Here is a 57,671-nt window from a genome sequence, read left to right on the forward strand (position 1 = left end):
AAAACGCCTGGCGCAACTTCGGCGCGAGAAGGAAATGCGCCAGACCGAAACCGCCGATCCGCAGCGAGCCCCACGCGAGCGTCGCAAATATCCGCGGGTATTTCCCAAATACCGAAATCCCGACGAGCCTTCCGAAACCTGGTCGGGTCGCGGGAAACAGCCGCGCTGGCTGACGGCCGCGCTGAAGACCGGTCACAAGATCGAGGAGTTCGTGATTGGCAAGCAAGAAGGCGGCGGAAGCGAAAGCCCTCGCCGTCGCCGGGCATAACGATTTGCCGTCGCGAAAATCGTCGGAGGCTCCCATGAAGCTCGCGCTATCTGCCGCATTGTTTCTGGCCCTGATTGGAAGCGCCGTCGCCGGTCAAAGTAACGTGTCAATCGGCAAATTGCGCCTGGCCGATGCCGCGTCTGACGCCTGCTTCGCCAATTGCGCCAGCCAGAACGATGCCTGCAAGCGGGTCTGCCCGACCACGCTCGGCGCTCCCTGCCAGAGCGCCTGCGACAGCCGGGCCCAGACGTGTCGGCAAGGTTGTCAGAGCCAGAGCAGATAGCGGATCGGCCGCGGCCGCTTAGGTCTGCTGTCCGCGATTTTCGCAGCTATCCGGCGGCCTGCTGATAGAATTCAGCCTCGCTATCCCACGCCGCTGCCTCGCTCCAGCCGAACTTCCCCCCGTCAATCCGATCGGTATTGATCCGGACCATCGGCTCGGTGAATTCCTCCTGCTGCAGCAGCGTCACGGGGCAGGCGACCTCTAGGCGGGATGACATCTCGGTGGCGAAGCGCTGCGCGAAGGCGCCCTGGCTCTCGACATAGTAGCTGGGATTGAGCCTCGTGGTGCCCTGACGCAAAGGCACGCTCTCGGCGAAAGCGGCGTAGGCCCGCGCCAGCAAATCGACATGAACGTTGTCCCGTACATAGAGAGGTGTCCGCACCGTCGGAACGTCGCCCTTGAACCAGGAGCGGATCAAATAGCTGCAGAAGCGCGGCTCCTCGAAGGGGCCGAAAGGGTTCGCGATCACGAACTTCCCGAGATTGAAATGCAGGGTTTCGCTGAGGAAGCGATAATATTGCCAGGTGAGACCCTTCGACAGCCCATAGGGTGAGAAAGCCCTGAGCGGGGCATCGCCGGCGCCTTCGTCCTGTTCGAATACCGAGCCCGTGAGCACGACGCCCTTGAGCCCACCGTCCGTCATCTTCTTCAGGACCGCGGCAAGGTTTTTTGTATTGTCGGTGACGGCGCCGATGACGTCGAAGTCCGGACTGCGATAATCGCCGGTCTGGGCCGCATGCTGGCACAGCACGTCCCATGAGCCGGTGCCGGCAAGATCGAGAAAGCGGGCCGAGCCGAACGGGCAGTCCTCGATGACTTCAGCCACACGGCGCAGCTCGGTGACGCGACGGCCGCGCAGGTCCGAATAATTGCTCCCCCTCAGCGGCGCGACGACGGTGTGGCCTTTTGCGGCAAGGCTGCGCGCAAACCACAGGCCGGTAAACGAGCTGCCTCCGGTCAGAAGGACTCTCACATCAGGCCCCGCAAGGCTTCGATACCGTGGAAGGCGGGATCGAAATCCGGCCAGCTCTGGTCCTTGGGCGAAATTTCCGCGGGCTCGCGCGGCCACTTGATGCCAAATCGCGGATCGTCGAAGCGCAAGCCGCGCTCCTGCTCGGGCGAATAGAACGCGTTCACCAGATAGAACGCTTCGGTGTCGTCGGTGAGCGTCATGAGGCCGTGCGCAAAGCCCTGCGGAACGACAATCATCGTGCGGTTTTCCGCGGTGAGTTCGACGCCGAACCATTTGCCGAAGGTCGGCGAGTCCGGCCGCAGGTCGACGATAGCATCATAGAGCGCGCCGCGGATGCAACGCACCACCTTGATCTCTGCAGCCGGCGCCAGCTGGTAATGCATGCCGCGCAGGGTGCCGGCCTTCGCACTCAGGGAGTTGTTGATCTGAACGATCGACATCGGCACGCCGGCCGCTTCGAATTCCTTCTGGCAGAAGAAGCGGGCGAAAAATCCCCGATCGTCACCGCGCTTTTCGAGTTCGATCGTGTAGGCGCCATGAAGCGGCGTAGGATGAAACTTCACGATGTCAGCCTTTCAGATTATTGCCAGCGCAGGTCGGCGGAGAGGCGACCTGCCGCAATGTGATCCTTGAGCGTCTTGAGCCGCATCAGCGAGGATGAACGAAACTCCTTGTCCGAGAATCTCATTCCGTTCAAGCCGGCATGGAGGTTCCGGACCGACTGAGCGAGCGGAACGGCCGGCAGATGCGCCGGGGCCAGTTTGGCAAACAGCGAGAAATCGACCTGATAGGAGCGCAAATCGGGCGGCGCCGCCGTGTTGATGCTCACCCTGGTTCCCGGCAATTCGGCAGCCACGACGTTTGCCAGATCGCGGACCTGATAATTTCCGTCGTTGCTGCCGGCATTGACCACGAGGACTCGTCCGCCCTGATCGGCGTCGCGTCCGATTGCCCATTCAATGGCCCGCGCCATGTCGGCAACGTCGATCAGCGGCCGCCAGGGCGTACCGTCGCTGAGCACGGTAATCTCGCCGGTCGCCAGCGCACTGGCGACGAAGTCATTGAGGACCAGATCGAGCCGCAGCCGGTCCGACATGCCGCAAGCGGTCGCAAATCGCAGGCAGGTGACGGTCATTTCGCCGGCGTTGTTCGCGCGCAGCGCGTTCTCCATTGCGACCTTGGACCGCGCATAGGCGGTGAGGGGATTGAGCGAGTCGCTTTCGCGCTTGGGATGGCCTTCCGCGGCGCCGTAAATGCTGCAGCTCGAGGCGAACACGAAGCGGCTGACGCCGCGCTGTTCCGCCATCTGCGCCAGCGCAACGCTAGCCTTTTCGTTGATCGCTTCGGTGACGCCTTCGAATTCCTTGCCCATCGGGTCGTTGGAAATCGCTGCGAGATGGACGACGACATCGACACCGTCGAGCAGTTCCGGCGGGAAGCTTCTGATGTCGCCGAAATGCGCGCGGTCCAGCAGCGACTCGGGCAGCCGGCTCGTTCCGGTCAGATTGTGGGCAAAGAACGCGGTGTCGAAGCCGATCAGTTCGGCATCCGGAAATTTCCGGCGGAGGTGACGCGTCAAAATGGGGCCGACATAGCCCATCGAACCGGTAATAAGAATGCGCATGGAATCTGTCTTCTTTACCATTTCTTCCAGGGAGCTTTATTGCTTGACCAAAGATCTTCCAAATATCGCTTATCCCGCAGCGTATCCATCGGGTGCCAGAAGCCGTCGTGGAGGAAGACGCTGAGCTGGCCTTCTTTTGCCAGATCCTCCATCGGCTCCTTTTCCCAGACCGTCGCGTCGCCCTTGATGTAATCGCCGACCTTTGGCGAGAGCACGAAGAAGCCGCCATTGATCCAGTTGCCGTCGCCGCGCGGCTTTTCCTGGAAGCCGGTGACTCGGGGGCCCTGATGGTTGATGGCGCCGAAGCGACCGGGCGGCTGCGTGCCGGTCACGGTCGCCAGGCGCCCCTCACGGCGGTGGAAGGCGATGCTTTCGGTGATGTTGATATCGGCGACGCCGTCGCCATAGGTCAGACAGAAGGCATCGTCATCGCCGATATAGGGCAGGATGCGCTTGATGCGGCCGCCGATCATCGTCTCTTCGCCGGTGTCAATCAGCGTCACCCGCCACGGCTCGGCGTGCTTCTCCAGAACCTCCATCCGGTTTTCGCGCAAGTCGAAGGTGACGTTCGACTGATGCAGGAAGTAGTTGGAGAAATATTCCTTGATGACGTAGCCCTTGTAGCCGAGGCAGATGATGAAGTCGTTGATGCCGTGGCTGGAGTAGATCTTCATGATGTGCCACAGGATCGGCTTGCCGCCGATCTCGATCATCGGCTTGGGACGAACGTCGGTTTCCTCGGCAAAGCGGGTTCCCAGGCCTCCGGCCAGCAATACTGCGCGCATTAATGTGCCATTCAAAACGTTGAGATTAATAGGTTTACCGCTATTCACTACATGAAATGGCGCGAACGCGCGAGGCCGTGCCGGCATTTCGTCGCAGAATGGTTTATTCGATTTGACCCGTCAATTTGCGGGTTCCACGCGCAGCGGTGCATGAATGAGACCGCGTGGGAACCGTATGCGCGCTGAGGTTGAATGCGACCGGGTAAGGTTGACGGGTTAGCTTAATTCGCGGCTTTGATTGAGCGATTTAAATGCGAAGCTATGATGCGGCATGAAGCAAAATCGCCCGCGTCGGAAAATCCTCATCAAGCGCAAACCGCCGGCTCGGCCCGACGATCTCGCGCAAAAATATCGGGAAGTATGCGAACTCCGGCGCAAGCTCGCCTGCGTGACAGCGGAGGTATCGTCGCTTCGTCCCCGAGAAGTTGAGGCGTGAACGCCGCACGTCGGCGTGATTGCCTTCCGGAGTTCAGTCCGATGAGCCGTGATAATCCCTTTCAGGTCGCCTCATTCAACCCCGAACGGGCCTGGGCAGATACCTGGCATCTCTGGACCGTGATCATGCCGAGGCGGTCGATCACGGGTCGGCTCTTGTGGGGCAAGGTATGGCGCCGGCACGACGGCAGGCGCTGGATCTACAAGAAGTTCGTCGAATACGACACCGACGATCTCGTTTGATGAATCGCGCTCGGCTTTAGGCCTTGCCGGCGCGATAACGCGCGGAGCGCAAGGCCAGCACGACACCGATCGCGATGACAGTCATTGTCGCCAGCAGGCTGGCCGGCGCCGTGCAGTTGATGCAGGTGCCGACGATTGAAAAGGTCTCGCTTGCGGGAGCTGCGACAAGGTTCGTCATACCGTCTTCCTGGCCTGTTTCCTGACGTACTTCCTGACTCGGGGGCCTGCAGGGCAAGGCCACGAATTAAATCTAGCAGCTTTGTCCTGACCGAGCCAGCCGCAGCGCTCGCTCCGATAGGCCCCGCAGAAATACGCGACGGCAGCTTTTATTTTGATGGGGCCGAAACGGTCCGATTATCCCCGAATCATCCGTCGCGGCAGGTATTTCCCGGAGTTTTTCAGGCCGAAAACATCAATGTTCCGGCGGATTTACTGTCGATTAACCATGATGTTTTACCGAATATTTACGCGCCAAAATCGTATCGGCGCAAAGTTTGTATTTGGGGATTTTTCCTTTGTTGCATTCTCGTAGCCTTGCGACGAGGTTAGCCGCCTGTTGGGCGGCCACACTTGTTGTATCGGGCTGCAGCACCCCCACCGCGACGCCGTTGACCACCGTGGCCCAGCCGAGATTGGCCGGACAGCCGGTCTCCCTCGAACAAACCTACGCGGCCTATGACGGCGGTCCCACCGGCGCCGTGCCGCTTCCGTCTCCTTCATCGCAAGCCGTCGGCGTCATGGACGGCGGCAGCGGCAGCATGATCGGCGGGCTATATTCGAAGCGGAGGGCCGCGGGCGCCGATGGCAATGTGGTGCTCAACCTGGCGAGCGTGCCGCTTCAGCAAGCCGCGAAGACCGTGCTCGGCGACATGATCGGCGTGAACTACGTCGTCGACCCGCGCGTCGATGGCGTCATTTCAGTGCAGACGACGCGTCCGGTCAGCAAGGCCGAGGCGCTGGAGATGTTTCAGACCGCGCTGACGCCGATTGGCGCGGTGCTGGTGCAAAGCCGTGGCACCTACCGGATCGCGCCGGCCGACCAGGCTGCCACGGGCGTGATTGCGACCGGCGATGGCCCGGCTGACAGCGCCGTTGCCGGCAACGGCATTCGCGTCGTCTCTCTCAAATACGTCGCCGCGACGGAAGTCGCCCGCGTGCTGGAGCCGATGGTGCCGAAGGGCGCGATCGTGCAGGCCGATGATGCGCGCAACATTCTCGCGCTCAGGGGCTCTCCGGCGGAAATCGAGGGCATGCTGGACTCGATTTCGGTGTTCGACGTCGACGTCATGAAGGGCATGTCGTTTGCCGTCGTTCCGGTGAAGACCGCGCAGCCTGAAAAAATGGTCGACGAACTGAAGGCGATATTCGCGGCTGAGAAAGAGGGGCCGCTCAAGGGCCGCGTCAGGTTCATCGCCAATACCCGGCTTGGCGCCATCCTGGTCGTGACCTCGCAGCCGAGCTATCTGCCCAAGGCGCAAACCTGGATCAGGCGGCTCGATGCCAAAGCGGCCGGCTCCGAGCGGCAGCTTCACTTCTATCAGGTGCAGAACCGCCCCGTGACCGAGCTCGCCGGCGTGCTGCAGTCGATGTTCTCGAACGAGCTGAAGGTGGTGAAGCAGCCGACGCGCAGCGTTTCGCCGCGGGCGAAGCAGACGGGCTTCTCAACAAGCTCGGCCAGACAGCCGGGGCCTGGCGGCACGATGTCGGAGATCGATCAGGCCGGTGCAACCGGTCTGCGTGGCGGACTTACCCCTGGAAACGATCTGCAAAGCCTGCAGCGCGCCTTGAACAACGAACCGGATGCACTGGCGGCGGAATCCACAGAGCTGTCTTCGTCGCCTGCGTCGTCAAATCGGCAGATCGAGGAACCGCCGCTGAAGATCGTGGCGGACGAGACCAAGAACTCGCTCCTCATCATGGCCAATGAGCGCGACTACCAGCGCGTGCTCCGCGTCATTCAGGGGCTTGATGTCGTCCCGAGCCAGGTCTTGATCGAAGCCGTCATCGCCGAGGTGACACTGAACGACAAGCTGCAATATGGCGTGCAATGGCAGCTGCAGAAGAACCGCACCCCGACCGCCACATTCACGAACGCAGTGACCGGCGGCGTGGCATCGGTTTTCCCAGGCTTCAATTATGCCGTCAACGCTGCCAGCATAGCGTCGACGCTCAGCGCACTGAACGCGATTACCCGCGTCAACGTCATTTCGACGCCGTCGCTGATGGTGCTGGATAACAAGACGGCGCGGCTGCAGATCGGCGACCAGGTGCCGATCACCACCCAGACCGCAACCAGCACCGTGACGGCGCAAACCGCGATCGTCAACTCGATCACCATGCAGGACACCGGCGTGATCCTGTCGGTGACGCCGCGCATCAACGAGAGCGGAAGGGTGCAGCTCGAGATCGAGCAGGAAGTCAGCGCCGTGGTGAAGACCACTTCATCCGGTATCGACTCGCCGACCATCCAGCAGCGGCGCGTGAAGACCACCGTCGTGGTGAACGACGGCGAGGTGCTCGCGCTCGGCGGCATGATCCAGGAGCAGGCCAACAAGACCAGCAACCAGATTCCGCTGCTCGGCGACATACCCGGCCTCGGCGCCGCGTTCTCCAACCGGGGCGACCAGGTTCAGAAGACCGAGCTCGTCATCCTGATCACGCCCAAGGTCGTCCGCGACGGCACGGAAAGCCGCCTCGCGACGGAAGAATACCGCCGCAAGATGCACGTCTATATGCCGCACACGACCACGCGCGAGCGTACGCCGGCCAACACGTTTCAGCGGATAACGTCGCAGTGACGAAGCGAGCGACAGCCCTCTTGCGGAATTTTTTGCTGTTGTCCGGCATGGGCTGTGCGCTGGCCGGCTGCGTGACCTATGCCTATCCGATCGTCGAACCGCCGCCGCCCTATGCGCTGCTGCCGGTCGATGAATCCATGAGCTGCAACGGCATCGCGGCTTCCTTCCGCTACTCGGCGCGGCGTGCCGCCCTGCTGGAGTATTGGCTGGCGGCGGGGCCGCTCGCCGGCTACGGCTACGAGCGTTACCCGCTGGATGCACCCAAGCAGCTGATCGATGAACGCAGGCGGCTCGACGCGCTGTCGGATCTGCAGCGTTACAAAGGCTGCATGGTGATGGAGCCGGGCCCTGCCGTCGTCGAGGAGCGCCTGAAGCTCGAAGGCTCGGTCCGGCCGCCGCCGCCTCCACCGCCGGTGGTGCTGAATTCAAAGGGCTAGGCCTGGACTCACACGCGCGGCCGGCCATGGCCGAATAGATGCGAGTTGGACAAAGGCAAGGTAGTTTCCCGCAAGTCTGTCGTAGTGCGTTGGCAAACGACATTGTTTGATCCTGCCAATCGGCGAGTTCGTGGCGCATGATTCGAACCCCCAGTTTGAAAGCTTGAATCACTGGGGTCTGGCCAGACGCAACGCTTCCGGGCAGGCCCCGGTTGGACGCTTACGGGTAGAAACGGACATCAGCCAGCCGACCATCTCTGGTGAAACTGTCGAAAAATGACCCCAGAGCCGACATCGGCCTGGCCGTTTGGCAAGGGGTAGTTCTGGCTATACCTGCCCTTCCAGAATTGTGGCCTGACCCGATAAGATGCGCCTCCTGACCCCCAGGGGAAATATGACGCGGCCATCAAAAACGAGAGGCAAGAGGAGCGCGGCGAAAACCCGCAAGGCGAGCTCTATGGGCGGCCGCAAAAAGCCCATTAAAAATAGGCGCCGCATTTCTCCGATCTCCGATGTGACCAAAGAGTTGCAGGAGGCCCGCGAGCAGCAAGCGGCTACGGCCGAGATATTGAAGGTCATCGCGAGTTCGCCTGGCGAGCTTGGGCCGGTGTTCGAGGCCATGCTGGAAAATGCGGTGCGCATTTGCCGCGCCAGTTTTGGGACGCTGCTCCTGTACGAAGGCGACAGGTTGCGGCGGGTGGCGCGAATGGCCGCGCAAAACGTGCCGCAATTGTATGCGCCCGACCAGGAAACGCCGCCACACTTCATCGCGCCGTTTGATGGGGCGCCTTCGCTGCGGCGCCTCGTCGAGACCAAGGCGCTGGTTCACATTGCCGATATTGCGACAGAGCATCCTGACGATCTGATCTACAAGGTCGCCGCAGCCCGCACCGTTCTGATTGTGCCGATGCTCAAGGAGAGCGAGCTTGTCGGCGCCTTTGCCGTCTACCGCAAGGAGGTGCAAGAGTTCAGCGACAAGCAGGTCGAGTTGCTGGAACATTTCGCGGCACAAGCGGTGATCGCCATCGAGAACACGCGGCTGCTCAACGAGCTGCGCCAGCGCACGCGAGAGCTGTCGCAATCCCTCGACGACCTCCGGACCGCGCAGGATCGCCTGGTGCAGACAGAAAAACTCGCTTCGCTCGGCCAGCTCACCGCCGGCATCGCGCATGAGATCAAGAACCCGCTCAACTTCGTCAACAATTTCTCGGCGCTGTCGGCGGAACTGACCGACGAGCTGAACGATCTGCTCAAACGCGCCGCGCTGACTGACAAGATGCGGGAGGAGGTCGATGAGTTGACCAGATTGCTGCAGGAAAACCTGCAGAAGGTGGTGCAGCATGGCCAGCGCGCAGACTCCATTGTCAAGAACATGCTGCTGCATTCGCGCGAGGGAAGCGGCGAGCAGCGGGCTGCCGATATCAATGCAATCGTCGAGGACAGCCTCAATCTCGCCTATCACGGCGCGCGAGCAGAGAAGTCAGGCTTCACCATCACGCTGCGGCAGAACCTGGACCCGCGCGCTGGAGCAGTCGAGCTGTATCCGCAGGAGATCACACGGGCGCTGCTCAACCTAATTTCCAACGGCTTCTATGCCGCGACTAGGCGCAAGGTCGAAACGGGCGACGAGAGCTTTGAACCAGTCCTCAGCGCTTCCACGAGGAACCTTGGCACGACAGTCGAAATCCGTATTCGCGACAACGGCACCGGCATCCTGCCTGAAGTACGCGAAAAGATCTTCAATCCTTTCTTCACCACAAAGCCGACAGGGGAAGGAACGGGGCTCGGACTCTCGATGACCCATGACATCATCGTCAAGCAACACGGGGGCCGGATCGACGTCGAGACTGAGCCTGGCGTCTTTACCGAGTTCATCATTACGCTGCCGCGCGACAACGGCATTGCCACCCGCCTGAGGTCCGAATGACCGCTTATGGCCATCGCGACATGCCGCGCTGCCGCATGAACCTGGTCGCTATAAGAGCAAAGCGGACGTAGTCACCAGTCACATGACGCCGCCGGGTTTGTAGATGCAGAACCTAGTGGCTGCAGTTCGATCAATGCTCGTCGTCAGCTTGCCGGCGCGTCGCCAAGGCGCAGGCACGCGCGCGCAGCGCCTTGGGGACGCTCCTGTCGCGGATCGATATCGCCGCGCCGCCACTCGCGGATGACGAAGGGGCGGCCGTTGCCGCCGTCCAGCGAGATCAGCGCCTCGCGGATGAAGCGGGTGCCGTCGGCGGCGCTGATGTCAGCGCGGATGGTCATGCTGCCGCTCACGGGCAGCCCGCGCCTGCCGGCTGTCTGTTTCGGCTGGACGTTGAGCAGCCTGAGCAGGGCGGGAGAGGCGGCTTCGATATCGGGCTCAGGCCGTCCCGAGCGAACCGTAACATGGCGAAGCGCGGCGCGGAACAATCGCGGCGAGACACCATCGATCTGATCCAGTTGCATCACGGTCTTGAAGCGGGCCTCGGCGGGTCCCGCGGCCGGTGTGGCCTGTGCGGCCTGTGTCTTGGGCTTCCGGAATTCGATGATCTCTGCGGCGATCCGGGTGCCCTTGGACTGATCCCCGGTGAGGGCGGTGAACAGGCGCGTCAACGCGGCTACGCTCGCGGTGTTGAGGTCGATTTTTCCGGTTTCTTCCTCGACCGTGATCGTGGCGCGCTCGCCGCCGGGCAACCGGCAACGCAGCGGAAAATTAACGGCTTGTTCCGGCGTTGCGGCCAGCGCCGTGGCAATCGCCAGGTTGACGGCGCTCTCCGCGGCCATCTCGGCTGCGGCCACCGAGGCATAGTTCGACGAGGTCTTGGTGCGGTAACGGGCGCCGACGATGACGGCCATGCCGAGCAGCGTAATCAGGCCCAACGTCCAGATCACGGCGACCAGCGCAAAACCCCGTTCCCGGCGGCAGGCGAGGGGAAATCGGTCGGTTTGCGCCTTTGGCCGGTTTGCCACGTCGGAAAAGCCTTGCTGGGCGGCCAAGTGGCCTGACCGCGCAAATACTTGCGCGGGCAAAATACTTAACCCGGGAATGACAAACAAAGCGTCAAAGCTTTGGTTAATAAAATCCTCCTAGAATCGCGCCGACATTAGACCCGTGAGATTGCCGAGCGCGCATGTCATTCGATATCCAGCAATTATTGCGCCCTGCCGCGCCGCTTGGCCGGGCAACGGAATTGCCGGGCCCGAAAGACGCCGGCTTCGCGCAGGCGTTCTCCGATCTCCTGATTGAAAAAGACCTGGTCGATCCGGCTGCCATCGCCCGTGCGCGACGCGCTGCCGACGCGGCCGGCGAGCGTTTTGACCACGTGCTGGTCAAGCTCGGCCTGATCTCCGAGGCCGACCTGTGTCTTGCCTACGCCACCTATTGCGGCCTGGCGCTGATCGAGCCGGCGGATGTTCCACCGCGGCCCGTTCTGGCCGACCGCCTGCAGCTTTGCTTCCTCAGGACCAACCGGGTTCTGCCGGTCTCCTTCGACGGCCAGCGTTTGTTGATCGCAACCGCCGATCCCTTTGTCGATGAGGCCGCCAAGGCGATCGGCTACATGCTGGACGTGCGCGTCGATCTCGCCGTGATCGCGCCGGCGGAGATCGAGCGTGCCCTGCGCAGGCTCTACCAGGATGCGGCGGGCGAGACGCAGCCCGAGGAAACTGACGGCCTTACGCTTCCCGGCGGCGACGGCAGCGAGTTCGACGTCGAGCGCCTGCGCGATATCGCCAATGAGGCGCCGGTCATCCGCCTGGTGAACCAGATCATCGCACGTGCCGTCGAGCGCGGCGCGTCCGACGTGCATGTCGAGCCGGGGCGCGATGCGGTTGCTGTCCGGTACCGCATCGACGGTTTCCTGCAGCAGGAGCGGCTGGTGCCGGCGACGCTGCGCGCGGCGCTAACGACGCGCATGAAGATCATGGCCAAGCTCGACATCGCCGAGCGGCGCCTGCCACAGGACGGTCGTATCAAGACGGTGGTCCGCGGCGTCGAGATCGATATCCGTGTCTCGACCCTGCCGACGGTGTTCGGCGAAAGCGTCGTGATGCGTATCCTCGACCGAACCCGGGTGGAGCTGGATTTCACCAAGCTCGGCCTCGATGGGCGGACGCAAGGATCGCTTCGGCGTTTGATGGCGCTTCCGAACGGTATCATCCTCGTCACCGGACCGACCGGCAGCGGCAAGACGACGACGCTGTACACGGCCCTGAAGGATCTCAATCGGCCCGAGCTGAAGCTGTTCACGGTGGAAGACCCGATCGAATACCAGCTCTCCGGGATCAATCAGATCCAGGTCCAGCCGCAGATCGGTCTCGATTTCCCGACCGCGCTTCGCTCGATCCTGCGCCAGGACCCTGACATCGTCATGATCGGCGAAATCCGCGACCTCGAAACCGCGCGCATCGCGATCCAGGCGGCATTAACCGGCCATTTGGTGTTCTCGACGCTGCATACCAACAGCGCGATTGCCGCGATCACGCGCCTGATCGACATCGGGCTGGAACGTTACCTTCTTGCCTCGACGATTGCCGGCGTGATGGCGCAGCGCCTCGTCAGACGGCTTTGCCCGGTCTGCTCTCGGCTGCACAGCGCGAGCGAGCGCGCTCACGGCAAATTCAAGCTGGCGATATCGGCCTATCCTGCCGTGGACTGGTCGCACAGCCGGGAACCGGTCGGCTGCGAGGCCTGCAACAATACCGGCTACAGCGGCCGTACGACGATATCGGAGCTGCTTATTGTCGACGACGCGATCCGCGAGTCGATCGGCAGACGAAGCCAGGATCAGCGCGCGATCGAACAGATTGCGCGCGAGGCGGGCTTTCACACGCTCTACGAGGACGGCCTGGTGAAGGTCGGCGCCGGCGAGACTTCGCTTGAAGAAGTCCTTCGCGTCACCCGCGCGTCCTGACGGGGGCGGCCGTGGCAACCTTTCACTACAGGGCTTACACCGAGCGCGGCGCGGTCACGGCGGGGACGATCGTCGCCGACGGCCTCGATGCGGCGATCGATACGCTCTACGGCTCGGGGCTGACCCCGTTTGAAACCTCGATGGCTGACCAGGCGACGGAGCGCGCGGGCGCGCCGTCTGATCCGGCGCGCGAGGCCGAAACCTCGATCTGGAAGCGGGAGCTCATCCAGTCGAATCGTTTTGGCCTGAAGGAGCTGACGGCGTTCACGGTCGAACTGGCTTCGCTGATCAATTCCGGACTGACGCTCGATGCCGCGTTCCGCATCATCGCCGGCCCGGGTGCCTCGCCGAAGACTGCACGCCTGGCCAATGGCTTGCTCAGGGATGTTCTGGCCGGACTGCAGCTTTCGGAGGCGATGGCGCAGCGTCCGGACGTGTTTCCATCAGACTATCGCGCCATTCTGGCCGCCGGCGAAGCCGGCGGGGTGACCGGGCAGGTGCTGACGCAGATTGCCGAGCTGCTGGCGCGCCGGCTCGAGATCCGCAACAAGATCACATCGGCGCTCGTCTATCCCATGATCCTGATCCTGATGTCGCTGGTCTCGGTCCTCGTCATCGTGTTCGTGCTGATACCGAGCATCTCGCCGATCTTCGTCGATGCCGGGCTTCCGCTTCCGGGCATCCTGCATTTCTTCGAGGAGCTGCAGGACAACTGGCTGATTGTCCTGCTCGCGGCCGCTCTCTTCGGCGCAGCTGGCTTCGTGCTGTGGGGCAAGGCGAAGCAGAATCCTGAAATCATGCTCGCGGCCGACCGGCTGAAATGCTCGCTGCCGGTGATCGGCGGACTGGTTCGACATCGCGAGGCCGGCGGCTTTGCGCGGGCGCTCGGCACGCTGCTGGTCGCGCGGGTGCCGCTGATGTCGGCGATGCAGACGGCGCGCGGGCTCGTCACCAACCGGCACCTCAATGCGCTTTATGAGGGCGCGATCAAGCGTGTTCCCGAAGGCACGCCGCTGTCCCGCGCCTTCGACGGCGACGGCGTGTTGCCGCCGGCATCGCTTCGTCTCGTCGCCGTGGGCGAAGAGTCCGGCCAGCTCGGGCCGATGCTCATTCAGGTGGCGAGCGTGATCGAGGCCGATTTGCAGCGCCGCATCGAGCGCATGGTCGGCCTGCTGACGCCGGCTTTGACGCTGCTCATCGGCGGCAGCATCGGCGGGCTCATCATGCATGTGATGAGCGCGGTGCTGTCGATCAACAATCTCGCCTTCCAATGAAGCGCCATCCACCATCGTCAGCCGGGTTCACGCTGGCCGAGCTGCTCGTGGTTATCGGGATCATCGCCCTTGTCCTGGCCGGCACCCTGTCCGCCAAGCCGAAGGCCACGGCGACCCGCGTTGCCGTCACCGCGCGCTCGGTGACGGCAACGCTCCAGCTCGCGCGCGCACAGGCGATGTCGAGCAATGCCGAAACGCTGTTCCGTATCGACGTCGAAAAAGGCCACTTCGGCCTGCCGAATTCGATGCACAGTCTGCCGCGCGGCATGACGGCCGCGGTCGTGGTGGCCGAGACGGAACGAGTCGGCGATCTCGGCGGCATCAGATTCTATCCGGACGGCCAGTCGTCCGGTGGCGAAATCGCGCTGACGCTGGATGGCCGGTCGGCGCGTATTGCCGTCAACTGGCTGACCGGCGAACCCCGGTTGATGCAATGATGCGCGCGGTGACCGGGCGGATATTGGTCAGGCGCAAGGGGGAGCGCGGCTTTGCGCTCATCGAAATCCTCGTTGCCTTCGTCATCCTGGCGCTGGGGCTGGGCGCGATTTCGACGGGCGTGGTGGTGGCGATGCGCTCCGATGCGCGCACGCAAGCGAGCCGCACGGCGCTCCGGGTGGCGCAATCACGCCTCGAAACTGCTGGTATTTCCGAGGCGCTGGCGCCGGGCACTCGTGAAGGCCTGGTGGCCAACAAATTCCGCTGGCGGCAGACCGTGACGGAGGTTCGCACCAGTGACCCGCGTCCGCAACAAGGGGTGCGGCCGCCGCAGGCAAATGGCGCCCTGAAATCCTACTGGGTTGAAATTGCGGTTGAGGCGCCGGATGGCACCGCCGCCAAGCTCGCGGCACTGAAGCTGGCGCCGGAGGCACGCCAATGAGAACAGCGTTGCGCAACCGGCGGATCTCTCGTGTCGCTGCCCGCAGAAGGGGCGAGCAGGGGTTGACGCTGATTGAGCTGTTACTGTCGCTTGCCATCCTGGCGGTGCTGACGGGCTTCCTCGCCGGCGGATTAACGATGGGGCGGCGCGCCTTCGCCGCGAGCCATGCCAGCGAGATCGGAAGCGAGACCAGTGCCGCGATCCAGACCGTCGCCGCGTTGGTGGGGTCGGCACTCCCGGTCCGGTTTGACGGGGCTGGCCCGAAGGACGGCGTCGGGTTCGATGGACGCCAGGAGGGACTGTCGTTCGTGGCACTGAGCGAGGGGCGTTCCCTGCGCGGGGGACCGCACAAGATCGTCCTGCAGCGAAGCGGCGGCGATGTCGTCGTCGACATCGTGGCGCTTACGGGCGGCCGACCGAAGGAGGGTGCCGAAGCAGCCCCCGCCCGCGTCGTGGTGCTCAGCGGCGTGCGCGACATCCGCCTCGGCTATTTCGGCACCAGGGATCCGAAGGTAAAGCCGGCCTGGCGTGCCGACTGGCTGCGCGCCAATCGGCCGCCGGATCTGGTTTCGATCCAAGTTGAATTTGAGGACGAGCGGCGCAACGAGCCTGCGACGATCGTTGCGCTGCGCCAGGGCTGATGCCTGACCGGTTTTTCAAAAATATCGTGCCCGAACAACAAGATGAGCCGATAATTGAATGCAGTTAAAGCCGGCTGTGAGGCGGCTGAAGCCTCACGCGACCGGAGCCATGGTTCATGAGATCAGGTCAGCCGATCGGCCTGCCAAGCCCCTTGACGGCTACTTTGCATGGGGTTGTTTTCGACATTTTGGTTGAGCGGCCAACGCAGGATCGGGCCAGACCTTGACCTCATCACCCCCCGGGGCAGGTCGTTACCCTTCGTAAAGAAGTAGTAAATAGGCTTCGTCCATTCGAATCGAATGTGACGAGCATGCCTGTCGCCAATCTGCCAGCCCGCGCCGGTGGCCTCCACGTCCTCAACGCGTGGGGCCAAGGCTTTGCACAGTGGTGGCTGTCGGGTTTGCGCGACGCGGTTCCCGCAGGCTGGCGCGTATGGGCCGAAGGCGAGACAAGGCCGCAGGTGACGCTTTGGCGGGATGGCGATGGCGTCACGTGCCGCCTGAAGTCTGGCTCCGGCCCGGCGGAAATCCGAATTCCAGTTTCTCACTTCAATGCCGGCGCGCTCGAACAGTGGTTCACCGGGCAGGGCGTGACGCGGGAAGGGACCAACGTCGCGCCGGTGATCTCGCATGAGCTGTTCTTTCTGCGCGAGCTGAGCGTGCCCAAGGCGGCTATTGCCGCCCTGCCGAAGATTCTGGAGCAGGACATCGTGCGGCGAACGCCGTTCCAGCTTTCGGACATCTGGCATGCCGCGACCGCGGTCGGCGAGGAAGCCGGCGGCGTCGTGCCGATGTGCCACTGGATCATCCGGCGCGATCGTGTCGAGGCGGCGTTGTCCGAACTCGGTCTGACGTCAGGGGACGTCGACTGCCTGGCGGTGGCAGGGGCGGACGGCGAGGCATTGCCCGTGATCACATTCCGCACCGTCAGGGACGAAGATCCCGCATGGGCGCTGCGGGCGGTTCGGCTCCTCGCAGCCGGCGCGCTCGCTGCCGTCCTGCTCGGTCTGACCGCTTTTGAATGGCGGCAGGCCAGCGTCGCCGATGCGCTGGAGACGGCATTGGCGGAGGTGCGGCAATCCGCTCAGAATGGCCGCGACGGGATGGACCCCGCGGCGCGCTTGTTCGCGATGAAGGCGGAGACTGGCGTGCTCGCCGTCTGGGACGAGCTGTCGCGCATTCTGCCCGATCATACGTTCCTGACCGAGACCCGCATCGCCGACGGCACCGTGACGTTATCGGGCTTTTCGGCCGATGCCGCGGGGCTCGTCCGCATCATCGACCAGTCTCCGTTGTTTTCCGGCGCGACCCTGACGTCGGCGATTACGCCTGATGCGAACGAGCGCAAGGACCGCTTCAGTCTCGCATTCAAGCTGCGCGGCGCCCGCTCGGCGCGGCCGGCGGCGCGATCTCGGACCGCGCCATGATCCAGAACCTGAAATTGGCGCGCGGGACGCCCTTCCTGGCATTCAACGCTGCCGCGCTCCTCTTCGTTCTCATTTTTCTGGTCGCGCCGATCCTCGGACATTTTGCCGGCAGGGGCGAAGAGATCTCCGACAATGCGGCGCAGCTCGCGCACTTCCAGACCGTCGCGCGCGCGGCAAAGAAGTCGGCCGGCAGTGTTGGGCGCACCAGTGATCCCTTCCTCGCCGGCAACGAAGAGCGGGTCGCCAGCGCCGATCTGCAGGCCAGCCTGAAATCAGTGGCGGCGACTGCCGGGGTCAATCTGCTCGCCATCCGCGGCTTGCCGGGGAGCCGGTCGCAGGCGCTACACATGGTTGCCGTCAGCGTCGAGCTCGAGGGGCCGCTGAAGGCGATCAGGGATATGATCTCCACGATCGAGAACCAGACGCCGCTGTTGTTTGTCACCACGGCCTCGTTCCGAAGCCTGGCGGACGGCGAGGATGGCCCGATCAGAGCCGAACTTCGGGTTCAGGGCGCTATCCGGGAGGGCGCACAGCCTCCGGCAAGCGAGCAAGCCGGTCACCGGCCGGTGACCGCGGAGCGCGCGCCATGACGTCGCTGACGCAAATGGTTCAGCTTCGGTTGGCGGGCATGACCGGTTCGCCACGGCAGTTTGCGACGGCCAGGCTCGCTGCGATGCTCGGGCGGTCAGATTTGCCAAGCCGCAGTGAATTGGCGGCGCTCCGGCCCGCCACGCGCGTCCTCATCCTGGGTTTGGCGGCCTGTATCGGGTTGGTCGGCGTCGTCACGATCAGCGCGCTGATCTCGCTGGAGCTGTCGACGTTCACGGCTCCGGCATGGCTTGGCAGAGCCGGGGCGGCCGCCAAACCCTCCAATGCCCGCGCCGGGGGGTTCGAGAATATCCTCCAGCGCCCGCTGTTCTCGCGAAACCGGCAGGGTTTTGTTGCCGCCGAGCCGGTTGCCGCGCCGCCGCCCATGGCGCCCCTGGATTCGGGACTCTCCTTGAAAGGGGTGTTCATAAGCGATGGGATCGCAAAGGCATTCCTGATCTCGGCGCAAAGCCCCCTGGGCGTCTGGGTTGAGGTCAATGGGCAGATCGACGGCTGGCGCGTTGCCGCGGTGACGCCGGAGCACGTCGTTCTGGAGGGACAGGGCGAAAAGCTGACCGTTCCGCTCCATGCGAGCGGCAGATGATGCGCGCGCTGCGCAAGACCGGTGACCGGACCAGCCGTTTTTTCGGCGAGGCGCTGGGCTGGCGCACGCCCGGGCGGCCATATGCTGCGGTGGCATGGGGTCTGATCGCCGGCGCAGTCTGGTTTGCCGGCGGCCTTGCAGGCGATCCGGGTTGGCCGCCGCTGGCCTTCGCCGGCTGCTATCTCATCATTCTCCTGGCCTTCGTGTGCGCCATAGACGGCCGCTACGGCATCATTCCGGACAGCATCGTCCTGGCGCTCGCCGCCGGCGGCGCGTTGCAGGCCTGGCTGTGGCTCCCGACGGATTTCTGGTGGTGCGGGCTGGAGGCTGTCGTGGTCTTCGCGGCCGCGGCACTGTTCCGCGCCGCCTATCGTTGGCTGCGGGGCTTTGACGGCCTGGGCTTCGGCGACGTCAAGTTTGTCGCAGCCGGCACCCTTTGGGTCGGCATGGAGGGCATTCCCGGTCTGCTGCTGATCGCGGTGGCTTCCGCACTGATCAGCCTCCTGATCCTGAAATCCGAAGGGCACGAGCTTGAAGGCAAGCAGGCGATTTCGTTCGGGCCTCACCTTGCCGTGGGCCTCTGGTGGATCTGGGTCTTGGGCCAGCAGGCGACCTGAGCCGGCCGAGGTCAAAACAAAAGCCGCCCGAAGGCGGCTTTCGAGGGATGCTCGGGGTTCAGGCAGCCAAGTTGGCTGGCCGCACCTTCCGCCTATAGGCCATGAAGCCAATGCCGGCGAATCCGAGGATCAGCATCGCCCAGGTCGATGGTTCGGGAACGGCGTTGACCTGAATCGACACGTCGCCCAATTGCTGATTCTGCGCGCTGAAGAGCTTGAGATCGAAGGTATAGATGCCGGACGCGTTCGGATTGAAATTCAGCGGACCTCCCAGAAAAGCAAAACCCAGGTTTTCGCTGTTCTGATAGAGCGGACCGCCGAGCGGCGTATTGTCTGGAATTATCTGCGGATTGAACGATAATACTCCCCCTGGACCGGTAATCGTCAGCACCGAATAGGTGCCCAGCAGCGAACCGGGATTGACCGAAAACTCGAAATTCCACAATGCGCTGCCGGGCGGGGTGCTGCCCACCGGCGCGATGTAGAGATTGCCGCTCGGCGTGATCGGCCCGACGAATCGGAGCGAGGCACGCAATCCGAGTTCAACACCATTTGCCTCGGTATCCACCGTGAAATGGCCGTTGCTGGTGCCCGTTCCCTGCGTCCAGCCAGATGCCAAGTCCTGATTGAACGTCACGACCGCCGCGGCGGGACGCGCAAATGACGTCAGCGCAAAGGTAGCTCCCAGAGCAATTAAGCGTAGTGATGCAAACCGCATTATTCCCCCCAATTTATTGTCGGTTGTGTTTACTATAATCACATCCTTTTAATTTGTGTCAATCTAGGGTGGGGATAACAATTGGATACACGTTGCATCGAACTGCGTTGTCAGCGCCGCATTGCGGAAGCGTTTGCGCTCTAACGCCAGCTTTAAATCCGGAGATCGGGTTAATTCAGGATGGGCTGTCCTTGGCAGACCAAAATCGTCTGGCCGCCCTCGCGATGACGATGCCGGTCACACCGCCGGCCATTTTCTCCAGCGCGTCGATCAGTGTGCCATGCCGGTCCGGTGTCACGGTCTGGAGGATCTCGAGCAGTGCCGCAGCGCCGATGACGATGACAAGAGCCAGGATTGGTCGCCTGGGATAGGCGAAGCCGAACAGGGCGCCCACGAAAGCGAATGCGATGACGTGCTCGAAATGGGCATAGGTCTGCATCGCCGGCCGCATCAGGTACGGCGCAAGCTTGAAATAGATGGCATAGACGAAGCCGACATGCGTCAGCGTGGCATAGGCAATCGCGGTGATGGCGACCCATGCGGCGGCAACGGCAAGAAGGGTAGTTCGTCTCTTCATCGTGGCGTTCTGCACCAGGCCAAAGCTTCTTTCGAGATAATAGGATCCTTAACCCTACCTCGGCTCGGCAAACCAGGGGGATTTGCCGAGCCGTGCCGGTGGCAGTAAACATTCCGATAAGGCAAATCATCGATTGCAGGTTGCCCGCTTAGGCGAAGTCGAACGGATTTTCGATAAGATTGCCGAAAGACAAAATCAAGAAATGCGGGTGGGTCGGGTGCTTGTGGATCGACGAAAAAGCGAGCGTCGTTCCTGTCATGGGGCGGCGAAGATTCAGCTAGGCGTCGGCTCTTTGCCGCGCGATTGCACGATTACGGACATATCTGATGGCGGCGTGCGGGTGATCGCCGAAAATCTTGATGTGCCCGCGGAGTTCACACTGATTCTTTCAACCGGCCGCCCGCGGCTGTGCCGGCTGGCGTGGCGCATCGGCTGCGAATTCGGGGCCCAGTTCATCGACCATCTGGCCACAGCTCCGTTGCAACGTTCCGCTCCACACAATGGCACAAGGACGCCGGAATATGCGTAAGGCATCGCCTGTTTTGTTCGCTGTTGGCTTGGCGCTTCTCACCGTTCCGAACGCCACGACGGCAGGCACGCTTGTTGTCGTTCCCGGTATCGGCTATCCAAGCGGCTTTGGCTATGCGCGGCTCTACGGCCATCCGTTTGACGACGGCTATGACTATCCGTTCGGCTATGGCGAGTATGCTGAGTACGGTCCATGGGCCTATCGCAACGCTTGCTATGTGGTACGCCGGGCCTGGACTGGCAGAGCCTGGCGGCAACGCGCGGTTCGAGTCTGCGATTAGAACCGCACCTAGAAGTCGAACGCCCAAGCGAGGCTGTGCAGAAGCAGCCACGACCAGCCGATCATGGCTACGGCGATGGCAAACACATACGTCAGCCTGGCAACGCGCGAACGCATGAGGGGCTACTTCGAGATAAGCCGGCTGACGTCGGCCGGCGAGCGCAACGCGGCCTGGGTGCGGACGACGGCCTGGCGTAGCTTCAGCACTTCAGCGTAACGGTCGCTCAGCGATTTCTCGGGCAGTTCGCGGACGATCTTGGGTTTGCTCAAACGCTGGCGCTTCACACAATGCTCCGCACTTCATGCAATCAATTTGGCCGAATTCGGTAACTCGCAAACAACCATAGTTTTCCGCAGGACCTCCGCAACACAACTCGCGCGTTAAGCTTGATAGCCGCGCAAAAGGTTAAGTCGGAAACCTGGCTCGAAATCCCAACAAGCCCAGCTTGGTATGGCCGCAATTTTTTGAGAAATGGCTATTAGGCGATCAGTCTCATCGCCGGTGGCCATAACGCAATCCCCGAGTAGGTTTTGAAAATCATGAGGTCAGAGCCGGATTTTTGACGTCGGTCACCTTGAAGCCTTTGAAAAAAACACTGTGGCGGATGGAATCGGAAAGGTGCTGCGGAGGGGTGGTATCTTCCTTGCCGGTGAGAATGACCCGCAGCCGCCAGAGCGACAGGCCTGCAATTCTGCAAATATCGACCATGGCCGCGTAGAGCGCGCCGTAATTCTTTAGAAAATGACGCCTGCGTGCTTCCAGGAGATAGGGTGGCAAACGCTTGGGCTTGTTGTTCACGCCGGTCGACTGACCGACGAGATGGACGACCCGGCTGGCGGGAACGTACCAGCTCGGCCAGCCGTGCTTCTTGGCATTGAAGCAATAGTCGATGTCATCGAAATAGGTGAAGAAGCCTTCGTCGAGCAGTCCCGTCGCTTCCATCGTCTCGCGGCGGATGATCATGCTGGCGCCGGACACCCAATCGGTCTCGAAAGCGTGGTCGACCACGGGCGGCGCCACCACCCAGCGGCTCAGCAGCTTGCTAACAAGCCCGAGCTTGAGACTGCCCTCGAATTCGCCCAGCGGCGATTGAAAGCGGAACGCGGACCGCTGCGGCGTGCCGTCCGGCTCTTCGAGGCGGCTGCCAGCGATGCCGACTTTTGGATTGTTGTCCATGAAGTCGACGAGCGCCTTGAAGGCATTCGGCCGAACGATCGTATCGGAATTGAGCAGCAGGAAATATTGCGGCTTGTCGACCGCCTCCAGCGCCGGGCGCAGGATCGCATTGTTGCCGCCGGTAAATCCGAGATTGACCTCGAGCGCCTTCAGCGTGCACCAGGACGACCAGCCATTATCGTCGATCGCCCGCCGGATGCGTTCGGCGGAACCATCGCCCGATCCGTTCTCGCAGACCGCCACATGGATGCCGGGAACACTGCCGATCTCCTTGGCGACCGAGTGCAGGCAATCAATCGCAAGCTGGGTGACGCGATAGTTAACAATGACAACGAGCAATTTCACGGCGTGTGACCAGTCGGTGCAAGCAATTGGCGATCATTAATCTTGCCGTTCGGAAAAGGAAAGGCATCTTTGGGCACCTTGTTTAATGCATGGGATAAACCTTAAAGCCGGCGTTCGTGCCGCCTGCGTTAAATCTTGAGGCCTGGCTAACCGTCGACACTGTTCGTTATCTCAATGCCGGTGGCGGCGACATCGATATTCTCCGCCGCGCGCCGCCGGGCGCCGCTCTTCGGCGCAGCCGGTCGATCAGGAGATAAATCACCGGCGTCGTGTAAAGGGTGAGGATCTGCGAGACGAGCAGGCCGCCGATAATGGTGATGCCGAGCGGCCGGCGCAGCTCGGTGCCGGGGCCGGTGGCGATAACCAGCGGGATGCCGGCAAATAGCGCTGCCATTGTCGTCATCAGGATGGGGCGGAAGCGGGCACGGCAGGCCTCGAAGATCGCATCCGCAGACGACAGGCCGCGGTTGCGCTCGGCGTCGAGCGCGAAATCGACCATCATGATGCCGTTCTTCTTGACGATGCCGATCAGAAGAATGATGCCGACAAAGGCGATCACGGTGAGCGGCGTATTCGTCACCTGCAGCGCGAGCAACGCGCCGAGGCCGGCCGAGGGCAAGGTCGAGACGATGGTGATCGGATGGGCCAGGCTCTCATAGAGCACGCCGAGCACGATATACATCGCGACCAGCGCGCCGAGGATCAGAAGCGGCTGGCGGCCGCTGGTCCTGCTGAAATCACCGGCGTTGCCTTCAAAATTGCCACGGACTCCCTCCGGCATATGCAACTCCTCGACGGCGCGCTGGATCTTCGAGACTGCAGCTTCGAGCTGCAGGTCGGGCAGAAGATTGAAAGACACTGTGGCAGATGGAATCGACTGGGTGTGATTGATCGCCAGCGAGGCCAGACCGCGGTCATAGCGAACGACCGCGGACAGCGGCACCTGAGCATCGTTGGCGCCGGCGACGAAGATGCGGTCTAGATTGGCAGGATCGCTCTGGAATTTCGGATCGATCTCCAGCACGATCATGTACTGGTTGCGCTGGGTATAGATGACCGAGATCTGCCGCTGCGCGAACGCGTTGTTGAGGGCATCATCGATGTCCTTTACGCGGACGCCGAGCGTGGCGGCGGCATTCCGATCGATCATCACCGTGAGCTGCAGTCCGGCGGCGTCGCGGTCGGTGGAAATGTCGGTGATGCCTTCCACCGTCTCCATGCGCTTGGCGACGATCGGGGCCCATCGCTTGAGGAGATCGACGTCGACACTCGAGACCGTGTACCGGTAATCGGAGGAGCTGCTTTGACGCCCGCCGGCGCGAATATCTTGCGCGGCAAACATGTAGAGCCGTACGCCCGGCATCGTTTCCAGCTTCTTGCGCAGCCGGTCGATCACGGCCTGGGTGCTCAGTCCGCCCCGCTCGTGCGGCGGTTTGAGGCTGATGAAGAACAGCCCGCGGTTTGCCGTCATGCTGCCGAGGATTGATCCGACCCCTGCCACTGCATCATCCGCTTCAAGAGCATCCTCGAGCTGTCGCTGATATCTGGTCATGGACTGAAACGAGGTATCCGATGAGCTTTGTGAAGCGGCGACAATGAAGCCGCTGTCGTCGATCGGAAAATAGCCCTTAGGAACCTTGATATAAAGCACGACCGTCAGCGCGATGGTGGCGAAGAACACGATCAGCGTCAGGAACGGGAAATCCAGTACTGTGCGCAAGGTCCATGCGTAGAAGGCGACGATGCGCGACAGCGCGCCGTCGACCAGGCGATCGAACCGGGTCGCTCGACCCGACGTCGCCTGCTTGATGTAGTGCGCGCAAATCATCGGCGTGACCGTAAGTGAGACCACCGTCGACACCACAATGGCGAAGGTCAATGTCAGCGAGAATTCGCGGAGCAGCCGGCCGACGATGCCGTCCATGAAGATCAGCGGCGTGAAGGCGGCGACAAGCGAGAGGCTGATCGACAAGACCGTAAAGCCGATCTGTTTGGCGCCCTCGAGCGCGGCCGGATAGGGCGCCATGCCGTGCTCGAGATTGCGGTACATGTTCTCGATCATGACGATGGCATCGTCGACGACGAAGCCGACCGAGATCGCAAGCGCCATCAGCGACAGATTGTCGATCGAGAAGCCGGCGAGCCACATGCCGGCGCACGTGCCGGCCAGTGCCAGTGGTACCGACACGCCGGCCGCAATCGTCGGTGTCAGCCGGCGCAGGAAGGCGAATACGACCATCATCACGAGGAATGCTGTTGCTAAAAGCGTGAGCTGCATGTCGAGCACGCTGGCTCGGATCGTGTTGGTCCGATCAACCAGGGTCGAAATCTCGAGGCCGGCGGGTAGCCATCGTTTCAATTCGGGCAGCAGCGCTTTCACGCGGTCGACGGTCTCGATCACGTTGGCGTCGCCCTGCTTGGTGATCTGGATCAGGACCGCCGGCTGCTTGTTGAACCAGGCGATCGAACGATGGTTGCGGACGGAATCCTCGACCTCGGCGACATCGGCAAGACGGACGAAATTGCCGGACGAGCTCTTGATGATGATGTCGCGGAATTCTGCCGCCGTGCGCATCTGCCGGTTGGTCGAAATCGTTTCGGCCTGGCGGCCGCCGTCGAAAATGCCGACCGGCCCCAGCGGATTGGCGTTGATGACCGCAAGGCGCACGTCGTCGGTCGATATCCCGGCCTTCGACAGCGCCACCGGATTGAGCGCGATCCGCACCGCGGGCTGGTCGGCGCCTGATACGGTGACCTCGCCGACGCCAGGCACCTGCGCGATGCGTTGCGCGATCACGGTGTCGGCGACGTCGTACATCGCGCTCGCGGTCAGCGTTTTTGAGGTCAGCGCCAGCACGAACATCGGGGTCGCCGAGGGATTGGCTTTGCGGAACCGCGGCAGCGCGGGCAGGTCGCTCGGCAGATCGGCCAGCGAAGCGTTGATCGCGGCCTGCACGTCGCGCGCCGCGCGGTCGACGTTACGGCCGATCGAGAATTGCAACTGGATGCTGGTGGTGCCGAGCGAACTGGTCGAGGTGATCTGCTCAATCCCGGCGATCTGGCCGAGCCGCCGCTCCAGGGGGGCTGCGACCGTCGCCGCCATCACCGCCGGATCCGCGCCCGGACGATTGGCGAACACCCGGATCATCGGGAAATCGACGTTGGGTACGGCGGAGACCGGGAGGAAGTGGTAGCTGACGGCGCCGAGCAGGAAGAGCCCGATCGCAAGTAGCGTCGTGCCTACCGGCCGCCGGATGAAGGGCTCGGAGATGGAAGAAGCCACGGCTGCTTTCCTGCTCCATCACGAGAAGAATGCATCATCGGACAGCACGTTAGCTGTCCACCGTTGGCCGCTAGCAAGTCCCGCAAGCGGGTTAATGCCCGGAGGCCGTCGCCCGCCGAGGCAATTGAGCGCTGCGCGATGCAAGATTAAAGCGTGTCGGGCTCATTTCAAGGGGGTGTGTGAGCCGCTCGTACAGGGGAAGGCCAAAGGGGTGGGACGTTCCTGAAGAGAACCCTGGGGAATTTTCTGGACACGATACGTGTAGAAGCGTGTTCGTGGTGGTCGAAGCCTTTAGGAGGGAACCATCACGAGCAAGAAGAGAAGGTTGGTCTTGGCTGCCAGCGTATATGGGCAGCTCAAACAGAGCGCCCGACACTGAAGTTTTCGCGACGACGATATGCCAGGCCAACCATTCCCAGGAAACCGAACAACATCATGATCCAAGTGCTCGGCTCTGGAACGGTCGGCACTCGATCTGGAGATATGGTGAGGGCGTAAGCGATACCGTCGGCGGGCCCACGATACTCCGTGAAGGTGCCATCAGCATTGGCACCACCTTGACTCGCCAAAGGGCTGAAGAAGAATCCCTCGAAAAGGTTCGTGCCTGCCAATATTGACGTGAATCCCAAAACCGATGCAGGTACGAACGAATTGGTCGAGATGTCGTAGCCAAAGTAAACGTAATCGAATCCAGGAGTTAGGGTGTTTACAAACGTGAGATTGTAGGATTCACCAGCCAGGCTAATTGTGAATGCAGTCAAGTCGGAATAGCCTAGCGTCCCGGTTGCGGTGGAAAGATAGCTGAATGAGCCAGACGCGACGACACTGTTGCCTTGATCGGTGAAAACGAAATTGTTGGTCACTGTTGATGCGTGCGCGCCCGATATACTTAACCCGACGCTCAGTAGCGCTGTGGCGGCCAGTTTTGAAATCGACATAAAATGCCCCTTGCCCATATTCAAACTAAAAGTTGACGTGATTCGCCAAGAAGCGTCAACGCAAACAGGCGGGGCGAATCCGATATACTTGGTGGTGGAGAATCGCCTCGCGAGATTTCCTCGGCCGCTCGAGCTCGAGAAAACTCGGTCTCGCCATAGATTTAATTGCGGTGACTAATAATTGTGGAGCAACAGACTTTTGTCTCAAGCGGCTAAGACATCGCCCGGACAATTAGCCGGTTTGTTCGGCTTGGCTGAAGGCGTAGTTGGCGGCTTTGCTCAAGCATTGTTCTTGCGAGGATCGAGAAGCCGCTATCCATATACATTAGGGCTTGGCAGCGCTGCATAAGATCGAGCTCCACAAACATGTCGAGCGTAACCTGCTCTGGCACGGTCCCTATGCGAGTGCCGTTCTGCCCGACCGGCTTGGCTTCGAATTGGTGAAGCGGACCGTCGCCCTTCTCGGGGAGAACCTTCGGTCGGACAACAAGATTCGGTAAGAATTCGCGAAGAGTGTCAATGATCTGCATCGAATCGCAAAACAAGAACGGTACGGCATTTACGGCGTTGAGCCTTTCCGCGAAAGCGTGGAAGTCCGCAGCAACCTTGCGGCAAAATCTCCGTTCCGCCCCGGCTTGGCTCGACATACCCACAAATGAGGCAGGCATGTTGTCCGAAAACCGGCCGAAAAGACCAGGTCGGTGCACATCGTTGCGAGCGTTCAGGGATAACTGGCGACTTAGGGCGAAGGGGCTAAGCCAATACGCGGCGCGTGCCCCGACATTCTCTCCATTGCCGTGACGGAGGTGAATGCCGACGGCGAATGCGGAACCGATTTGTTCGTTCCAAAATCCCTGTGCTTCGGCACGAATTGGCTCTGCCAGATGGAGCTCTGCCAGAAGCAATCTCACCATTTCGCGGGGCGGCGGCGGCTCAACCCATTGATTTAGCACAACAGTAGGTTCGATCGGCTTCCTTTCGGAAGTTACAAGTTCGTTTACCGCGGCTACCTCTTCCGCGCTGTGCTTCAAATGGTCGGAACTTGTGAGGTCTGCTTGCGTCCACTTTGCCGGCCAGATCGGCGTCCGGTATTGCAGGCCTCCAACGGAATCATCTGCGATAATCCGAACGCCTCCCATTGCTTGTCGAGGCTCAAAATAATGGAAAAAGCAGTTGCGCCTCATGGTGGGGTCCGCATTGAACCGGGATCCCCGCCAGTCCACCACCAGAGTTCTTGCGGTGCGCCGAGCAAGCCACCATGCACCAATCAGGCACGAGAGATGATCGCCAATTCCGCCGAAGCAATGCCTTGCGATTATCACGTCCCGATCGATCTGCGCGATATTACCAGTCAATTACGACTGCTCCTTGCGCGGACGTCTGATTCGGCCGCCATCAGGTGCGAACCCTAGATGCTCCGAAGCAGGGCAAGTGCTCGAAGCACCCCCGCCAGTTCAGGTTCTGGCGTCAGCACGATCCAGCCCGATTTCATCCCGGTTTCCTGCTTCGCGGGTGTCGCCGGGTAAAAAGCGCAATAGGGCGGCAGGTTTGAGTTCTCAATGTATTCCAGCGTCAGGGCCTTGTCCGGCCCGTAGTCGTCGTAGTTGTAATCGGTATCATCGCGGACATTGAAGTCGTCTATCACAATTATCGAGTTGGTATGGTTAGCAAAGATTACCTGTAATTCTTCGCGCAATGGAAGACTGTTTTCCCAGTGTGCATCAAGGTAAAACAGAATTCGATCACGGCGATCTGCATGGCTAAGCCTCTTGGACAGAAAGGAAACTGATGAATCCAAGTGCGCTTCAACGTTACTGAACCTCGAAAGTCTTGCCTTTGCGAAGTAGAAGAAACGTTGATCCGTCTCTACCGTCTCCAGGGGAAGTCCGAACTGGGCAAACCATTCTGTCGTCGTTCCACGGAAGGTACCCGTTTCAATGATTCGATTAATCCCGGCCGCGTAAATGATCTGTCGCACGGCTTCGAGGCGGGAAGTCTGTCCGTTCATCGCAAAGCCCCACGGATAGAATTTGCGATGGTCCCGCAAGGCGTAATCAGTCAGCCCTTTCAAAGCGCGAATCGTTTGGCGAATATAATTCATAGGACCAACGCTCATACCTTATTTGTCTTGCGCCCAATAAGTGGGTTATGGTCGCTCCGACGGGCCAGTATTTGCCCGCCGGTCAAAGGGCAAGCGTTTTTCGTCGACGGCCTGCCTGATGGGTCGTTCGAATGCTGTTTTTAACCGTGATTTCAGCAAGCTTCAGCCGACAAATTTCATATCGATTTTCAACATCGCAATGGATTTGCGCCCGCTCAGTATCTTTATTTTTGCCTTTAGTTAATCGATTTGAATTTATTTAATTATTGGTCTTGGGAGGAGCGTCTGCCGTCCGAATCCGAGCGATTCTTGGGCTGCGGGCGTTCATTTAATATCGTCTTTGCGGCTGAAAATGCCTGATTCTTTGCCCCCGGCGACAAATGGCTGCGCCGGCCGTGTCACGCATATCTCTTGCTGGGTCTCTTGCCGGGTTTTTAAGCCCAAAATTTAAGTGCGGATTCATGTTAATCTTCTGTTGACACTCGGCCGGAGGAACGGTATTTATTAAATAAGTTTTAATTTGCAATGAGAGGGGTTGTTATGAAGCCATCCAGCATTTTCGGGATCGTCGTATCCGCGGCTATTTTGTGTTCGAGCGCCGCAAGCGCTGCCATCATTCAAAATGGTGGGTTTGAGACGGGTACGTTTGCCAACTGGACGGTAAACACGGGTGGTGATCCGTCATTCCCTCAGGTGGTGATTCAGTACGGCCAGTCGAGCGGATACCCGACGGGCGCCTTTGGCGAGCCGATTCCGGCTCCGGTTGGCGGTGGTCTGTACGGTGCTTACTTTGTTTCGGACGTGTATAACCAATCGATTTCGCAGTCTTTCTCTTTGACTGCCGGCGAGAAGTATACGATCAGCTATGATATCTATTCGCCGCAGAACGGTCAGTTGAATCCGTTTGATGCTCTTCTTCAGTCCGCCACGGACGGCAATCTCTCCCCAATTTTCACGGCCAAAACCTTGGGCAATGGCTGGGTGAGCTATTCGGCGGACTTCTTTGCAAACGCCGGGCCTTATTCGTTTACTCTCGGCTTCCATCCGCTCGGTGTTCCGGCAGCGGACTTCGTGATCGACAACGTCAATCTCACAGTTGCCGTTCCGGAGCCCGCGACGTGGGCGATGATGATCTTGGGCTTCATGGGGATCGGTTTCTTGGCCTATCGTCGCCGCTCCTCGACCGCTTCGAGCTTCCGTTTGGCTTGATCTAAGTCCGACTTGGATTTTGTGGATAGGCCGCCGAAAGGCGGCCTATTTTTTTGCCCGGACCAGGTTTCAATCGATACGGAACGCGCCATCAAAGCCATCAAACGCGAGGCAAATCGTTGCTCCTGCAGTGACGTTCAATCGGCGCCAGCGGCGACCTCAAGGCGCCACACACGCCGCGGAAGCCTTGGCGAGGCCGCTGGGAGCGCGCAAATTTTCCCGAAAGAATTTGCCGGCGGCTGTTCAAACGCGTTCCACCACCCCCTGCAGAGCAGCAGTGGGCGGCCGCTCTGAGGATTGCTAGTCAGGGGTATCGAGTCTGGCGCTCCGCCCAGACCAGCGATCGAGCTCGTCGCGAGCTGCTCCAGCGCTTGCCTCGCGGACTAAACGGCGATGAGCGGGCGTTCCAACGGTCGAACTGGGTATATGTCGCCAGCGATCCTGAGGTGGAGGCACTGTAGCCAAAGCAATGACCGCTTACGGGAACGGCCATCATTCTCCGCAGTCAATCTTGTGCGAGGTGCGTTCTTAGCCTGGCGGCGTCATAGCGGGCGAGCCGTCGACCATCGATGATAGTCCATTCCGCTGGTGGGGGAAGACTTTCTACAAAATGCGCGATAACGCTTTCATTGGGCTTGGGCCCATCTACCGGCTTTGCGCCTGCGGAGCCTGTCACCAGATCCGTCAAGAATACGGACCTTGTGCCGGGGAGAGCAACAAGCTTGTCGAGAAGGAGCCGCTTGAGCGTGGCTTGATTTTGGGCATAGAAGTCGATCCGAAACACCTTCGCTGGACCAATGAATTCCATGTAACTGGCAGCCATGAATCCGTTCTCTACGATCAGATCGTCGCGTTGTGCGGCTCGGGCGATGGGCTCCTGACGCGCCAGCCAGTAGTCGGAATGCTTGTCCAACCGTGGAATGACGCCGAGCAGTCCATTGAAGCTGATAAGAGCGATGGCGCAAACGGCTACGCCCTTGGCGGCGAAGCGCCAGTCTTTGCCGGATATGACGATGCCAAACAGCAGGACGGCGGCATACCAGGGGGCAATCCAGAACTCGTTATTGATCGGCTCCCACCAGTCGAAGAATACAGCGGCGGGCACAAGATAGCATAATACGCTGGCAACGGCGTGCCTGTCCCTGCGCCTGTCCTCGCGCAGCAAGCTGCGCGACGCATAGGCGGCAGCCAGCACGACTGCGAAAATGGCAAGGAGTGCCAGGCAGAACAGCATGGGTCCGACTTCAGAAAGCCAGCTCGGCAGATGCGCGGCAAACCACTCCTCTTCGACGAGAATCTTGTTCGGAAACTGGGCGTGCATCTGGCCGACGACAGCCGGAAATGCGAATGCGAACTCGACCGCAAAGACCGATCGGCTAATCCCTACGAAGGCCAGCAGAGGTGACTTGATCGTCCAATGTCCCCATTGTGTCTGCCCGGGCGTGCTGAGATAGGACATCAGCCATTCCCGAACTCCCTGTTCGTCTGCAGGCCTCACCAGGACCAGAAGGAACAAGACGTAGTAGATGGCGAGGAGTGCAAACATCACGCTTGCGGTCAGGAGACCTTGCTTGAAGGCGGACCAGATACCCCGCCCCCGCAACGTTCGGAATAATAGCGGCAGGATCGAAAAGCATATCAATCCGGAGGCGCTGTGAAAGGTGACCGCTGCAAAATATACAAACCCCAGACCGATCAGAAACCGTGCGGTTGGCGCCTTCTCTCGCGTCATCACGAGCGCCAGCGCTACTGCAATGATAAAAAGCTGCGGAACATACTTGTCGGGCTGCAGGCTGTACCACCAAGGTCCAAAAGCGCCTGAAAAGAAAAGCGTCATGGCGGCGGACAGTGCAACTCGCCTGGTGACGATCGCCAGTGTGACGTAGAGCAGGGGTAGGAGGAGCGTTCCGAACACCCGAGCGACCAGCTTGCCGGCCAATGTAGGTTCAGACGCGGCCGGGAGGAGCCGGTCAATTGCCGTGCACAGGATTTGCCATCCGCTTCCCGCGCCGTCGAATTCTCTGAAGTTCAGCGCGCGGATATTTAGCGAGTAGAACAGGGCATCCTCGGCGTCGAAATAACTGTGCGCGTTCAATGCCAACCGACTGAGGATGGCCCAAGCCACAATTGCTCCAAAGACAATCCAGAAATTCTTCAGGCGGGCGACCGTTGCCAATGCGGCAAGCCCCGGTCGAGCCTGGCCTTCCGAATGGTTCGCTGATGCTTTACGTACGATTGTCATGCCAATTGTCATCTGATTTGGGGGGAATGCGAAAGCCGTCAGGGGACCGCTAGTCCAGGCCGATTCTTTGTGCCTGGCGCGACGAAAATGTCGCAAGCGCGCCGTATCGCGATCTCACTTCCTGGAACTGCATCCAGCGCGGGTAGCTGCGCTTGAACGTCGCTTCCTTCATGCGGGCATCCTTTGCCAGATAGATCCGCCCGCCATAGTCCAGAACGACGGCGTCCAGTTCGTTGAGCAGTTCGAACAGTCCGTCTTCCAGCTTGAAGTCAACCGAGAGCGTATAGCCCTCGATCGGGAATGACAGAAGGTTCTGGTTCGCTCTTCCGAGGAGCTTGAGTACGGCAAGAAACGACCCCCGGCGCGACTCCACGATTTGCTTTAGCAGCGCAGTCAGGCCTTCCAGCCCGGCATGCTTGGGTACGACGAACTGGTACTGCAGGAATCCGCGTTTGCCATAGAGTCGGTTCCAGCCGTGAATGCCGTCGAGCGGATAAAAGAACGACTCGCAGTCCACGCGTTGGGAAGACCGCGCTTGGCGGATGCGATGGTAGTACAGCCAGTTGAAGGCCTTGATTGAAAACCTGTTCAAGGTCTGCGTCGGAACATCGAACGGCACCGATATCCGGCGCTTGTCGGGCAGGGATAGTCCGCCGAACTCGGAGTGCTCGCCCAACATCAGCAACGCACGGCCCATCGCAGGACCAGTGACCATACAGTCGATCCAGGCGACCGAGTAGGCGCTGGCTTCGTGCGCGTCGAACAGATGCAACGCTTCCTGCAGATTACGGGCCTTGAACGTTATCTGCTCGACAACCGTGCTCGATATCGGCTTGAGGCGAAGCGTCGCCTCGAGAATGATGCCGGTGAGGCCCATGCCGCCGACGGTCGCGTGAAACAGATCGACATGCTGATGTCGGGAGCATGTGAGGATTTCGTTTCCAGCCAGCATCAGATCGAAGGACTCGACGAACTCGCTGAAGCACCCTTCGAGATGATGGTTCTTGCCGTGCACGTCGCTCGCGATGGCCCCGGCGATGGTCACGAACTTGGTGCCGGGCGTGACCGGCAGGAACCAGCCCTTTGGCACGCTGTGTGTGAGAAGATCAGATAGCGTCACGCCTGCGCCGCAGCGGATGAGGCCGGCTTCGAAATCGAACGCTGAAACGCCGTTCAGGCCGCAGCAGTCGATGATTTGGTCCGACAGTGCACTGTCACCGTAGCTGCGCCCCATGCCGCGCGGGATGACCGGACGCGCGCGCGATTTCACGGCAGCAGCGATACCGGGGGGGTCGACCGGCGAGCGGATCTCGGCTTCGACGACCGGATATCTTCCCCAACCGTGAACAATGGGCATGCAGGCTCGCAGTTAGTGTGCTGTCATGTGGATGCCGCTATAAAATTGCGGCGAAGAAGATCGCGGCGACGAGTCCGCCCGTGAGCAGGCTGATTCGATCGGTAGCGGCGAAGATCACGGGATCCTGCCGCATTTCACCGCGCTGGGTGATGACGTACAGCCTGCCCAGCCAGTAGGTCAGAAGACCGCAGATTGCCCAAAGCAGGACCGGGTGGCGATAGGTCGCTCTGACTTCCGGCGAGTTGATGTAGAGCGCCAGCACCAGGATGGCGATGAAGCCGGAGGCGACCATCATTGGCGTCACCGTCGGCAGATCCTCGCGCCGGTAACCTCGGCCGTCGATCTTCTCGGGCATCGTCTTCGAGGATGCAATCATCTCGGTACTTCGCTTCACGAGCGCAAGGCTGAGGAAGATGAAAAGACAAAAGCCGACGAGCCAGTCCGATGGCAACACGTCCGACGCAATTCCGCCGGCGATCACGCGCGCTCCATAGAGCGATGCGAGCGCGACGACGTCGATCATGAGCTTGCGTTTGAGATAGAAGGAATAGCTGATGGACAGGCAGGAATAGCCGAGCAGCACGGCTGCAAAGGCCGGATTGAGCATCAGCGCCGATGTCAGGGATGCGCTGGCGAGACAGGCGAACAGGACCGCGCCGTGGCTGACGGGCAGGACGCCTGACGCCATCGGCCGGTGACGCTTTTCGGCATGCGCGCGGTCGTTATTGAGATCGAGCATGTCGTTGACGAGATATGCGCTCGACGCGCAGAGACAGAAGCTCAGAAAGGCGACCAGCAAGGGCGCAAGCGTCGCAAGGTCGAAGCGATGTGCCGCGAGGGCCGGCAGGAAAACCAGGATGTTCTTCAGCCACTGGTGAGGCCGCATCAGGGTGAGATATGGCACGATGGAAAATTCGCGAGTGCCTAGGACGACCAGGTTCGGCAATTCGCGATTGATGCGGTTGGTAAGCTTGCGCGGGGCGCCCAGGATAAGGGCCTGCCGGGCTTCGCGCCAGATCGGAACATCCTTGTACGCGCTGCCGAGATAGTCGAAGCCGTGGACGCCAAAGGCGGCGACGAGGGTCGCCGCCCTAGCTTGCGCCGTCAGCTCCAGTCCGTTTTCGGATGCAAACACGCCCTCGACGAGGTTCACCGAACGCACGATCGCTTTCGAGAACCGTTCATCGGCACCGGTCGAGAGATACACCTTGCGGCCGTCCTGGCGTACTTGGCGAATAACAGCGAGTGCCTGTTCGTTGACCGGGAGTGCGCAAGCACCGCACGACGCCTGCTCGGCGATCGCATTTGCGAAAGCGGCATAGCCGTTTCCGAGTTCGAGGAGCGTGCGCACTGAAGCGCGGGGTCGCTTGATCAGCGACAGCATCGTTTCATGAACGCTGTTCGCGCCCGTCAACGTGCCGTCGATGTCAACCACGAGCGGAACGCAATAGTTTGGTGGGGTTCCTTGATCCATGGCCGGATTCGGAAAATCGCAAGATGAAATCTAAAAAATTAACTAGGCAGAAGCCAAAGCTACAACAACTGCGCGGTTTTGTGAGCGGTCCGTTGCACGGTTTTTTACGGCAGTGCCTACCAATTAGGGTTAATTTGGCTAGAATGGCCCGGGCCGGATTAAATGCCGCCTCGCGTCCGTTTGCGTGATCGCTCCGGATGATGACGGCCGTAGATGTACGGGGATCAGCGCGCAGCCGGGATAGCCGGGCGGACCGGCAGGGCTTAAATCGGTAATAGTTCGGGGTAGTTGCGCCAAGTGCCGCGGCCTGAAGCTCTCCGGTGGCATTACAAGGTTAAGCATTGCACGGCTGCGGATGTAAACTTCAGGTTCTAAGATTGAAGGCAATTGTCGTAGATGGGTTACCTCGCATTGACCGTCCGTTGAGTTGTTCCAGATCGTGAACCTTTTGGTGACGCGAGGGCCAGAGGATCGCCCGCGAGATCCAGGGAAGCGGACTCAGGGGCATGCAGGTATGCGTATTACGATGGGAAATGGACAGGCGAAGCTTCGCCTCTGTCGTCGCGAGGGACGATATCGAGGACGGAATGACGAGGGCTATACGCTTCTCGAATTGCTCGTCGTGATGGGAATTCTGGCCGTCCTGACGGCGATCGCGACGCCGCAGCTCATGGGTTATTTCGGCAAGGCGAAGACGCAGTCGGTTGAATTGCAAATCGAGAACATCGGCACCGCGCTGGAGCTCTACTACATGGAGAATGGTAGCTATCCAAGCGCGAGCGCCGGCCTGAAGGCTTTGGTTGAGCCGACACCGGAAGCGCCGCGCTGGAACGGGCCATATCTCAAGAAGGCGAAGAATCTGCTGGACCCTTGGGGACGTCCCTACCAGTACAATTATCCCTCGGCGAACGGCGAATACGAAGTCTACTCGCTCGGCGCCACGGGAAAGGCGGCGTCGGTGAGTTCGAAGGCGACGTTTCGGGGTGGCTAGCGCGTAGCTAGCTGAGAACCGAGGATCGCTGGCTACAAATTGGAAGTAACTGGATCACGCAAACGAATTATTGGGCTTAATCAATGACTCTCAAGATGGACCGTAGAACTTTTCTCCAGGGCACCAGCGTTGCGGCGCTCACGTCGATGATCCCGGCCAGCGTGGAAGCCGTGACGCCTACAGCGGCCAGGCCTGCAGCCACGGCTTCAGGTTCGACCGCAACCGGCAAATTCAATGGCGGCCGAACGCAGGTGAATCTCAACTTCCTGCAAGGAGGCGGTGACTATCCCTTCCTGAACTGCATGAAGACGGCGCAGGCTTGGGGGCATATCGATAACAGCGGGCCGCCGGAGCCCAACATTCTGGATAGCGACGGCTATCCGACCTCCATGGTGCACGGTGGTGTCTATACCGTTTTCTTCGTGCCTTCACAGGCGCAGCGGCCGGGAAATTACGTGATCACCTGGAGCGGCAACGGCACCATTCATTGCGGCATGACCAACACGCCCGTTAGCGGCAGCAAGACCAGCACGAATGGCAGCGGACGATATGTGTTCTCGACCACCGACACGCGCTTCGTGATCGGTATCAAGGCGATCGGAACGCCGTACATCACCAACTTGCAGGTCTTCCACGCCAATGACGAAGCGGCGCTCAATGCGGGGCAGGTCTTCAGCGACAAGTTCAAGCAGCGGCTCACAGAAGCGAATTTCGGTGTGGTGCGCTTTCTCAACTGGCAGAGCGGCAACAATACCAACGTCACGACCTGGGCGACGCGCAAGCCGATTTCCTACGTCTTCTATGCGGGACAGGAATTCCGCGGCAGTCTCTATGCCGGGCCCACCACTAACGTCGGCGCTGACTACTCTGCATCGCTGCCGGGTTTTCAACTGGCCGACAAGGCTACCGTCATTGTGAAGTTCAATGCGAGCAACAACGGCCCCAGCACGCTGAACGTGAACGGTACAGGTGCGTTCAACATCCTCAATGAGTACTCCGGCCCTCTGTCGTCTGGAACCAATTCCTATGTGGTGGGCGGTACTTGGCAAAGTCTCGCGACCCTCGTGTTCGACGCTACCCTCAAGTCGTGGATAAAGTTCGGAGGCGATATCGCGATGGGTAGTGCCGGCCTTGTCAACGGCTGCCCGCCGGAGCTGATGCTTCGGCTATGTGCCGAAATCGGTGCGCACCCACACTTCGTTACGCCGGCGTTTGCGATCGACCCCGCGACCGACTACATGCCGAGCCTTGCAAGATATTGCCGCTCCAATGCACCGTCCTGGATGATCCCGCGGTTCGAGGGTCCCAATGAACTCTGGAATGCCGGACCGGGATTTTACCAAACCGGCTATGCCAATGCCAAGGCGGTGGCCTATGGCTGGGGTGCTGATTACCAGAACTGGTACGGCAAGGTGATGTCCGTACTGGGGCAGGCGATAAGCCTTTCCTACTCGGGCGATCGTACTAAGTACCAAGTGTTGTGTGGGGTACAAACAGCGCTAGGCAGCAGCGCCGCGGGTACCGCTGGAGCAAACGCAAGACTGGCATCAACCAAGTATGTTTCTCAGTCCGCTCCGGCTCAGACACCCTACAGTAAGACTCCAGCATCCCAGTGGGTCTCGCACGTGTGTTGCGCCCAATACTATGCTCCGTCCGAATTCGGGACTGCTGAGGAGGTGACAGATGCGACCAACTACGCGGCTGCAGTAGCTGCCGGCGACACGACACTGCAACAGTCAATCGTCACGGCGTATGCAAGCACCGCAAACAGCGGAACTGGAAATTTCACGATCCAAAAGTGTGCTGTCCTATATGGGAATTGGAAGAAGTGGGCGTTGAGCTTCGGCGTAACGAAAATGTGCGGTTATGAAGGAGGCTATTCGCCCGATCTCAATGGAACCGTACAAGTTAGGGCCTTACGCGCCGCGTCCAAGCAGGCGCCAGTGCTCTATAATTTGACGACGATGAACTACAACAATTTCGTTGGCTTGTCGGACAGTGGCTTTACGGCTGAGTTCCCATCGTGCTTCCAGCTCTCCGGTCCTGTGCCGATAAATAATGCTTGGTCCGTCCTAGATGACATATATCAGACGCCCAACCCACCCCAGTGGAGTGCGATCGTGGCGTTCAATCGCTATTGAATGCTGTCGCACTCACTGCGCAAGTACTGATCACATAGATCGAGGGTTGTGGGGGACCCTCGAGTTAGCTATCGCTGGTCCGTACTGGCTGACCGTGTGAGTGCGGTTTGCCTGATCGAGGCCAGTGTCGCAGCTTCCCTTCTGAAAGTTCTTAGCGAGAGGATCGGCTTCTCAATAAGCCTGAAGCTTATTTCCGCTACGATACAAACTACTCCGGCATAGGCGACAAAAAAAACGAAGCCGTAATGTTCGACGAAACTCCCGAAAAATTGCTTCAGTCCGATCAGCACGAGTACATGATAAACGTATATTCCGTAGGAAATGACGCCAATATGGCAAAGTACTTTGTTTCGGAGAATTCTGAGTAAGGGAATTTTCTGGATTGCCCCAATGATTGCGGCAGCCGAAAGCAGATCAAGCAACGAGTAACCCCAGACGAATCCACCGCTGGGGAGAAGGTACATTTGGTAGCCGAGGCTGCCCTTGAAGGCGGCCCTGTACGCAAAATGCTGGTGCAGGAGCACGGCGACACCAAGCGCTGCCGTTACCAGGCCTACGGCTACGATCAGTCTTCCGGAATTCCTGAGATCCTGCAGCTTCCAAACCGCGATCGCTGCGCCAAACGCGAAAGCATCGAATTGTGCGAACGGAACGACGTAGATTGTGCGTCCCAGAAGTTCATCGTATCCCGAACCTCGAAGGGTGAGGTAAAGGATTGCCCGGATTGCGGGACTGAGCAGAATAACGCCGAGGATAATTCGCTTCAGTTGCGTAAGCGAGCAGAAGTAGATCACGAGCGGCCAGAGCAGATAGAACTGCTCTTCCACCGCGAGTGACCACAGGTGCGTAAACGGCTCTCCAATGTCGGAAGGCCGCAGGCGCCCGAAATTCGTGGTATAGGTCAGCAGATAGGGCCAATCGGCTTTGAGCGCCTCCGGCCAGCCGGTACACGCAAAGAGACCGGTCATCGCAAGCAGATAAAAGAAATAGAGCGGAAAAATTCGCAGTGTTCGGCGCCAGTAGAAGCGGCCCAAGTAAGACGGAAATGGCTTCTCTTTTTCGGATAGGAGGATGTCGGATATCAGGTATCCGGACAGCACGAAAAACAGCTGAACTCCGATCCATCCCGGCGCAAACAGGCCGAAGTGAAACAATACGACAAGAATTACGGCGATGCCTCTGAGGCCGTCGAGTTCTGCCAATCGTGATTTCATGAAACTTAACGGCTTCCAGGACTTGAGATTATCCGGCTTTAGTACAATAACGTTGGGATTATCAATTACGTGCAGCTTTATCCTGCAGGTTTGCTAGGAATATATCAAGATGGAGGGGGAAGCCTCGGCGACGGCGAACTGGTTTGCAAATGTTGCCTTGCTGTCGTGGCCGGCCGTTGCTGTGATTCTCTATCGAACTCGGCCATTTTCCGAAGCTACGGTATGGACTATTTTAGGCGCACTGCTGCTGCTTCCATCCCAAGTGTCGATCAAATTCCAAATGATACCGGCGATCGACAAGAGCTCGATCTCGAGCTTTTGTGCATTGGTCGGATGTTTCTTACTTGCTCCTCGTGCAAAGCGAACCAGCGTCGGCTTTGGACTGGCTGGGCTTCTGGCCACGATCTGCATCCTGGGTCCCGTCATCACTTCCCTCCTTAACAATGACAATGTGGTCATCGGCGGACGTCTTTTGCCTGCCGTCGGATTGTACGACGGCATTTCCGCTTTGCTCAGTCAGTTGATCTTTCTGTTGCCCTTCTTCATCGGCCGCCGTTTTCTTCGCGAGGCAAGGGACGTTGAGGCGCTTCTTCTCGCTCTCGCTTTGGCGGGACTTGTGTACTCTCTTCCAATGCTGTTCGAAGTGCGGATGAGTCCGCAGTTGTCGACGTGGATCTACGGATACTTTCCCTCGTCGTATGCAGGCGAGATGAGATACGGAGGATATCGCCCCGTAGTATTCATGAATAATGGTCTGGTTGCTGCATTCTTTCTGTCGACGTCTGTCTTGGCGGCCGTTGTATTGTGGCGCGCGAGGAGCCCGATCCATAGATTTCCGGCTGGAGCTGCATCAGCTTATTTGCTGATGGTGCTCATTCTCTGTAAATCGGCCGGAGCGTTGGTTTATGCCACCGTCTTGGGATTCCTAGTTCGTTTCACAAAGCCGATAACACAGGTGCGTGTGGCGGTGCTGCTTGTTAGTATCGCGATGTTGTACCCAGTCCTTAGGGTAACTAACCTTTTTCCAGATCAGCAGTTGGTCGATCTGGCATCCTCCTTCAATCAGGAGCGTGCAGACTCTCTGAAATTTAGGTTCGACCAGGAGCGTCAGTTGCTGGCGCATGCTTCTGAGAGATTTGTCTTTGGTTGGGGGCGCCACGGTCGCAACCGCGTCTATGAAGAGTCCGGGCGCGATGCGAGCATAACCGACGGTTTGTGGATTTTAACGCTTGGGCAATTCGGATTTGCTGGCTTCATCGCTCAATTTGGCTTGCTCACTCTACCTGTCATTCGCGCCGCAACGGCGTTAAAGCGGATCAACAAGATGCGGGAAAAGATGCTACTCGCGGCCCTAGCACTAATCGTGGCTGCAACGGCTATCGAGCAACTGCCGAATGCGTCGCTTACCGCCTGGAGTTGGTTGCTGGTGGGAGCCCTGTTGGGACGAGTAGAGGAAATCCGCTTGACGAGGTCTCGAAGTCGAAGTTTGAACGTGTTTCAAGATGAATTGGAGCGCCCGAAAGCATCGGTCCCGCTCCGGGAACGCGCTATGTTCAGTCCTGCTAACCGATAGTGACGTCAGAGGAGACACGACGTTTGGGTGGGGCGGGCCGAGCATTTCGGATATCTCGTAAATGAATGTTATCAACCGAACCGCCCTTCGGCAACGAGTATTAGCGGCCGGGCTGTGGAGCCTTGCCGGATACGCGTTTAGCATGATCATCCGTTTCGGGAGCAATTTGCTCATGACGCGTCTGCTGATGCCCGAGACGTTTGGAATTATGGCGATCGCCTCGACAGTAATGATCGGGCTCGCCATGTTTTCCGATCTCGGCCTCAAGCAATTTGTGGTGCAAAGCGCCCGGGGGAGTGAGCAGTCCTATCTAAACACAGCGTGGGTAATACAGATACTTAGGGGTGTCGTCCTGTGGGGTGCTTCTATCGTCCTGAGCGGACTTCTGGCAGGCTTTGGGTATGCCGACCTGATTCCTGCCGCAAGCGCGTACGCTTCCCCTGTCTTGCCATGGATCGTTGTCGCACTCTGCTTTTCGACAGTCATCTCCGGGTTTTCGTCGACCAAGATGCTGGAAGCTAGCCGCGGTCTCTCGCTCGGCTTCCTCACGCGCCTTGAGATCGCCGCCCAGCTCGTCGGACTGGTCTGCATGATCGTTTGGGCGCTCGTTGATCGCTCGATCTGGTCCCTCGTCGCGGGAAGTCTCGCTGCCACCGCTGCGCGAACTTGGCTAAGCCATGTTTGGCTGCCGGGCGTGAGGAATCGATGGGAGTGGGACAAGGCAGCGGCGAGCGAGATTCTTCACTTCGGGAAGTGGATATTCCTGGCGTCAATCCTGGGGTTTCTCGCAAGCAGCGGAGATCAGCTAATTCTGGGCGGTCTGGTGAATTCCACGATCCTTGGTTTGTATGTCGTTGCCAACCTTTATGTTAGTACGGCTGACGGGGTGCTAACGAGAATAATGGGCGATGTTTCGTTTCCTGCCTTCAGTGAGGTTGTGCGTGAGCGACGGACCGATCTAAAGCAAACTTACTACAAGTTTCACAATCCGATTGCCGCCGTGGCTTACGTCTCCGGCGGCGTTCTTTGCACCTTTGGACAGGCACTAGTCAGCTTGCTTTACGACAGCCGCTACGAGTACTCCGGGTCCATTCTCGGAATTCTCTCGTTAATACTATTCACCGTACCATTTAGGCTTTCAACTCAATCGTTTTTGGCGCTGGGGGTTCCAAAGCTTCAATCGAACATCGTACTCTTGCGGCTGGTGTTCCTGGTAATCTTAACTCCAGGTGGCTTTTACTTTTTCGGCTTCATTGGTTCTCTCTGGGGTATTGTGATAAGCCACTTTTCTTATCTCCCGTTGATTATCTCCTACAATTTCCGCCACGGCCTGTTCGACTTGCGGAAAGAGATCTATCTGCTGGCGTTCGTACCGGCGGGACTGGCCGCCGGAAGCCTTCTATCGCTCCTGATAGGGTACGTAAAATGACGCTGAGTACGTCAGACTTCGAGCGGCCGAAGAACGAGGTCTGGGTCTATCGAGTTATCGACAACGTGCTGCGTGCATGCTTGCGCAAGCTTCCGCCGACGCAAGGGATAGAGGCAATCGCGTTATGGTGGGGGTACAGATTTCGGCCGGCTCCACGCGTATCGCGGCTACGATCAGGTCCGCTCATTAGAACTGATCACACGGATTACCTTCAGTTGCTCATCTACTATCTCGGAACGTTCGAGCCTTATTGCCTTCCTTTCCTCCGCGGGTGCGTTTCGAAAGGGGGCACGATTGTCGACGTTGGGGCCAATATCGGATTTTACACGCTCGAAGCCGCGGCAGCGGTTGGGTCATCGGGACATGTGGTTGCGATCGAGGCGGCTCCCTCTCACGCAAATGCACTTCGGCAAAACGTAGAGCTGAACGGGCTTCAGAATGTTTCGATTATAGAATCTGCCGTCGGGCATGCACATGGGGAAGCCACTCTTTCGCGCGCTGACGAAGATAATTTGGGAATGTTCAGCCTCGGTGGCGCCGGTGGGGTCGAGTCCCACACCGTGACCGTCAGGACTATCGACGAATTGTTAGAAGAGCGCGGTGTTCATTCCGTCGATCTGATCAAGATGGACATCGAAGGCTCGGAGTACAGTGCGCTATTGGGTGCGGATCGGATTTTGCGAACACTTCGACCTGCGATTTTGGTGGAGCTTAACGAGTCTGCGCTGCGCAGATGCGGGTCGTCTTCAAGCGAGGTACTAGGGCTCCTGCACGGCTTGAACTACCTGGGCTGGAAGATTGATCGGGATTCGACGGAGCCGCTCGGAGACCACGATGAGGTCGACTGCATTGAGTGCATCTTCTTGCATCGCGGGAATCAGCCTCTCATTGAGAGGCTTGGATTGAAAATCTGAGCGGTTGCCGCGTTTCGGAGGCGGGCCTTTGAATTGAGGAAGCGATGCGAATTACGTTCATCCTGCCGACAGTCTCGTTGACCGGCGGGAACAAAGTCGTTGCCATTTACGCACAGAAATTGATGCAGAACGGCCATATTGTCAAATTGGTTTCTCCGCCTCCGAGACCGATGGCGCTACGAGCGAAGCTTCGGTCATGGCTGGTGGGGCGCGGTTGGCCCCCGGATGTGAAGAGTCTACAATCTCCCCTGGATGATGCTGATCTGGATCATACAGTGCTCGATCGCTGGCGTCCTGTCCGGGATCGCGATGTCCCTGACGCCGACGTCATCATTGCGACTTGGTGGGAAACAGCCGAATGGGTCAATGCGCTCGGACCTGAAAAAGGCGCCAAGGTCTACTTCATCCAAGGCCACGAGGTTTTTCCTTACCTTCCCACAGAAAGAAGCAAGGCAACCTACCACCTGCCGTTTCACAAGATCGTTGTTTCGAGATGGCTGGAAAAAATAATGACGTTAGATTATGGCGATCCAAACGTGGACTTGGTTCCAAACAGCGTTGACCACGGACAGTTCTTTGCGCCCATTCGGGGCAAGGGGCACACGCCTACAGTCGGATTTCTTTACTCGAGCTCCGCGCCGAAAGGTTTGGATGTTTTGCTCGATGCATTAACTATCGTTCGTCGCCGCTGGCCCGATCTGACCTTTGTTGCATTCGGTAGTCAGTTGCCGATTGCGTCGCTTCCACTTCCCGAACGGACGAAATACCATCATCGTCCTCCGCAGGACAAAATTCGCGACATCTATGCTGCCTGCGACGTCTGGGTCACCGCTAGTACGAGCGAGGGCTTCAATCTTCCGGCCATGGAAGCAATGGCCTGCCGTACGCCCGTCGTTTCCTCGCGGGTGGGCTGGCCCGAAGAGGCGGTCAAGACAGGGTGGAACGGTGTGTTGGTTGACGTCGATGACGTCAGCGGCCTTGCCGAGGGCATCGAATGGGTGCTTTCGCAGACCGACGAAGCCTGGCGAACGCTGTCGGCCAACGCCTTTGCGACGGTCGCTGAGAGTTCGTGGGAGGCCAGCGCCTTACTGTTCGAGGAAGCGCTGATCAGGGCGCAAGCCCGGGCGTCACGCGGAGAGATTTTGGGGGGGCGCGCCGGTCGCTGCGCTGGAAGAGGGTGAGATCAGGCTGGGCCGTGACGGCGCGCATTTCATGTCCCGGATACAAGCGTGCGTGAGTGCCGCAGGCGGGGCTGCTCTACTTTGCAGGGATTGTTTTCGCAATTTTTGTCTCCAACCTGCGGAGTGCCGTCGACGGAAGCCGCATGGTGGCTGCAACTGGCGCACTCCGACACCTGCCAAAGCACCTGGTCCTGACCGCGCGCCGTCGGCGCGGCGTAAACGTTCGAATGATTGTTCGTCCGATAGACGGGGCAGGCTCCAATCGATTTCACGGAGGGTTCCCGGACTAATTGAACAGCTTGTCGCAATCTTGCATCTTGGCTGTGGCAAATGTCGTCGACAAAATCCGATCGACGGCGGCCGGAAGGCTAAATGATCTGTCCAAGAACTGGAGCGATAATGCGTGACATTGGGATCGCAATTGGTGGTAAAGTTTCGGATCCTGGATCAATGATAGGATCGCGCGCACATAGCCTTCGATTTCGTCCGTTGCGACCTCGATCGTGGCAGCACCGATCACGTCCGCCGCGTGCGCGACCTCGCTGGTGATCACCGGCAGCCCGGAAAGCATGGCCTCCGCGCACACCGCCGGCACGCCCTCGGTGAACGTGCTGCGCGTTGGAATGATGACCGCGTGAGCTCTGGCATAGATATCGAGAAGATGTCTGCGTTCAACGTGTCCATGGATTAGAATGTTGATCGCGTCGTCGTATTTGACCATACGCTTCAGCTCCCGCAGCGCAGGTCCATCTCCACAAACCTCGAAGACGATCGGTGTCTCGCAGCGAAGCTGCAGTTGCCGGGCGATTTCTGGAATATCCAGGATTCCCTTGTTGCTCTCGGCGCGCCCAACGAATAGGACCCTGAAGGGACCTCCGTCATATGGGACGCCGAGCTTGAAGCCATCTCGTTCGAACTGGCAACGATATTGGAAGAACGCTGCGTTCCCGCGTGCCTCACCTGCAAATTGTCTCTCGCATTCCGGCGAAACGCCCACAGCGGCCAATGCCCCATGACGAAAGAACCTGGCATTGAGCCATCGAACAGTCCTTGCGACTGGACCGCGCGGAGCATGGCCCCGGGGCCAAAGTGCGTTGTGCATATCGACCAGGACTTTAATTCCCAGCATTCTAAAGAAGCAGAATGTAAACGGTGGGGCCGTGCCCAGATCAAGGATGGCCACGACCGCGCCAAATCTCCACGCGCGTCGCGCGAGATACAGCGCGTACCACATCCCGCAAATGTAGAACCAAAGCCCTGACGCCTCCGGAATCGGCTTTGGCCTGTTTTCGACGCGTATCGTGCCGTTCTGCAACTCATCCACGCGGGAATTGTACGAGATAGCGAGAACCTCGAATTCGCGGTGCCGGCAATAGGACAAGAACTGCTCGGAATAGGCGATACTGGTGCCACCGATAACCGCTCCGGCGATCGCGGCCTTCCGTGCTGCAACGATGTCGCCCGGCCCGAGAGCTGCAAATACCTTCGTGCTGATCGTCATTGGATTGCGACTGCTAGTGGATCCAGGTGGACGGTACTTCCTCGCAAACGCAAAATCCCTCCTACCGAGGCTGGAAAGGATTGCGCCGGCAATGCAAGTTTCGTAGCAATCGGCGCCAGCATTCCAGTTCAATAATAGATGTTGCAAGGTGAGTTCACCCGAACGCCACCGGCAGTATTCAATTTTCCCGTATTCGCGTGGAGCCGAACAAAGGTTTAATGAACGCTGAAGTCAAGTCCGGATAACTACTAGACCACAGCGGAAATCGGCGTCCTTTCTTTGCTGATGGTCTGCACCGGGAAGGTCGCCGATGTTGGCAGCTCACCTGACCGCAGCGAGCCAGCCGTCCAATACGTCGTGCACGCCTTCCTTTAGGATGCGCTCGCGCGTGGAGGCGGGCTGCCATCCGAGTTCGGAACGCGCCCGGGTGCAGTCGAAGATCGCCTTCTGCGTCCTGGTTTCCCAGTCGCGGTAACTCGGGATGCGGATCCTGTCAGGATGTCCTGTTGCCATCTTGATCACCCATTTGGCGAGGTCGGAAACATAGAACTGCCAGATCGGCCTATGAATGACCGACAGATTTATTCCGGAGCCCTTTTGCAATGCGTCCAGATATTCCTGCGCTGAAACCAGGGGATAGTCGATCAGGTTAAACGAGCGGCCCTCAATTCCCGGAACCTGAATGCCGCGAACCAGCGCCGCAGCCACGTCACTCGCAAGCACAAAGGGCAGCTTGTGGTGTCCGTCGCCCCAAACTTCGCACACATTCTGGTTGAATCGTCCGACACCCCAGTGGAACGGATTGCCACCCTTGCCGATGACAATGCCGGGCCGGAAAATCACCAGCGGCAGGCGGCTGCTGCGATACATCTCCATCAGCAGGTCTTCGGAAGCAGCCTTGGCACGCGAATAGTAGTCACGGCGCGATATGTGCGGATCCAGCGGCGTTGCTTCCGTGATCGTTCCAGCGCCGGACCCCGCGTAATAGGAAGCGATCGTTCCAGTGTAGATGAGCCGCTTCACCTTCGCTTCGAGACAAATTGCCGCAATCAGGCGCGTCGGCTTCACGTCGTAGTCCAGGTATTCCTGCCACGTCTTCGCGGGCGCGTGCGCCAGATGATAAACAAACTCGATGTCGGCCATGGCCGAGCGGAGATCCGCTTCATTGCGAATGTCGCCCCGAACGATGTCAAGACGTTCGCTCCGTAGTTCTTCCAGCACTGCTGACGAGCCGCGGATCATCGCACGCACGCCGTAGCCGCTAGACAGCAGTTGCTGGATGAGCTCCTGGCCTATGAAGCCGGATCCCCCGAGCACGAGGACGGTCGGCGTGACCGTCGCCAATCGCGTTGTGGTCGGCACGGCCCTCGGTTTCGGCACGATGGCGGCAGCCTCGATCGTATTGGCGCATTGTTCGATGACGTCGCGACCGCGTTTGCCATCAATGCGTTGATCGAGCGGCGCGGATCTCCGGATCGCTGAATAGAACGCCGCGATCGCATCCTGTATCGAGTTCTGGAACGGATTGCCGCGCCGGCTCAGCTTGAGCTTCCCCGTGACGTAGTCAAGCATGGTTCTGCGGGCTTGCGAGCGCAGTTGGCCGGCGAGCCTGTTGGTTCGCAAATAGCGATCGATATCCGGGTCGGAGGGGGTACCGCGATCGACGGTGCAGATATTGGCATCGAAATCGAGCGTGGCAGAGCCGAACAGACCGCGGACGAAGATTTTTCGCTGGGCAAATCCGGGGCCGAAATTGATGTCTATGCTCAGTTCCGCTGCCCCGACATTGGATCGTATTCGCCATCGCCGGAAAGCGCGCCCGCCTCCAGGCAACTCAACCTCCCGGTCGGCTATCACAGAGGGGCAGGCGGGTTGACCAAGAAGGTCCAGCACCGCGGAATATAGATGCGGCCCAGTTTCGAGCATCAGATTCCCGGGCTCGCGCAGCATCCAGCTATCGAAGGGCCCGAGTCTGATCTGCGGCATCTCGAACAGATGATGGATGGTGACGTGGCTTATCGGTCCTAGCGCGCCGCTTCTGACAGTGTCTCGCAATTGCCGATAAGCATCCGAGAACAGAAAGTTGTGGCTGACGCCAAGATATAGTTTTTTCTCCGTGGCCAACCTGACGAGTTCGTCGGCCTCGGCGACCGTGGTGCACATCGGCTTTTCCAGAAAGACGTGAACGCCAGCCTCGAGCGCTGATTTGGCCAGGCGGAAATGGTGGTCCGGAGGCACCAGCAGATGGACGCAGTCGATCCGTTGGGTCTGGAGCATGGACGATAGCGAATCATAAGCGAACGGCACGCTCCAGCGCTGAGCGAAGGCTTCGGCGCTACGAAGGTTTGCATCTGCTACACAGACGAGGTCGACCTCGGAGGTCGCTTGAATGGCCCGGGCATGAAAATCGGCGATATAACCGGTTCCAACGATTCCCGATTTGAGCGTCGTCCTATTTGCCTCGAGAGCACGAGAGCGAGAAGCATTGCTATGCGCATGTTCGTTCACAATTCGTTTGCCTGATTAATGGGAGGGGAGCGCGTTCAATTGGGAGCTATCGGCCGTCACTTATGCTCGATGATCGTTGGACGCCGTTTCAGCGATCGATCGCGGAAATAACGTAACGCTCCCAAACTTTCTGGAAATCGGGCGAGCACCTGAAAGAATGCAATCCTAGCCCGGTCACGGATGTCTCCGATCCCTGCAGCGATCAGTCGCAATACCTGAAGTGGGTAAACGAGGATCATCAGTGCCCAAACCGGTCCGAGGACGATTGCCGCGGCCACGCAAAGGGCAGGTATCCCTAGTCCCCACAGCAAGGCACGTCGGAGTTCCCACACGAAGTGCCGTTCTGGAGGGGCGCCATGCAGGTCTGCGCCTTGGGCAAACGCATAGCCGGCGCGCATGCTGCGCTTCCACCACTGACCGAAATGCGTCATTGCGGCGTCATGCGTCGCCATCCAGCGATCCAGTCGCCAAATGCGCCAGCGGGCTGCGCGCAATCGAACGCAAAGCTCATCCTCCTCTGCGGCGATCACGTCGTGCCGGTAGCCGCCGACGGCCTTCAGCGCAAGACTTCGATGCATCACGTTGCCGGCGCACGATGTGATTTCGCCGACCGGTCCATTCCATTCCTGCTGGCAAAGCCAATTGTAGATGGAGCGCTCCGGATAACGCTCGCGCAGCAATCCGCAAACCGCCGCTACGTCGACCTTCTCTTCCAAGAGCGAAATGGCGGCATCGGTCCATCCAGGCGTCAACACGCAATCACCATCGACGAACTGCACATACGCAAGTTGAGGTGCGATTTCCTGCAGGCGCCGGAAACCGGCGTTTCGCGCGCGCCCAGCCGTGAAAGGAACACTGTTGTCCAGCGTAACGATCTCTGCGCCCAGACTCCGGGCTCTCTCCACTGATCCGTCGGTCGAGCCGGAATCCACATAGACGACCCGGGCGGCGGCCGACAAGGACTTGATGCAGGATGCGAGGCGATCACCTTCGTTTCGCCCGATAGCAACTGCGCCGAACTCGATGGAACCTGCTGACATTTTATTTCACGACTTCCTCAAGCGCGGGCTGATCAATGTTCTCGTCGGGGCGGAAAGCCAAGTTCCAGTCGACTATCACCTTCGAAAATTGGGTCGGTCGTACGAGAATACGGGTTCTTTGCTATGATCTCCGGAGTGGGCGCCGTTCGCTTCCGCGGGCCGAAAGCGACCCGCGCCGGTTAGCACATGAGAGCGGCTGAGGGGCGGCCATTTTGGACTTTTAAATCGGGGTCCGCTTTTAACATTAAGAAGAGGAAAGATAGGCGGGAGAGACGTGTACATGTTAAAATAACCGGGTTCGTCGGCTCCGGAGTAGCGAATTGTCCAACGAAAAGTCTCTACAATCCGAAAAATACCTTAGTCAGGTGGATATTCACTCGCAGTGGCAGTCGGACTATCTAAACCCCGAGCTCGATCGGTTCTACGACCTTGCCTTCGCTGATATTGTCAAAGTCCTCAACGCTCGGCCGCAGGACAAGATACTCGATGCGGGCTGCGGGTATTGCTACCACACGACACGGCTCGCCCGAAGTGGGGCGACCATCACGGCCGTCGATTTCTCAGACGCCGCGCTCGCTGCCGCTCAGCACACGATCGCAAGGGCCGGCGTCGCCGATCGGGTAAATCTTCAACAAGCCGACCTGACGAAATTGCCTTTTCCCGACAACTCGTTCGATTTTGTCGTGAGCTGGGGCGTCCTCATGCACATCCCGGAACTGGAGGCGGCGCTTGCGGAGCTCTCGCGTGTGCTAAAGCCAGCCGGCGTACTCGTTCTCTGCGAGAATAACGTCAACTCTCTCGATGTGACCATTCGCGAGCGGGCCGTCAATGTCATCAAGAAACTGATAGGGAGAACAGTTCCCGAAATGCGAAAAACCAAAAGTGGAACAGAGGCTTGGATTAAAGAGGAAGGGGGCGGGCTGATGGTTCGGAAGACGAGAATTTCCTTCCTTGCTGAATTCCTGAAGACAAGGGGCCTGATTGAGTTCGAGCGAACGGCCGGACAGTTCACGGAACTCTACACCAACCTGCCGTCGAAGACCCTGAAGCGACTCGTCTATGCCTTGAACATGCTCTATTACACGCGTGTTAGACTGCCATCGCCCGCGATGGGGAATATAATTTATTACCGCAAAATATAGCGTATTATCGTTGATATTAATCAAGAACTTAGAATCCAAGGGGTCCAGGGTTTCAATTCTAGCCGCGCTCAAGTAATATTTTATTAATTAAATGCCGAGATGCCGGGCCGTTAATTCTAGAGAGCAATTGTGACCAGGACAGTCCGTTTAATTCATTCCATGGCGGCACCTGCGCGGGAGGACGCCTCGTTGCCTGTAATCGGGCCGACAGAGAGGATCCGTCCCATCCCTGACGATTTGTCACGTAGCGTATACGGCATGCTCGGAATACCGGTGGATGCAATTGATTTTTCCAGTCTCCTGCGATCGATGGCTGAAGCCGTCGATAGCCGAGCGCGTTTCCTGATTTCTACGCCGAACGTCAACTTCCTGATCAAGAGCCAGCAGCACCGCGAATTTCGCGAAGCCATGCTGCTTAGCGACTTGTGCCTTGTCGACGGGATGCCGCTGATCTGGATTGCGAAGCTTCTGAGGATCCCGATTCATGAGCGAATTGCGGGCGCAGACCTTTTTGGCCGGCTCAGATTGGCCAATGAAAGCGCACGCCCGTTGAGGGTATTCCTGCTTGGTGGGGCGGAAGGTACAGCGGCCAAAGTGCGTGACAAACTCAACGCTCACAAGTGCGGACTGGAGTGCGTAGGGGTACTTAATCCTGGCTTTGGATCAATCCAGGAGATGAGCACGACGCGTATTGTAGACACCATAAATTCCAGCAAGGCAGATCTGCTGGCCGTGTTCTTTGGTGCGGAGAAGGCCCAGGCTTGGCTGATGCACAATGATGCGCGCCTTCAGATCCCGCTACGGGCCCAGTTTGGCGCCACGATCAATTTTGAAGCTGGTACAGTCAAACGTGCGCCACCGCTCCTTAGAAGCACGGGCTTCGAGTGGCTGTGGCGGATCAAGGAGGAGCCGTATCTCTGGCGGCGCTATTGGAGCGACGGAAAGGCTCTGCTTGCCATGCTGGTCAGCTGCGTGATTCCACTTATGCTGGCCGAGCGGCGCTTGCAGGACGTCGGTGAGCTCTCGGTCACGAGGACCGAGGATCACGGCTCCGTGACGCTTCGGTTGCGTGGGGCCGCCGTGGCCGACCATGTTGAAATTGCCATCGAACAGCTTCGTGATGCGCTCGACAGCGGAAAACGGGTAATCCTTGACGTTTCGCAGACGCAGCACATCGACGCCAGATTCTTTGGGTTGCTCCTGATGGTCCGGAAGCAGTTAGCCAGCAGGGGACAGACACTGCTGTTTGAGGGGGTATCGGCAAGGTTGCGGCGAATATTCCGACTCAACAGATTCGAATTCCTCCTGCCGCAGGAAGCGTGATAGCAGAGGAGCAATGTGAGTATCCGGCCGGTTTGGTCGTACGACACTGTTTAGGGTCAAAGATGAAGCAGCCAGTTTCTCATTTTTTTCACATTCGCAGCGGACTAGCACTCTTGCTTGTAGCGTTCGTAGCGGGCTGCGGATCGCCGGAAGAACGTGCACAAAGCTACTATGAGAGCGGAATGGCTCTCATTGAAAAGAAGGACGACCTTGAGGCGCGGAAGGAACTCCTGAAAGCCGTCAAGTACAAGAGCGACAAGGTCGAAGTCTGGAGAGCCCTCGCGGGGATCGATGAACGGACAAAGGCGACCTCACTTTTTCTCGATTTGCGCCGGATCGTCGAACTGGACCCCAACGATTTGAACGCCAGATTAAAGCTTGCTCGGATCATGGTTGCCGGCGGAGCTGCCGAAGCGGCCCTTCGGGTCGTCGATGCGGCGAACGAGGGGGACAAGCCGAGCGCCGAGCTCCATGCCCTAAGGGCGATCATTCTCCTGCGAACAAACGACAATCCCGGAGCAATCCGCGAAGCCCAGCGAGCACATGATATCGACCCCTCGAACCTCGATGCGATCTCATTGCTTGCGTCGAAGAAGGTTACGGATGGTGATCTAGACGGCGCTTTGAAGCTCCTCGATTCAGTTCCCGCGGATAGGGAAGAAGCGCGCATTACGCTGCAGAAGATCGATGCGTATGCACGCAAGAAAGATTTGGCGAAAGCCGAAGAGCTGCTGCGCAAGCTGATTGCGCAAAATCCCAAGGAAGCGGCATACCAGGCTCAGCTCCTGCAGTTTCTCATCGCGCAGCGAAAGTTCGTGGAGGCCGAGAAGGAATTTAGAACGAGGACCGAAGCCAACCCGACCGACACCAAGATCGGACTGGATCTCGTTCGCTTCCTGGTCGCCACGAAGGGAGCGGATGCTGCGAGAGCGGAGCTGGAAGCGCGTATCAAGGCAGGTGGCGATGACTTCGACTATCAGATCGCGTTGGCTGAGCTGAACCTCGGGCAAGGCCGAGCGGATGATGCGGTCCGCGCACTGCAGAAGCTTGCGGGCACTGCTGCCACGCCCGACAAGAAGCTCGCCGCACAGGTCAAACTTGCCGAGGTCTATCTTGCCAAGAACGACAAGGCGGCTGCCGAGCCGTTGATTACGGATATTCTCTCGAAGGATCGCCGAAACAGCGGCGCCCTGCGGTTGCGGGCGGCCATGAACATTGACATGGGCCAGCTCGACAGCGCCATTTCCGACTTGCGAGAGGCGCTCAACGATCAGCCGAAATCGGTTGACCTACTGTCATTGATGGCTGTGGCGTACGAGCGCAGCGGGAAGGGCGAGTTGGCCGACCGGCAGTATGCCGACGCGCTCAAAGCGTCCAACTCCAATCCCGACGTCGTCCTTCGGTATGTCGCGTTCTTGCAACGAAAGGGTGACTCAGCCCGGGCCGATGAGATCCTGACGGAAGCTGCCAGCCGCAACTCCGGCAATCTCCAGATCTGGTCATCCCTCGCGCAGGTCAAATTGAGCCGTCAGAACTGGTCGGGCGCGCTAGCAATTGCGGATGCCCTTGGCCGGGTTGACGGGGCGCGTGTGGCTGCTGATCAGATCCGCGCTGCGGCGCTCGCGGGGCAGAACAAGATCGAGGAAAGCATCGCGGCGCTTGAGGCTGCGCACAAGGGGGCACCGGACGCGCTGCAGCCGGCGCTGTCGCTTGCTTCGGCATATGTGAAACAAGGCAAGCCGGACAAAGCTTCGGCGCTGCTGCAGACGATGAGCGATAAGGTTCCGGCCAATGCTCAGGTCCTGGTGTTCCTGGGCCAGGCCAAACTGGCGCAAAAGAAGAACGATGAGGCGCTGCAGAGCTTCAAGAAAGCAGTTGCGCAGCAACCAAAGGAGCCTGCGGGATACACTGCCCTGAGCGAGTTCTACATTCAGAACAAGGACTATGACGCTGCCGACAAAGTGCTGCAGGCCGGACTTGCCGAATTGCCGGGCAACGTCGCTTTCCGCCTCACCCAGGCTGGATTGCAGGTCCAGCGTGGAAACAATGAAGGGGCGATCGCTCAGTACGAGGCGATCCTGAGGGATCAGCCGAATTCCTTGGTTGCAATCAACAATCTCGCGAGCCTGTTGCTCGACAATCGCAGCGACAAGCCCAGCATTGATCGTGCGTATGAACTGGCAGAAAAGTTGAAGGGGTCCAACGCACCGCAGTTGCTGGATACTTGGGGGTGGGCCCAGTACAAGCAGGGCGATGTCAAGGCGGCGGTCACCACGCTCGAGACGGCGGCGGCGGGGGCCGCTAATCTTCCGGCAGTTCAATACCACCTCGGCATGGCCTATGCGGCGGCCGGGCAAACCGAAAAGGCGGCCGAACGGTTCAAGACGGCATTTTCGCTTGAGCCTGATGGCACCCCACTGAAGGCCAGTATTCGTTCTGCGATGAAATGAGCGCCAGCAAGCGGATGACTCGAAGGAGCGGATAACTGCTCTCGCGGGACAATGCCATGCGTTGCCCAAGGGATCATGCTCATCAAACAAGTTGAGCGGAAGACGATCTCAGTTTGCCGTCCGGCTAGTTGCCGGAAGGCAAGACAGTCCAGTTGTGCGTTACGACAAACATCACGCTGTGGGAGTCTGCAGGACCCGTTCCGGAAACCGTGGGCGTGCCGGTGACCGGATCGAAGATCGTGGTGCCGGTGCTCGCGAAGCGATGCAGGTAGCGATAGGTGGCGGACGCCAGCCATTCGCGAGTGAGATTGTAGCTGTAGGTCGCCGATGCCGAAGCGTAGTCGGTCGTCGTGGTCGATATCTGCCTGTTGCCGCTCGCTGAAAGCGTGAGAGTGGATCGAGCATTGATGCTGTGGGTCAACGAGGCGACAATGGAATCGCGCTTGAATAGCGAGCCGACGATGCTTGGCCCTACCGACTGGATCGCCGTGACGGCCAGGGTCGTGCTCTTCAGCATCCGATAGGTCAGGACCGCGTCGCCGATCCAGTCGGCGACCGCACTCGATACGGGCGTCGTCGACGTAGTGCCTCCGAATGCCGAACTCGAAAATCCTCGGTCAGTCAGAAGATAGGCAACGCCGGCATTGGCACGAAAAGAAAGTACCGCCGATAGGGTCGCGTCGAAGCCGGCTTGTTCTCGAAAAATCTGTACTTGCGTGTTGAAGGCATTGCCATATTCGAGCAGCTCGTATTCGGACGACAGGTTGATCGCTGTGACAGGGCTTAGCTGCCGGCGCCAGTTGCCCCGCGCAAGTGTGTCTGTAAATGGTGTGCCACCGCTCGACGGCTCGTAACTTGTACGGGTGGATGACGCAAATAGGGATACGGTGTCATTTGCGGTAATCGCACGGTCGATTCCGCCTGTTGCTGTAAGCTGGTTAAGAAAGCCCCCGGTCGGTACGGCAACACCGAGTTCGTTTAAGAGCGCGAGAGAGGTGCTCTGCTGTCTCCAGCTCGCCTCGACATATTCCCGATCGAACCTGGTCTTTTCCATCTGCTCGTAGCGCGCCCTGAATCCATAGTTCAGGAATTCTGATGCGGTGCCGGCGACACCCGGACCCCAATACTTCTTGTAGGTACCGTCGCCCGCAAAGATGAATTTCGATGTCGGCGTGCGCGCCTCCGCGTCGGCAGTGAGCGTCGTATAGGACCCTACCGATCCTGCCGGCGAGGAACGCAAGAACTGGTTGCTGTTGAGTTCGACGGTTTCCGATTCGCTGGCCGTAATCGACCAGTCGAACGCAAATGCCACGGACGGCGCCATGCCAAAGCACACCGAGACTGCTATGGCAGCTCTCTTCACGATGCTTCTCGCTCCCGTCGAATGTCAGGCCTCACTCAAACAAGCGCCGCTCCGGAACCATGATGACATCGCCGGCACGCAAGGTGATGTTACCTTCCAAATCGTCCCCAGCCTCATAAGCGCGGTAATTGAACATGAAAATTGTCTCGTCCCCGCCGGGTCCCTTGCGCCGCACCTGGATGCGGTTCTTCGCTGCAAACGGGCCGATCCCGCCCGCCAGCGCGATCGCCTGCATCAGCGTCGTCTTCTGCCTGACCACATAGGAGCCGGGCTTGATGATCTCACCCGTGATGAAAATCTTTGGCTTGAGGTCGTCCTCCGGGATCTCCTTCGGGGCGGCGACCACGGCGACCGTGACGTCGAGATTCTCGTCCTTGTAGTTGTTCTTGAGCTTGTTCTTGAGAATGTTCTCGAGCGCTAGCGGCGTGAGCCCGCGCGCCCGGATATGGCCGGCGAGCGGGAACGCGATCTCGCCGGAGGGGTCGACGACAACGGTCCGATCCAGCTTCGGGTCTTGCAGAACCGAGATGCTCAGGCTGTCGCCCGATTTCAGGGTCTGTGCTTTCGCCTCCGGAATCAGGAAGACAACACAGAGCAGTGCCAGCAGGATTCGCATGTCATTCCCCCTAATCTCGTCGACAAAAGGCCCGCAAACAAAGACATTTAGGGCCGTCGTGTGGGATTCTCCCGAACACGCAGCCCGCCGTTCAATCCTACGGGAAGCTAATTGAAAACAAATACTTAGGGAACCCGCGAGAACTCTTTCATCGGAAAAATGCTGTACTGTTGCTTGTCTGCAATAACGTCGCGGACGATCTGATCCGAGATCACCCGCTGATCATTGGCAAAGCCGTAAACCAGCGCGGTATCGCACAAGACGTTGATCATCCGGGGTATTCCCCCGCTCGCGGACGCGAGCAATGCGCAGGCCTCCTGGGTGAACAGGGGACGGCGGGCACCCACCGCTTGAAGGCGGAATGCGATGTAGTTGGCCACCTCCCGCTCGTCGAGCGGCCGGAGGTGGAAGTCCGAGGAAATCCGCTGCGCGAACTGATGCAGCTTTGGCGCCAGCAGAAGGTCGCGGAGCTGCGGTTGTCCGATCAGAATCAGCTGCAGGATCTGGAACTTGTCGGCGTTGATATTGGAAATCATGCGCAGGTGCTCGAGCGCCTCCGGCTCGAGATTTTGCGCTTCGTCGATGATCAATATGGTGCGTCTGCCATTGGCGAACTGGCCGTACAGGAAATCTTGTAATTTTTTGAAAAGATTAGGGTAATCACCATCGAATGGTTGCCCAAGCGACATCAGGATCCACTGGAGCAGTTCCTGCCGGCCCTGGGGGGAGTTCGAAATCAGGCCGATGGTGATTGCCGGGCTGACCTTCTTGAGCAGATGTCTAACCAGGGTGGTCTTGCCGGAACCTATTTCCCCTGTAATGACGGTAAAGCCGGCGTTGTTCATGACGCCGAACTCCAGCATCGTGAACGCCATGGAATGCATCTTGCCCCAGTAAATAAGGTCGGGGTCGGGGAGAATTGAGAAAGGTTTCTCCCGCAGCTGATAAAATGCTTCGTACATTGAACTTCCTTAGCCCGGCCACAGACCTCTTATAGCGCAGTTCGTTGGATTCCCTTGCTATCTTCGACCCATTTCTCTGATCTACGTAAACTCGCCCAGTCTAGCGGCCCTCGGAACCATTAAGATTGAAATTTAAAATGTCCCGTTGCTGAACAACTGTTCATTAAATCCTTCAAGATTGATGCTAGGATCGGTGTCGGAGCGATCCGCTGATCATTCCGCGACACTGTTAACCTTGCAGGCGCGCCAACAGACGCTCGGACGAGACATGCTGCAGAAAGTTGAATTTGAGGACGAGTTTCAGGCGGCGCAAGAGGATCGCAGC

At 59.3% G+C, this 57,671-nt stretch carries 51 protein-coding genes and 1 pseudogene (2 of these 52 running past the window's edge); 28 read left to right on the forward strand and 24 right to left on the reverse strand.

The window, feature by feature from the left end; genetic code table 11:
* Together QA643_RS10640 and QA643_RS10645 are read left to right on the forward strand one after the other, a co-directional pair.
* Window positions 1-268 carry the 3' portion of an H-NS histone family protein gene (locus QA643_RS10640; protein ID WP_283033116.1) on the forward strand. It extends 113 nt beyond the left edge of the window, so 268 of the gene's 381 nt are visible here — the last part of the coding sequence; its start codon lies off the left edge, out of view; it ends in the stop codon at window positions 266-268.
* A 34-nt stretch (window positions 269-302) separates the two neighbouring features.
* Entirely contained in the window at window positions 303-551 is a 249-nt protein-coding gene (locus QA643_RS10645; RefSeq protein WP_283033117.1) for a hypothetical protein, read from the forward strand.
* Window positions 552-597: 46 nt separating this feature from the next.
* Here the strand turns inward: QA643_RS10645 and QA643_RS10650 are convergent, their stop codons facing one another.
* Genes QA643_RS10650 through rfbF form a run of 4 tightly spaced genes read right to left on the reverse strand, consistent with a single transcriptional unit; the run spans window position 598 to window position 3,933 of the window.
* A complete protein-coding gene (locus tag QA643_RS10650; protein ID WP_283033118.1) occupies window positions 598-1,524 on the reverse strand; it encodes an NAD(P)-dependent oxidoreductase in 927 nt (308 codons plus the stop codon).
* Complete coding sequence (rfbC, locus tag QA643_RS10655; protein WP_283033119.1) at window positions 1,521-2,087, reverse strand: dTDP-4-dehydrorhamnose 3,5-epimerase; 567 nt, start codon at window positions 2,085-2,087, stop codon at window positions 1,521-1,523. Before rfbC ends, QA643_RS10650 begins: the two co-directional genes overlap by 4 nt.
* A 17-nt stretch (window positions 2,088-2,104) precedes the next feature.
* Window positions 2,105-3,148: an SDR family oxidoreductase gene (locus tag QA643_RS10660; protein ID WP_283033120.1), complete on the reverse strand. Its 1,044-nt coding sequence runs from the start codon at window positions 3,146-3,148 to the stop codon at window positions 2,105-2,107.
* Between the two features lie 14 nt (window positions 3,149-3,162).
* On the reverse strand, window positions 3,163-3,933 hold the full coding sequence (gene rfbF, locus QA643_RS10665) for a glucose-1-phosphate cytidylyltransferase (RefSeq protein WP_283033121.1): 771 nt from the start codon (window positions 3,931-3,933) through the stop codon (window positions 3,163-3,165).
* 477 nt (window positions 3,934-4,410) lie between these two features.
* Between rfbF and QA643_RS10670 the strand changes: the two genes are divergently transcribed.
* Entirely contained in the window at window positions 4,411-4,611 is a 201-nt protein-coding gene (locus QA643_RS10670) for a hypothetical protein (RefSeq protein WP_283033122.1), read from the forward strand.
* 16 nt (window positions 4,612-4,627) lie between these two features.
* Here the strand turns inward: QA643_RS10670 and QA643_RS10675 are convergent, their stop codons facing one another.
* Window positions 4,628-4,789 carry a hypothetical protein gene (locus QA643_RS10675; RefSeq protein WP_283033123.1) on the reverse strand — a complete coding sequence of 54 codons (162 nt, stop codon included), beginning with the start codon at window positions 4,787-4,789 and terminating at the stop codon, window positions 4,628-4,630.
* 439 nt (window positions 4,790-5,228) lie between these two features.
* Between QA643_RS10675 and gspD the strand changes: the two genes are divergently transcribed.
* From gspD to QA643_RS10690, 3 genes are all read left to right on the forward strand, one after another.
* The gene (gene gspD, locus QA643_RS10680; protein ID WP_283034770.1) at window positions 5,229-7,409 is read left to right on the forward strand and encodes a type II secretion system secretin GspD; all 2,181 of its coding nucleotides are present in this window, start codon (window positions 5,229-5,231) and stop codon (window positions 7,407-7,409) included.
* A gap of 20 nt (window positions 7,410-7,429) precedes the next feature.
* Complete coding sequence (locus QA643_RS10685; RefSeq protein ID WP_283033124.1) at window positions 7,430-7,846, forward strand: hypothetical protein; 417 nt, start codon at window positions 7,430-7,432, stop codon at window positions 7,844-7,846.
* Window positions 7,847-8,240: 394 nt separating this feature from the next.
* A complete protein-coding gene (locus QA643_RS10690) occupies window positions 8,241-9,773 on the forward strand; it encodes an ATP-binding protein (RefSeq protein ID WP_349253263.1) in 1,533 nt (510 codons plus the stop codon).
* Window positions 9,774-9,916: 143 nt separating this feature from the next.
* Here the strand turns inward: QA643_RS10690 and QA643_RS10695 are convergent, their stop codons facing one another.
* The gene (locus QA643_RS10695; protein WP_283033126.1) at window positions 9,917-10,684 is read right to left on the reverse strand and encodes a type II secretion system protein GspK; all 768 of its coding nucleotides are present in this window, start codon (window positions 10,682-10,684) and stop codon (window positions 9,917-9,919) included.
* A gap of 275 nt (window positions 10,685-10,959) precedes the next feature.
* Between QA643_RS10695 and QA643_RS10700 the strand changes: the two genes are divergently transcribed.
* The 9 genes from QA643_RS10700 to QA643_RS10740 all read left to right on the forward strand — a co-directional run bounded on the left by QA643_RS10700 (window position 10,960) and on the right by QA643_RS10740 (window position 18,769).
* Window positions 10,960-12,741 (forward strand): GspE/PulE family protein, encoded by a 1,782-nt coding sequence (locus QA643_RS10700; protein ID WP_283033127.1) that lies wholly within the window; start codon window positions 10,960-10,962, stop codon window positions 12,739-12,741.
* Between the two features lie 11 nt (window positions 12,742-12,752).
* A complete protein-coding gene (locus tag QA643_RS10705) occupies window positions 12,753-14,015 on the forward strand; it encodes a type II secretion system F family protein (RefSeq protein WP_283033128.1) in 1,263 nt (420 codons plus the stop codon).
* Window positions 14,012-14,452 carry a GspH/FimT family pseudopilin gene (locus tag QA643_RS10710; protein ID WP_283033129.1) on the forward strand — a complete coding sequence of 147 codons (441 nt, stop codon included), beginning with the start codon at window positions 14,012-14,014 and terminating at the stop codon, window positions 14,450-14,452. Before QA643_RS10705 ends, QA643_RS10710 begins: the two co-directional genes overlap by 4 nt.
* Window positions 14,452-14,892, forward strand: a complete 441-nt coding sequence (locus tag QA643_RS10715) for a prepilin-type N-terminal cleavage/methylation domain-containing protein (protein WP_283033130.1) — start codon at window positions 14,452-14,454, stop codon at window positions 14,890-14,892. Before QA643_RS10710 ends, QA643_RS10715 begins: the two co-directional genes overlap by 1 nt.
* The gene (locus QA643_RS10720; RefSeq protein WP_283033131.1) at window positions 14,889-15,533 is read left to right on the forward strand and encodes a prepilin-type N-terminal cleavage/methylation domain-containing protein; all 645 of its coding nucleotides are present in this window, start codon (window positions 14,889-14,891) and stop codon (window positions 15,531-15,533) included. Before QA643_RS10715 ends, QA643_RS10720 begins: the two co-directional genes overlap by 4 nt.
* 311 nt (window positions 15,534-15,844) lie before the next feature.
* Window positions 15,845-16,960: a PilN domain-containing protein gene (locus tag QA643_RS10725; protein WP_283033132.1), complete on the forward strand. Its 1,116-nt coding sequence runs from the start codon at window positions 15,845-15,847 to the stop codon at window positions 16,958-16,960.
* Window positions 16,957-17,550, forward strand: coding sequence for a type II secretion system protein GspM (gene gspM / locus QA643_RS10730; RefSeq protein ID WP_283033133.1), 594 nt, complete (start codon window positions 16,957-16,959; stop codon window positions 17,548-17,550). Before QA643_RS10725 ends, gspM begins: the two co-directional genes overlap by 4 nt.
* On the forward strand, window positions 17,547-18,152 hold the full coding sequence (locus QA643_RS10735; RefSeq protein ID WP_283033134.1) for a hypothetical protein: 606 nt from the start codon (window positions 17,547-17,549) through the stop codon (window positions 18,150-18,152). The genes gspM and QA643_RS10735 overlap by 4 nt, the downstream gene beginning before the upstream one ends.
* Window positions 18,149-18,769 carry an A24 family peptidase gene (locus QA643_RS10740; RefSeq protein WP_283033135.1) on the forward strand — a complete coding sequence of 207 codons (621 nt, stop codon included), beginning with the start codon at window positions 18,149-18,151 and terminating at the stop codon, window positions 18,767-18,769. The genes QA643_RS10735 and QA643_RS10740 overlap by 4 nt, the downstream gene beginning before the upstream one ends.
* 58 nt (window positions 18,770-18,827) lie before the next feature.
* Here QA643_RS10740 and QA643_RS10745 read toward each other — a convergent pair whose 3' ends face one another.
* The gene (locus QA643_RS10745; protein ID WP_283033136.1) at window positions 18,828-19,487 is read right to left on the reverse strand and encodes a PEPxxWA-CTERM sorting domain-containing protein; all 660 of its coding nucleotides are present in this window, start codon (window positions 19,485-19,487) and stop codon (window positions 18,828-18,830) included.
* Between the two features lie 175 nt (window positions 19,488-19,662).
* Window positions 19,663-20,064, reverse strand: a complete 402-nt coding sequence (locus QA643_RS10750; protein ID WP_283033137.1) for a VanZ family protein — start codon at window positions 20,062-20,064, stop codon at window positions 19,663-19,665.
* Window positions 20,065-20,266: 202 nt separating this feature from the next.
* Between QA643_RS10750 and QA643_RS10755 the strand changes: the two are divergent.
* Window positions 20,267-20,524: pseudogene (locus tag QA643_RS10755) on the forward strand (PilZ domain-containing protein); the annotation flags it as partial.
* Window positions 20,525-20,585: 61 nt separating this feature from the next.
* Complete coding sequence (locus tag QA643_RS10760; RefSeq protein WP_283033139.1) at window positions 20,586-20,873, forward strand: hypothetical protein; 288 nt, start codon at window positions 20,586-20,588, stop codon at window positions 20,871-20,873.
* A 122-nt stretch (window positions 20,874-20,995) separates the two neighbouring features.
* Here the strand turns inward: QA643_RS10760 and QA643_RS10765 are convergent, their stop codons facing one another.
* The 6 genes from QA643_RS10765 to QA643_RS10790 form a co-directional block, all read right to left on the reverse strand.
* Complete coding sequence (locus QA643_RS10765; RefSeq protein WP_283033140.1) at window positions 20,996-21,157, reverse strand: hypothetical protein; 162 nt, start codon at window positions 21,155-21,157, stop codon at window positions 20,996-20,998.
* 253 nt (window positions 21,158-21,410) lie between these two features.
* The gene (locus QA643_RS10770) at window positions 21,411-22,394 is read right to left on the reverse strand and encodes a glycosyltransferase family 2 protein (protein ID WP_283033141.1); all 984 of its coding nucleotides are present in this window, start codon (window positions 22,392-22,394) and stop codon (window positions 21,411-21,413) included.
* A 166-nt stretch (window positions 22,395-22,560) separates the two neighbouring features.
* Window positions 22,561-25,677, reverse strand: coding sequence for an efflux RND transporter permease subunit (locus tag QA643_RS10775; protein ID WP_283033142.1), 3,117 nt, complete (start codon window positions 25,675-25,677; stop codon window positions 22,561-22,563).
* Between the two features lie 356 nt (window positions 25,678-26,033).
* On the reverse strand, window positions 26,034-26,615 hold the full coding sequence (locus QA643_RS10780) for a PEPxxWA-CTERM sorting domain-containing protein (protein WP_283033143.1): 582 nt from the start codon (window positions 26,613-26,615) through the stop codon (window positions 26,034-26,036).
* 212 nt (window positions 26,616-26,827) lie between these two features.
* Window positions 26,828-27,970: a nodulation protein NodZ gene (locus QA643_RS10785; RefSeq protein ID WP_283033144.1), complete on the reverse strand. Its 1,143-nt coding sequence runs from the start codon at window positions 27,968-27,970 to the stop codon at window positions 26,828-26,830.
* A gap of 53 nt (window positions 27,971-28,023) precedes the next feature.
* On the reverse strand, window positions 28,024-28,716 hold the full coding sequence (locus tag QA643_RS10790; protein WP_283033145.1) for a hypothetical protein: 693 nt from the start codon (window positions 28,714-28,716) through the stop codon (window positions 28,024-28,026).
* Between the two features lie 540 nt (window positions 28,717-29,256).
* Here QA643_RS10790 and QA643_RS10795 point away from each other — a divergent pair.
* Complete coding sequence (locus QA643_RS10795; protein ID WP_283033146.1) at window positions 29,257-29,925, forward strand: PEPxxWA-CTERM sorting domain-containing protein; 669 nt, start codon at window positions 29,257-29,259, stop codon at window positions 29,923-29,925.
* 505 nt (window positions 29,926-30,430) lie between these two features.
* On the opposite strand, the gene QA643_RS10800 is transcribed toward QA643_RS10795, so the two are convergent.
* Genes QA643_RS10800 through QA643_RS10810 form a run of 3 tightly spaced genes read right to left on the reverse strand, consistent with a single transcriptional unit; the run spans window position 30,431 to window position 34,998 of the window.
* Entirely contained in the window at window positions 30,431-32,167 is a 1,737-nt protein-coding gene (locus tag QA643_RS10800; protein ID WP_283033147.1) for a hypothetical protein, read from the reverse strand.
* Between the two features lie 49 nt (window positions 32,168-32,216).
* Window positions 32,217-33,524, reverse strand: coding sequence for an FAD-binding oxidoreductase (locus QA643_RS10805; RefSeq protein WP_283033148.1), 1,308 nt, complete (start codon window positions 33,522-33,524; stop codon window positions 32,217-32,219).
* Window positions 33,525-33,561: 37 nt separating this feature from the next.
* On the reverse strand, window positions 33,562-34,998 hold the full coding sequence (locus QA643_RS10810) for a UbiA family prenyltransferase (protein WP_283033149.1): 1,437 nt from the start codon (window positions 34,996-34,998) through the stop codon (window positions 33,562-33,564).
* A 514-nt stretch (window positions 34,999-35,512) separates the two neighbouring features.
* Here QA643_RS10810 and gspG point away from each other — a divergent pair.
* Together gspG and QA643_RS10820 are read left to right on the forward strand one after the other, a co-directional pair.
* Entirely contained in the window at window positions 35,513-35,989 is a 477-nt protein-coding gene (gene gspG / locus QA643_RS10815; RefSeq protein ID WP_283033150.1) for a type II secretion system major pseudopilin GspG, read from the forward strand.
* An 83-nt stretch (window positions 35,990-36,072) separates the two neighbouring features.
* Entirely contained in the window at window positions 36,073-38,130 is a 2,058-nt protein-coding gene (locus tag QA643_RS10820; protein WP_283033151.1) for a hypothetical protein, read from the forward strand.
* Between the two features lie 68 nt (window positions 38,131-38,198).
* On the opposite strand, the gene QA643_RS10825 is transcribed toward QA643_RS10820, so the two are convergent.
* Window positions 38,199-39,332, reverse strand: coding sequence for an acyltransferase (locus QA643_RS10825; protein ID WP_283033152.1), 1,134 nt, complete (start codon window positions 39,330-39,332; stop codon window positions 38,199-38,201).
* A 121-nt stretch (window positions 39,333-39,453) separates the two neighbouring features.
* On the opposite strand from QA643_RS10825, the gene QA643_RS10830 reads away from it, so the two are divergent.
* From QA643_RS10830 to QA643_RS10845, 4 genes are all read left to right on the forward strand, one after another.
* Window positions 39,454-40,917 (forward strand): hypothetical protein, encoded by a 1,464-nt coding sequence (locus QA643_RS10830; RefSeq protein WP_283033153.1) that lies wholly within the window; start codon window positions 39,454-39,456, stop codon window positions 40,915-40,917.
* Between the two features lie 61 nt (window positions 40,918-40,978).
* Complete coding sequence (locus QA643_RS10835; RefSeq protein WP_283033154.1) at window positions 40,979-42,346, forward strand: oligosaccharide flippase family protein; 1,368 nt, start codon at window positions 40,979-40,981, stop codon at window positions 42,344-42,346.
* A gap of 215 nt (window positions 42,347-42,561) precedes the next feature.
* On the forward strand, window positions 42,562-43,260 hold the full coding sequence (locus QA643_RS10840) for an FkbM family methyltransferase (RefSeq protein WP_283033155.1): 699 nt from the start codon (window positions 42,562-42,564) through the stop codon (window positions 43,258-43,260).
* Between the two features lie 44 nt (window positions 43,261-43,304).
* Window positions 43,305-44,441 (forward strand): glycosyltransferase family 4 protein, encoded by a 1,137-nt coding sequence (locus tag QA643_RS10845; protein WP_283033156.1) that lies wholly within the window; start codon window positions 43,305-43,307, stop codon window positions 44,439-44,441.
* A gap of 286 nt (window positions 44,442-44,727) precedes the next feature.
* Here the strand turns inward: QA643_RS10845 and QA643_RS10850 are convergent, their stop codons facing one another.
* The 3 genes from QA643_RS10850 to QA643_RS10860 all read right to left on the reverse strand — a co-directional run bounded on the left by QA643_RS10850 (window position 44,728) and on the right by QA643_RS10860 (window position 49,490).
* The gene (locus QA643_RS10850) at window positions 44,728-45,942 is read right to left on the reverse strand and encodes a glycosyltransferase family 4 protein (protein ID WP_283033157.1); all 1,215 of its coding nucleotides are present in this window, start codon (window positions 45,940-45,942) and stop codon (window positions 44,728-44,730) included.
* Between the two features lie 321 nt (window positions 45,943-46,263).
* Window positions 46,264-48,450: a Gfo/Idh/MocA family oxidoreductase gene (locus QA643_RS10855; protein WP_283033158.1), complete on the reverse strand. Its 2,187-nt coding sequence runs from the start codon at window positions 48,448-48,450 to the stop codon at window positions 46,264-46,266.
* Window positions 48,451-48,506: 56 nt separating this feature from the next.
* Window positions 48,507-49,490 carry a glycosyltransferase family A protein gene (locus tag QA643_RS10860; protein WP_283033159.1) on the reverse strand — a complete coding sequence of 328 codons (984 nt, stop codon included), beginning with the start codon at window positions 49,488-49,490 and terminating at the stop codon, window positions 48,507-48,509.
* 320 nt (window positions 49,491-49,810) lie between these two features.
* Here QA643_RS10860 and QA643_RS10865 point away from each other — a divergent pair, with 320 nt between their 5' ends.
* From QA643_RS10865 to QA643_RS10875, 3 genes are all read left to right on the forward strand, one after another.
* Window positions 49,811-50,632 (forward strand): class I SAM-dependent methyltransferase, encoded by an 822-nt coding sequence (locus QA643_RS10865; RefSeq protein WP_283033160.1) that lies wholly within the window; start codon window positions 49,811-49,813, stop codon window positions 50,630-50,632.
* A gap of 273 nt (window positions 50,633-50,905) precedes the next feature.
* On the forward strand, window positions 50,906-51,955 hold the full coding sequence (locus QA643_RS10870; protein ID WP_283033161.1) for a WecB/TagA/CpsF family glycosyltransferase: 1,050 nt from the start codon (window positions 50,906-50,908) through the stop codon (window positions 51,953-51,955).
* Window positions 51,956-52,137: 182 nt separating this feature from the next.
* Window positions 52,138-54,405, forward strand: a complete 2,268-nt coding sequence (locus QA643_RS10875) for a tetratricopeptide repeat protein (RefSeq protein WP_283033162.1) — start codon at window positions 52,138-52,140, stop codon at window positions 54,403-54,405.
* 124 nt (window positions 54,406-54,529) lie between these two features.
* Here QA643_RS10875 and QA643_RS10880 read toward each other — a convergent pair whose 3' ends face one another.
* The 3 genes from QA643_RS10880 to QA643_RS10890 form a co-directional block, all read right to left on the reverse strand.
* Complete coding sequence (locus tag QA643_RS10880; protein ID WP_283033163.1) at window positions 54,530-55,768, reverse strand: hypothetical protein; 1,239 nt, start codon at window positions 55,766-55,768, stop codon at window positions 54,530-54,532.
* Window positions 55,769-55,799: 31 nt separating this feature from the next.
* Entirely contained in the window at window positions 55,800-56,384 is a 585-nt protein-coding gene (locus QA643_RS10885; RefSeq protein WP_283033164.1) for a polysaccharide biosynthesis/export family protein, read from the reverse strand.
* 125 nt (window positions 56,385-56,509) lie between these two features.
* A complete protein-coding gene (locus QA643_RS10890) occupies window positions 56,510-57,346 on the reverse strand; it encodes an AAA family ATPase (RefSeq protein WP_283033165.1) in 837 nt (278 codons plus the stop codon).
* Between the two features lie 193 nt (window positions 57,347-57,539).
* Here QA643_RS10890 and QA643_RS10895 point away from each other — a divergent pair, with 193 nt between their 5' ends.
* Window positions 57,540-57,671: the 5' end (the start) of a sugar transporter gene (locus QA643_RS10895; protein ID WP_283033166.1), read on the forward strand. The gene runs 1,287 nt beyond the window's last position; 132 of the gene's 1,419 nt are visible here — the first part of the coding sequence; its start codon is at window positions 57,540-57,542; the stop codon falls past the right edge of the window.

This window comes from Bradyrhizobium sp. CB3481, from assembly GCF_029714305.1.
Taxonomy (GTDB): Bacteria; Pseudomonadota; Alphaproteobacteria; order Rhizobiales; family Xanthobacteraceae; genus Bradyrhizobium.

Excerpts from the sequence above, each read along its gene's own strand:
- QA643_RS10790 (WP_283033145.1), bottom strand. The coding sequence starts at position 28,716 with ATGAATTATATTCGCCAAACGATTCGCGCTTTGAAAGGGCTGACTGAT.
- QA643_RS10695 (WP_283033126.1), bottom strand. The coding sequence starts at position 10,684 with ATGGCCGTCATCGTCGGCGCCCGTTACCGCACCAAGACCTCGTCGAAC.
- gspM (WP_283033133.1), top strand. The coding sequence starts at position 16,957 with ATGATCCAGAACCTGAAATTGGCGCGCGGGACGCCCTTCCTGGCATTC.
- QA643_RS10805 (WP_283033148.1), bottom strand. The coding sequence starts at position 33,524 with ATGCCCATTGTTCACGGTTGGGGAAGATATCCGGTCGTCGAAGCCGAG.
- QA643_RS10690 (WP_349253263.1), top strand. The coding sequence starts at position 8,241 with ATGACGCGGCCATCAAAAACGAGAGGCAAGAGGAGCGCGGCGAAAACC.
- QA643_RS10750 (WP_283033137.1), bottom strand. The coding sequence starts at position 20,064 with ATGAAGAGACGAACTACCCTTCTTGCCGTTGCCGCCGCATGGGTCGCC.
- QA643_RS10710 (WP_283033129.1), top strand. The coding sequence starts at position 14,012 with ATGAAGCGCCATCCACCATCGTCAGCCGGGTTCACGCTGGCCGAGCTG.
- QA643_RS10740 (WP_283033135.1), top strand. The coding sequence starts at position 18,149 with ATGATGCGCGCGCTGCGCAAGACCGGTGACCGGACCAGCCGTTTTTTC.
- QA643_RS10645 (WP_283033117.1), top strand. The coding sequence starts at position 303 with ATGAAGCTCGCGCTATCTGCCGCATTGTTTCTGGCCCTGATTGGAAGC.
- QA643_RS10760 (WP_283033139.1), top strand. The coding sequence starts at position 20,586 with ATGCGTAAGGCATCGCCTGTTTTGTTCGCTGTTGGCTTGGCGCTTCTC.
- QA643_RS10735 (WP_283033134.1), top strand. The coding sequence starts at position 17,547 with ATGACGTCGCTGACGCAAATGGTTCAGCTTCGGTTGGCGGGCATGACC.
- QA643_RS10675 (WP_283033123.1), bottom strand. The coding sequence starts at position 4,789 with ATGACGAACCTTGTCGCAGCTCCCGCAAGCGAGACCTTTTCAATCGTC.
- QA643_RS10795 (WP_283033146.1), top strand. The coding sequence starts at position 29,257 with ATGAAGCCATCCAGCATTTTCGGGATCGTCGTATCCGCGGCTATTTTG.
- QA643_RS10845 (WP_283033156.1), top strand. The coding sequence starts at position 43,305 with ATGCGAATTACGTTCATCCTGCCGACAGTCTCGTTGACCGGCGGGAAC.
- QA643_RS10720 (WP_283033131.1), top strand. The coding sequence starts at position 14,889 with ATGAGAACAGCGTTGCGCAACCGGCGGATCTCTCGTGTCGCTGCCCGC.
- QA643_RS10700 (WP_283033127.1), top strand. The coding sequence starts at position 10,960 with ATGTCATTCGATATCCAGCAATTATTGCGCCCTGCCGCGCCGCTTGGC.
- QA643_RS10860 (WP_283033159.1), bottom strand. The coding sequence starts at position 49,490 with ATGTCAGCAGGTTCCATCGAGTTCGGCGCAGTTGCTATCGGGCGAAAC.
- QA643_RS10810 (WP_283033149.1), bottom strand. The coding sequence starts at position 34,998 with ATGGATCAAGGAACCCCACCAAACTATTGCGTTCCGCTCGTGGTTGAC.
- QA643_RS10835 (WP_283033154.1), top strand. The coding sequence starts at position 40,979 with ATGAATGTTATCAACCGAACCGCCCTTCGGCAACGAGTATTAGCGGCC.
- QA643_RS10780 (WP_283033143.1), bottom strand. The coding sequence starts at position 26,615 with ATGTCGATTTCAAAACTGGCCGCCACAGCGCTACTGAGCGTCGGGTTA.
- gspG (WP_283033150.1), top strand. The coding sequence starts at position 35,513 with ATGCGTATTACGATGGGAAATGGACAGGCGAAGCTTCGCCTCTGTCGT.
- QA643_RS10890 (WP_283033165.1), bottom strand. The coding sequence starts at position 57,346 with ATGTACGAAGCATTTTATCAGCTGCGGGAGAAACCTTTCTCAATTCTC.
- QA643_RS10850 (WP_283033157.1), bottom strand. The coding sequence starts at position 45,942 with ATGACGATCAGCACGAAGGTATTTGCAGCTCTCGGGCCGGGCGACATC.
- QA643_RS10715 (WP_283033130.1), top strand. The coding sequence starts at position 14,452 with ATGCGCGCGGTGACCGGGCGGATATTGGTCAGGCGCAAGGGGGAGCGC.
- QA643_RS10820 (WP_283033151.1), top strand. The coding sequence starts at position 36,073 with ATGACTCTCAAGATGGACCGTAGAACTTTTCTCCAGGGCACCAGCGTT.
- QA643_RS10830 (WP_283033153.1), top strand. The coding sequence starts at position 39,454 with ATGGAGGGGGAAGCCTCGGCGACGGCGAACTGGTTTGCAAATGTTGCC.
- QA643_RS10745 (WP_283033136.1), bottom strand. The coding sequence starts at position 19,487 with ATGCGGTTTGCATCACTACGCTTAATTGCTCTGGGAGCTACCTTTGCG.
- QA643_RS10660 (WP_283033120.1), bottom strand. The coding sequence starts at position 3,148 with ATGCGCATTCTTATTACCGGTTCGATGGGCTATGTCGGCCCCATTTTG.
- QA643_RS10800 (WP_283033147.1), bottom strand. The coding sequence starts at position 32,167 with ATGACAATCGTACGTAAAGCATCAGCGAACCATTCGGAAGGCCAGGCT.
- QA643_RS10875 (WP_283033162.1), top strand. The coding sequence starts at position 52,138 with ATGGCTCTCATTGAAAAGAAGGACGACCTTGAGGCGCGGAAGGAACTC.
- QA643_RS10725 (WP_283033132.1), top strand. The coding sequence starts at position 15,845 with ATGCCTGTCGCCAATCTGCCAGCCCGCGCCGGTGGCCTCCACGTCCTC.
- QA643_RS10670 (WP_283033122.1), top strand. The coding sequence starts at position 4,411 with ATGAGCCGTGATAATCCCTTTCAGGTCGCCTCATTCAACCCCGAACGG.
- rfbF (WP_283033121.1), bottom strand. The coding sequence starts at position 3,933 with ATGCGCGCAGTATTGCTGGCCGGAGGCCTGGGAACCCGCTTTGCCGAG.
- QA643_RS10885 (WP_283033164.1), bottom strand. The coding sequence starts at position 56,384 with ATGCGAATCCTGCTGGCACTGCTCTGTGTTGTCTTCCTGATTCCGGAG.